Annotated in this window: 49 protein-coding genes (2 of these 49 running past the window's edge); 24 read left to right on the top strand and 25 right to left on the bottom strand. The window is 45.3% G+C overall.

Going from position 1 to position 57,671, the window contains the following annotated elements; all coding sequences use genetic code 11:
* Positions 1-630: the 5' portion of a DUF2959 domain-containing protein gene (locus tag ACXAGV_RS05700; protein ID WP_474872421.1), read on the bottom strand. Its footprint begins 9 nt before the window's first position; 630 of the gene's 639 nt are visible here — the first part of the coding sequence; its start codon is at positions 628-630; its stop codon lies beyond the left edge, outside the window.
* Positions 627-869 (bottom strand): hypothetical protein, encoded by a 243-nt coding sequence (locus ACXAGV_RS05695; protein ID WP_039217956.1) that lies wholly within the window; start codon positions 867-869, stop codon positions 627-629. The genes ACXAGV_RS05700 and ACXAGV_RS05695 overlap by 4 nt, the downstream gene beginning before the upstream one ends.
* Before the next feature lie 188 nt (positions 870-1,057).
* Here ACXAGV_RS05695 and pip point away from each other — a divergent pair, with 188 nt between their 5' ends.
* From pip to ACXAGV_RS05680, 3 genes are all read left to right on the top strand, one after another.
* On the top strand, positions 1,058-2,035 hold the full coding sequence (pip, locus tag ACXAGV_RS05690; protein WP_474872420.1) for a prolyl aminopeptidase: 978 nt from the start codon (positions 1,058-1,060) through the stop codon (positions 2,033-2,035).
* Positions 2,032-2,469, top strand: coding sequence for a D-aminoacyl-tRNA deacylase (gene dtd / locus ACXAGV_RS05685; RefSeq protein ID WP_334021747.1), 438 nt, complete (start codon positions 2,032-2,034; stop codon positions 2,467-2,469). Before pip ends, dtd begins: the two co-directional genes overlap by 4 nt.
* 115 nt (positions 2,470-2,584) lie before the next feature.
* The gene (locus ACXAGV_RS05680; RefSeq protein WP_474872419.1) at positions 2,585-3,499 is read left to right on the top strand and encodes a bifunctional GNAT family N-acetyltransferase/hotdog fold thioesterase; all 915 of its coding nucleotides are present in this window, start codon (positions 2,585-2,587) and stop codon (positions 3,497-3,499) included.
* Between the two features lie 106 nt (positions 3,500-3,605).
* Here ACXAGV_RS05680 and rpoH read toward each other — a convergent pair whose 3' ends face one another.
* Positions 3,606-4,460: an RNA polymerase sigma factor RpoH gene (rpoH, locus tag ACXAGV_RS05675; RefSeq protein WP_014950987.1), complete on the bottom strand. Its 855-nt coding sequence runs from the start codon at positions 4,458-4,460 to the stop codon at positions 3,606-3,608.
* Between the two features lie 627 nt (positions 4,461-5,087).
* Between rpoH and ACXAGV_RS05670 the strand changes: the two genes are divergently transcribed.
* Both ACXAGV_RS05670 and ACXAGV_RS05665 read left to right on the top strand, forming a co-directional pair.
* The gene (locus tag ACXAGV_RS05670; RefSeq protein WP_474872418.1) at positions 5,088-6,314 is read left to right on the top strand and encodes an EAL and HDOD domain-containing protein; all 1,227 of its coding nucleotides are present in this window, start codon (positions 5,088-5,090) and stop codon (positions 6,312-6,314) included.
* Between the two features lie 154 nt (positions 6,315-6,468).
* Positions 6,469-7,704 (top strand): EAL and HDOD domain-containing protein, encoded by a 1,236-nt coding sequence (locus tag ACXAGV_RS05665; RefSeq protein WP_474872417.1) that lies wholly within the window; start codon positions 6,469-6,471, stop codon positions 7,702-7,704.
* A 39-nt stretch (positions 7,705-7,743) separates the two neighbouring features.
* Here ACXAGV_RS05665 and ftsX read toward each other — a convergent pair whose 3' ends face one another.
* Genes ftsX through ftsY form a run of 3 tightly spaced genes read right to left on the bottom strand, consistent with a single transcriptional unit; the run spans position 7,744 to position 11,302 of the window.
* Positions 7,744-8,724: a permease-like cell division protein FtsX gene (gene ftsX, locus ACXAGV_RS05660; RefSeq protein ID WP_474872416.1), complete on the bottom strand. Its 981-nt coding sequence runs from the start codon at positions 8,722-8,724 to the stop codon at positions 7,744-7,746.
* Positions 8,721-9,434: a cell division ATP-binding protein FtsE gene (gene ftsE, locus ACXAGV_RS05655; RefSeq protein ID WP_474872415.1), complete on the bottom strand. Its 714-nt coding sequence runs from the start codon at positions 9,432-9,434 to the stop codon at positions 8,721-8,723. The genes ftsX and ftsE overlap by 4 nt, the downstream gene beginning before the upstream one ends.
* 26 nt (positions 9,435-9,460) lie before the next feature.
* The gene (ftsY, locus tag ACXAGV_RS05650) at positions 9,461-11,302 is read right to left on the bottom strand and encodes a signal recognition particle-docking protein FtsY (protein ID WP_474872414.1); all 1,842 of its coding nucleotides are present in this window, start codon (positions 11,300-11,302) and stop codon (positions 9,461-9,463) included.
* Between the two features lie 66 nt (positions 11,303-11,368).
* Here ftsY and rsmD point away from each other — a divergent pair, with 66 nt between their 5' ends.
* Positions 11,369-12,052, top strand: a complete 684-nt coding sequence (gene rsmD / locus ACXAGV_RS05645; RefSeq protein ID WP_474872413.1) for a 16S rRNA (guanine(966)-N(2))-methyltransferase RsmD — start codon at positions 11,369-11,371, stop codon at positions 12,050-12,052.
* A 132-nt stretch (positions 12,053-12,184) separates the two neighbouring features.
* On the opposite strand, the gene ACXAGV_RS05640 is transcribed toward rsmD, so the two are convergent.
* Both ACXAGV_RS05640 and ACXAGV_RS05635 read right to left on the bottom strand, forming a co-directional pair.
* On the bottom strand, positions 12,185-12,763 hold the full coding sequence (locus tag ACXAGV_RS05640; RefSeq protein WP_474872412.1) for a YjaG family protein: 579 nt from the start codon (positions 12,761-12,763) through the stop codon (positions 12,185-12,187).
* The gene (locus ACXAGV_RS05635; RefSeq protein WP_474872411.1) at positions 12,764-13,366 is read right to left on the bottom strand and encodes a YhgN family NAAT transporter; all 603 of its coding nucleotides are present in this window, start codon (positions 13,364-13,366) and stop codon (positions 12,764-12,766) included. It abuts the gene before it with no gap.
* Positions 13,367-13,861: 495 nt separating this feature from the next.
* On the opposite strand from ACXAGV_RS05635, the gene ACXAGV_RS05630 reads away from it, so the two are divergent.
* A complete protein-coding gene (locus ACXAGV_RS05630) occupies positions 13,862-14,044 on the top strand; it encodes a hypothetical protein (RefSeq protein ID WP_014950994.1) in 183 nt (60 codons plus the stop codon).
* Between the two features lie 54 nt (positions 14,045-14,098).
* On the opposite strand, the gene pepB is transcribed toward ACXAGV_RS05630, so the two are convergent.
* Positions 14,099-15,382, bottom strand: a complete 1,284-nt coding sequence (gene pepB, locus ACXAGV_RS05625) for an aminopeptidase PepB (RefSeq protein ID WP_474872410.1) — start codon at positions 15,380-15,382, stop codon at positions 14,099-14,101.
* A 202-nt stretch (positions 15,383-15,584) separates the two neighbouring features.
* On the opposite strand from pepB, the gene sfsA reads away from it, so the two are divergent.
* The 7 genes from sfsA to panC all read left to right on the top strand — a co-directional run bounded on the left by sfsA (position 15,585) and on the right by panC (position 21,615).
* A complete protein-coding gene (gene sfsA / locus ACXAGV_RS05620) occupies positions 15,585-16,301 on the top strand; it encodes a DNA/RNA nuclease SfsA (protein WP_474872409.1) in 717 nt (238 codons plus the stop codon).
* A gap of 240 nt (positions 16,302-16,541) precedes the next feature.
* Positions 16,542-16,991, top strand: a complete 450-nt coding sequence (gene dksA, locus ACXAGV_RS05615) for an RNA polymerase-binding protein DksA (RefSeq protein WP_025257553.1) — start codon at positions 16,542-16,544, stop codon at positions 16,989-16,991.
* Between the two features lie 73 nt (positions 16,992-17,064).
* On the top strand, positions 17,065-17,979 hold the full coding sequence (gene gluQRS, locus ACXAGV_RS05610; protein WP_474872408.1) for a tRNA glutamyl-Q(34) synthetase GluQRS: 915 nt from the start codon (positions 17,065-17,067) through the stop codon (positions 17,977-17,979).
* Between the two features lie 107 nt (positions 17,980-18,086).
* Positions 18,087-19,409: a polynucleotide adenylyltransferase PcnB gene (gene pcnB / locus ACXAGV_RS05605; protein WP_474872407.1), complete on the top strand. Its 1,323-nt coding sequence runs from the start codon at positions 18,087-18,089 to the stop codon at positions 19,407-19,409.
* Positions 19,402-19,917 carry a 2-amino-4-hydroxy-6-hydroxymethyldihydropteridine diphosphokinase gene (folK, locus tag ACXAGV_RS05600; protein WP_474872406.1) on the top strand — a complete coding sequence of 172 codons (516 nt, stop codon included), beginning with the start codon at positions 19,402-19,404 and terminating at the stop codon, positions 19,915-19,917. The genes pcnB and folK overlap by 8 nt, the downstream gene beginning before the upstream one ends.
* Positions 19,918-19,957: 40 nt before the next feature.
* Positions 19,958-20,752, top strand: coding sequence for a 3-methyl-2-oxobutanoate hydroxymethyltransferase (panB, locus tag ACXAGV_RS05595; protein ID WP_474872405.1), 795 nt, complete (start codon positions 19,958-19,960; stop codon positions 20,750-20,752).
* Positions 20,753-20,763: 11 nt separating this feature from the next.
* Positions 20,764-21,615 carry a pantoate--beta-alanine ligase gene (gene panC, locus ACXAGV_RS05590; RefSeq protein ID WP_474872404.1) on the top strand — a complete coding sequence of 284 codons (852 nt, stop codon included), beginning with the start codon at positions 20,764-20,766 and terminating at the stop codon, positions 21,613-21,615.
* A gap of 141 nt (positions 21,616-21,756) precedes the next feature.
* Here panC and panP read toward each other — a convergent pair whose 3' ends face one another.
* Positions 21,757-23,391 carry a pyridoxal-dependent aspartate 1-decarboxylase PanP gene (gene panP, locus ACXAGV_RS05585; RefSeq protein ID WP_474872403.1) on the bottom strand — a complete coding sequence of 545 codons (1,635 nt, stop codon included), beginning with the start codon at positions 23,389-23,391 and terminating at the stop codon, positions 21,757-21,759.
* Between the two features lie 564 nt (positions 23,392-23,955).
* On the opposite strand from panP, the gene ACXAGV_RS05580 reads away from it, so the two are divergent.
* Positions 23,956-24,687 carry an EAL domain-containing protein gene (locus ACXAGV_RS05580; RefSeq protein WP_474872402.1) on the top strand — a complete coding sequence of 244 codons (732 nt, stop codon included), beginning with the start codon at positions 23,956-23,958 and terminating at the stop codon, positions 24,685-24,687.
* 96 nt (positions 24,688-24,783) lie between these two features.
* On the opposite strand, the gene trmB is transcribed toward ACXAGV_RS05580, so the two are convergent.
* Genes trmB through ACXAGV_RS05565 form a run of 3 tightly spaced genes read right to left on the bottom strand, consistent with a single transcriptional unit; the run spans position 24,784 to position 27,235 of the window.
* The gene (gene trmB / locus ACXAGV_RS05575) at positions 24,784-25,461 is read right to left on the bottom strand and encodes a tRNA (guanine(46)-N(7))-methyltransferase TrmB (RefSeq protein WP_474872401.1); all 678 of its coding nucleotides are present in this window, start codon (positions 25,459-25,461) and stop codon (positions 24,784-24,786) included.
* The gene (locus ACXAGV_RS05570; RefSeq protein WP_202941330.1) at positions 25,461-26,276 is read right to left on the bottom strand and encodes an ABC transporter permease; all 816 of its coding nucleotides are present in this window, start codon (positions 26,274-26,276) and stop codon (positions 25,461-25,463) included. The genes trmB and ACXAGV_RS05570 overlap by 1 nt, the downstream gene beginning before the upstream one ends.
* Before the next feature lie 26 nt (positions 26,277-26,302).
* On the bottom strand, positions 26,303-27,235 hold the full coding sequence (locus ACXAGV_RS05565; RefSeq protein ID WP_474872400.1) for an ABC transporter ATP-binding protein: 933 nt from the start codon (positions 27,233-27,235) through the stop codon (positions 26,303-26,305).
* Between the two features lie 705 nt (positions 27,236-27,940).
* On the opposite strand from ACXAGV_RS05565, the gene pdsR reads away from it, so the two are divergent.
* The 6 genes from pdsR (at position 27,941) to ACXAGV_RS05535 (ending at position 36,122) form a co-directional block, all read left to right on the top strand.
* Positions 27,941-28,630 (top strand): proteobacterial dedicated sortase system response regulator, encoded by a 690-nt coding sequence (gene pdsR, locus ACXAGV_RS05560; RefSeq protein ID WP_474872399.1) that lies wholly within the window; start codon positions 27,941-27,943, stop codon positions 28,628-28,630.
* Between the two features lie 61 nt (positions 28,631-28,691).
* Positions 28,692-30,878, top strand: coding sequence for a proteobacterial dedicated sortase system histidine kinase (pdsS, locus tag ACXAGV_RS05555; protein ID WP_474872398.1), 2,187 nt, complete (start codon positions 28,692-28,694; stop codon positions 30,876-30,878).
* Positions 30,879-30,994: 116 nt separating this feature from the next.
* Positions 30,995-33,301 (top strand): TonB-dependent receptor, encoded by a 2,307-nt coding sequence (locus ACXAGV_RS05550; RefSeq protein WP_474872397.1) that lies wholly within the window; start codon positions 30,995-30,997, stop codon positions 33,299-33,301.
* Between the two features lie 71 nt (positions 33,302-33,372).
* The gene (locus tag ACXAGV_RS05545) at positions 33,373-34,053 is read left to right on the top strand and encodes a Fe2+-dependent dioxygenase (protein ID WP_474872396.1); all 681 of its coding nucleotides are present in this window, start codon (positions 33,373-33,375) and stop codon (positions 34,051-34,053) included.
* Between the two features lie 201 nt (positions 34,054-34,254).
* Positions 34,255-34,911: a methylamine utilization protein gene (locus ACXAGV_RS05540; protein ID WP_474872395.1), complete on the top strand. Its 657-nt coding sequence runs from the start codon at positions 34,255-34,257 to the stop codon at positions 34,909-34,911.
* A complete protein-coding gene (locus ACXAGV_RS05535) occupies positions 34,911-36,122 on the top strand; it encodes a hypothetical protein (protein ID WP_474872394.1) in 1,212 nt (403 codons plus the stop codon). The genes ACXAGV_RS05540 and ACXAGV_RS05535 overlap by 1 nt, the downstream gene beginning before the upstream one ends.
* A gap of 64 nt (positions 36,123-36,186) precedes the next feature.
* On the opposite strand, the gene ACXAGV_RS05530 is transcribed toward ACXAGV_RS05535, so the two are convergent.
* From ACXAGV_RS05530 to ACXAGV_RS05510, 5 genes are all read right to left on the bottom strand, one after another.
* A complete protein-coding gene (locus tag ACXAGV_RS05530; RefSeq protein WP_474872393.1) occupies positions 36,187-37,182 on the bottom strand; it encodes a hypothetical protein in 996 nt (331 codons plus the stop codon).
* Positions 37,183-37,225: 43 nt separating this feature from the next.
* Entirely contained in the window at positions 37,226-38,419 is a 1,194-nt protein-coding gene (locus ACXAGV_RS05525) for an energy transducer TonB (protein WP_474872392.1), read from the bottom strand.
* A gap of 53 nt (positions 38,420-38,472) precedes the next feature.
* A complete protein-coding gene (locus tag ACXAGV_RS05520) occupies positions 38,473-39,555 on the bottom strand; it encodes a CNNM domain-containing protein (protein WP_474829517.1) in 1,083 nt (360 codons plus the stop codon).
* Positions 39,556-39,702: 147 nt separating this feature from the next.
* Positions 39,703-40,872, bottom strand: coding sequence for an SO_0444 family Cu/Zn efflux transporter (locus tag ACXAGV_RS05515; RefSeq protein WP_474872391.1), 1,170 nt, complete (start codon positions 40,870-40,872; stop codon positions 39,703-39,705).
* Positions 40,873-41,141: 269 nt separating this feature from the next.
* Positions 41,142-42,818 carry a carbon starvation CstA family protein gene (locus ACXAGV_RS05510; RefSeq protein WP_474872390.1) on the bottom strand — a complete coding sequence of 559 codons (1,677 nt, stop codon included), beginning with the start codon at positions 42,816-42,818 and terminating at the stop codon, positions 41,142-41,144.
* 315 nt (positions 42,819-43,133) lie between these two features.
* Between ACXAGV_RS05510 and ACXAGV_RS05505 the strand changes: the two genes are divergently transcribed.
* A complete protein-coding gene (locus tag ACXAGV_RS05505) occupies positions 43,134-43,652 on the top strand; it encodes a hypothetical protein (RefSeq protein ID WP_474872389.1) in 519 nt (172 codons plus the stop codon).
* A 117-nt stretch (positions 43,653-43,769) separates the two neighbouring features.
* Here the strand turns inward: ACXAGV_RS05505 and ACXAGV_RS05500 are convergent, their stop codons facing one another.
* The gene (locus tag ACXAGV_RS05500) at positions 43,770-44,810 is read right to left on the bottom strand and encodes an alpha/beta hydrolase (protein WP_474872388.1); all 1,041 of its coding nucleotides are present in this window, start codon (positions 44,808-44,810) and stop codon (positions 43,770-43,772) included.
* Between the two features lie 319 nt (positions 44,811-45,129).
* Between ACXAGV_RS05500 and ACXAGV_RS05495 the strand changes: the two genes are divergently transcribed.
* A complete protein-coding gene (locus ACXAGV_RS05495) occupies positions 45,130-46,017 on the top strand; it encodes a TraB/GumN family protein (protein WP_474872387.1) in 888 nt (295 codons plus the stop codon).
* A gap of 172 nt (positions 46,018-46,189) precedes the next feature.
* Positions 46,190-46,660 (top strand): type II secretion system protein, encoded by a 471-nt coding sequence (locus tag ACXAGV_RS05490; RefSeq protein WP_474872386.1) that lies wholly within the window; start codon positions 46,190-46,192, stop codon positions 46,658-46,660.
* Positions 46,661-47,282: 622 nt separating this feature from the next.
* On the opposite strand, the gene tuf is transcribed toward ACXAGV_RS05490, so the two are convergent.
* The 6 genes from tuf to rpoB all read right to left on the bottom strand — a co-directional run.
* A complete protein-coding gene (tuf, locus tag ACXAGV_RS05485) occupies positions 47,283-48,467 on the bottom strand; it encodes an elongation factor Tu (protein WP_012519826.1) in 1,185 nt (394 codons plus the stop codon).
* A gap of 63 nt (positions 48,468-48,530) precedes the next feature.
* The gene (fusA, locus tag ACXAGV_RS05480; protein ID WP_071952896.1) at positions 48,531-50,633 is read right to left on the bottom strand and encodes an elongation factor G; all 2,103 of its coding nucleotides are present in this window, start codon (positions 50,631-50,633) and stop codon (positions 48,531-48,533) included.
* Positions 50,634-50,660: 27 nt separating this feature from the next.
* Complete coding sequence (gene rpsG / locus ACXAGV_RS05475) at positions 50,661-51,131, bottom strand: 30S ribosomal protein S7 (RefSeq protein WP_014980519.1); 471 nt, start codon at positions 51,129-51,131, stop codon at positions 50,661-50,663.
* Positions 51,132-51,206: 75 nt separating this feature from the next.
* The gene (rpsL, locus tag ACXAGV_RS05470; protein WP_025257518.1) at positions 51,207-51,581 is read right to left on the bottom strand and encodes a 30S ribosomal protein S12; all 375 of its coding nucleotides are present in this window, start codon (positions 51,579-51,581) and stop codon (positions 51,207-51,209) included.
* A 309-nt stretch (positions 51,582-51,890) separates the two neighbouring features.
* A complete protein-coding gene (gene rpoC, locus ACXAGV_RS05465) occupies positions 51,891-56,063 on the bottom strand; it encodes a DNA-directed RNA polymerase subunit beta' (RefSeq protein ID WP_474872385.1) in 4,173 nt (1,390 codons plus the stop codon).
* An 81-nt stretch (positions 56,064-56,144) separates the two neighbouring features.
* Positions 56,145-57,671: the 3' portion of a DNA-directed RNA polymerase subunit beta gene (rpoB, locus tag ACXAGV_RS05460; protein ID WP_474872384.1), read on the bottom strand. The gene runs 2,502 nt beyond the window's last position; the window shows 1,527 of its 4,029 coding nt (coding positions 2,503-4,029); the start codon falls outside the window, past its right edge; its stop codon occupies positions 56,145-56,147.

Raw genomic sequence — 57,671 nt, 5'->3', positions numbered from 1 at the left:
CATTGAAGAAATAAACGCATCAGACTCAGCAATCGCTGAATTCATTTGTCTGATAAGCTGGGCAACGTTGTTCTCAATAGTAGAGAGTTCGCCCTGCAGTGCGCCAATAGCGCTGGCATTTAGGTTGTGCTTTAAATACAGCACATTATCTTGAAGCGCGCTTAACACCGGCGGCATTTTGCTTTCTGCTTTGCGCATAGCCGTCATTAACGAAGCGTAACGACGCTTCGTTTCGCGAAGCTTTGCTGCACTATCACGCTTGAGCGAGGCGTTTTCGTACTTTTCGAGTTCTTCCGACCACTCATCAAACAAAGCTTCGGCAACGCTTTCTACTTTATCAATACGTAAACTCACTTCTTCTGAAGCGGCTACGCTGTCTTCGTACTGACCATTCAAGCGGTTGTAAACATCTTCTAGCTCTCCGCCATCAAACGCAACAGCCGCACTGAATGCTTCTAATGCAGAATTAAACTGCTCTTGTGCGTCTTCCTGCGATTCTTTTGCATTTTCAACCCGGTCAACTAGGATATCGCGCTTTTCAACGCCCACCTTTTCCCATGCTGCGTAATATGCAGACTGACACCCACTAAGGGCAAGCATAGCAACAAATGCTGATGCGATTAACTTCATGCGGTTACTCCACCTCTAAAACGTGCTGCGCTTATAATACAAATCAAATGCAGAAGGGCACCTAAAGGCCAAAATACGATGGCAAGCACAACCGTTGCAGCTAAGGCATAACATACGCCCACGGTTACGAAAAAGAACAATGCGCCTAAAATTCTCCCTTGGACTAGGTGACCTAACCCGGGAATAAAGAAGTTACAAATTGCGGCAATTACATTACCGCCCGATCCTTGACCTGCCATATAAACATCCTCGCATTTATGACTATAATATGATTAGCTAGCACGTAATGACACTTGTTCTATAGTATAGACTTAGCGTTAATCGCTTACTTAACAAGCAAAAGCAGCGTTGAAGCAGTCAGCACGCAAACGTTTGTATAACAATAAACTAAACTAAAACAGGCACTCACACAACGCGCAGAAACAAAATGAAACGACTTTACCCCGATGTTACCTACTATGAAAACGGATTTATCGAAGTGGGAAGTGGGCATTCGCTTTACTTCGAACAAAGTGGGAATCCCAACGGCATCCCCGTCCTCTTCATTCACGGCGGGCCTGGCGCAGGTTTACCGCCTAACTACAAATGCTTTTTTGATAGCAACAAGTATCGAATAATAGGTTATGAGCAACGCGGTTGCGGCCGTTCTACCCCCGCTGCCGATACACTTAATAACGATACATGGTCCAATGTTGAAGATATTGAAGCGCTTCGAATACACCTCTCAATACCTAAATTTCTATTGTTTGGCGGTTCGTGGGGGTCAACGCTCGCACTGCTTTACGCGTTAAAGTACACGGCGCGAGTAACAGGACTCATTCTACGTGGCGTATTTTTAGCCAGGCAGGAAGACAGGGATTGGTTTTTATCGCCAAATGGCTGTGCAGCTCAGTTATTTCCCGAATACTATCGTAAATTCACAAAGGATGTGCCAGAGCCTGTGACCTCTAGCTCAGTCTGTAACTTTTATAGTGCGATGGTACGTTCTAGCAATGACGTACTCCGACATTCTGCGCTTAAAAGGTGGTACCAATGGGAAGAGCGCCTTTCGCGCATTACTTTACCACCTGGCGTGGGAGACTCTACAGCTAATTACCCTATGCAGCTGGTCACCTGTTTAGCCACATTGGAATGCCATTTCCTATCTAACCAATGCTTCCTAGATGAAAACTATATTCTTGAAAACATTAGTAAAATAAGTCATATTCCCGGAACAATTGTACATGGTCGTTACGACATGATCTGCAAAACAGAAGCGGCGGAGGCACTTCACAAAGCGTGGCCTCAAAGTCAGCTACAAATTATCCCCGACGCGGGGCACAGTACTTCCGAGCCTAGTATAGGTTACGCGCTCTGCCGTGCTACCCGCGACATGTCTCGCTTTATTCAGGAGTCGTCGAAGTGATAGGACTAATTCAACGCGTATCGGAAGCCAATGTCACCGTTGCCGGTAATGTTATCGGCGAAATTGGTAAAGGCATGCTGGTGCTCTTGGGTGTTGAGAAAGAAGACGGTGACGCGCAGATAGAGAAGTTAGCAAATAAGCTCTGCCGTTATCGCATGTTCAGTGACGAAGACGGAAAAATGAACCTAAATGTTGAGCAAGTGGGAGGCGAAATACTGGTGGTCTCTCAGTTCACACTCGTAGCCGATACGCAGAAAGGTAATCGTCCTGGTTTTTCACGCGGTGCATCGCCAGAACACGGCCAAGCCATTTATGAAAAGTTCGTTCAGTCTTTAAAAGATAAAGGTATGGTGGTGGCCACCGGCGAGTTCGGCGCTGATATGCAAGTAGGCCTAATTAATGACGGCCCCGTTACCTTTCAATTTAGTGTTTAGCTGGGGAAGTCGTACGCTTAGTCAGCATTCCAAACTTGCTTACATAATTAAGCTTGTGCCTCATGTGTTCTTACGTTTAAATACTTGTTCATTCATTTAAGAAGGCTGGTTTATTGTGTACAAGGTAGTTACGCCAAAAAGCGACGCCGAATTTGAAGCCTATTTCCATTTTAGATGGGAGCACTTACGTCAGCCATGGAATTTTCCTCCCGGCTCTGAAAAAGACGAATATGAGCAAGTCGCAGAGCACCGTATTATCACCAATCGAAATGGCGAAATTGTAGCTTGTGGCCGTGTGCATTTGAACACCGCGGAAGAAGCACAAATTCGGCATATTGCCGTGCATCCAGGGCACCAGCGTAAAGGTTTAGGCCAAATGATCATGGCCGCACTTGAAAACGTTGCGAAAGACTTGGGCGCCGAGCGCGCTGTAACGAACAGCCGCGAAATATCTATCGACTTTTTTAGCGCATGTGGCTTTGAAGTTGAGCGTGAAGCACCTAACGAGCTAGGCATGCTTAAACGTCAACAAATGGTCAAGAAGTTCACTGAAAACAACACATTGGTACTTCACCCTAAGTGGTGTAAATCGCTACAGGAAACATGGTCTGAGACCATTCCCATTACCGAGCACATGGGAATTAAGCTTTACCAGTACACTGGCCGCACGCTTGAAACCCGTGCATCATTAAACAAAAACATCAATATTCACGGCACTATGTTTGCTGGCAGTATTTTCTCTTTAGCCACATTAACAGGCTGGGGCATGATTTACTTGCAGCTGAAAGAGCGTGGATTAGACGGTGACATTGTATTGGGCGATGGCGATATCCACTATCATAAGCCCATCACGATGAAGCCAAGGGCAATCTGTAATATTGAGACCTTGTCTGGAAAGTTCAAACCGCTAGAAAACAACAACAAAGCGCGTTTTGAATTAAGCGTAGCAATTTTGGATGGCGACACTCCAGTAGCGGAATTTGAAGGTGTATTCTACGTGCTTCCCCCTTCGAAAAACGAAGAAGAGTAGCGTTATGGTTTAGCGCGTCACATCAAACAAAAAACACTCATAAAAAAAGCGCCGTTAAGGCGCTTTTAGCAAAGTTAAGCTGGTTATAAGCTATATACTGGCTGCACTACGCGACCATAGCTGCTTGAAGCTTTTTCATCGCATTCTTTTCAATTTGACGAACACGTTCTGCAGAAACCTGATATTTATCAGCTAAGTCTTGCAGAGTAATCTTGTTGTCTGCTAACCAACGAGTTTCGATGATATCTTGGCTACGCTCGTCTAGCGTTTTAATCGCTGAGTACAAGCGCTTGCTCGCCGCTGTATCCCAGTCGTTGTTGATTACGTCAGTTTCAACATCTGAAGATTTGTCTTCTAAATACTGAACTGGCGCAAAATTACCTGTTTCATCTTCATCCGCAGTTAAATCGAACGCTTGGTCTTGAGAGCTCATACGCGCTTCCATTTGAAGCACTTCTTTTGTACTCACACCCAATTCGTTCGCTACTGTTTGCACTTCGTCATGAGTAAACCAACCAAGACGCTTCTTCGCCTTACGAAGGTTAAAGAACAGTTTGCGCTGCGCTTTGGTTGTCGCAACTTTCACTATTCGCCAGTTTTTAAGTACAAACTCATGAATTTCTGCTTTGATCCAATGTACCGCGAAAGAAACCAAACGTACGCCCACCGTTGGGTCGAAACGCTTAACGGCTTTCATCAGACCGATGTTACCTTCTTGAATTAAGTCGGCTTGTGGTAAGCCATAACCTGAGTAAGATTTTGCAATGTGCACTACAAAACGAAGATGTGACATTACTAGCTTACGAGCGGCTTGTAAGTCTTCGTCTTCGCGAAGGCGCACTGCCAACTCGCGCTCTTCCTCAGCGCTAAGCATATCAATGCTGCTTACAGCTTGGATGTAGCCTTCAATGCTACCGCTGTGTGGCACTGACAGGGCCATAGATTGCAAATTGTTGCTCATTGTTCACCTCATTTATTGCCGCTTCATAGTAGCAAAGTAACCGAAGCTGCGCGAGACCTAATTAAGATATGAAGTCTAACCGATATGTAGGTATAGTGACTATTTCTACAATATCAAGACCTAAATTAAGAAAAAAAGTTCAACTTTACTCATTACGCGTCGTTTACGTTTGCTAGGTGATGTATTGGGCTAGCCAAATCGAATGCTTATGCTTTTCGCTTCACCTACCAGTCCGCTATACATCATTGTAGCCTGACAGCCATCACAAGCTTGTGGTCGGTCATTCAACCACGAGAATATGATACTTTAATTACATGCCTGAGTGGGAAAGCTAATCTCACTGATATGAATTTAAACGAATATTGATTGCTCGCTTCCGTTCAATATTTGATGGTTAGTGCCTTCCCTATTTCGACCTTACTTGAAACCTCAACGCCTATTAATGGCTCGAAGAAAGAATGCTCATTTTATACCTTGCTTTTCTGTCTGGAAATTGAAAATATTAGATTGAATTAATCGATTTTGCACTACGACCGCTGCATAGCATTTTCCAGACAAGAACAATTAAAGACTGGAAGGGAAATTCTTAAGGAAAGGAGTAAGGCAAGTAAAGCAAAGAGGAACTTCATGTTTGCTTACGTCGCTAGACAGCCCATATTTGATGTAAACCGAGAAGTTTACGCTTACGAGTTACTTTTTCGCGTTGGCGAGGAGAACTGTTTCCCTGATATCCCTCCTGATGAAGCGACCTCGAAAATACTGACATCTACTCACCTAAGCTTGGGTATCGAGGAAATTACTGGGGATAAAAAAGCTTTTATCAATTTTCATCGTGATACCCTGATGTTCCGCTTCCCTACTTCACTAGATGCTAACAAAGTGGTTATTGAGATTGTTGAGACGGTAGATGTAGATGACGCTCTAGTCGCGGCGTGTAAGCATATTCGCGGCCTTGGATACCCAATAGCGCTAGACGACTACGACATGAAAGGGAAATGGGAAGCCTTTATCCCTTTTACCAGCGTAGTAAAAATTGATATTACCGAAATTCCTCACGATAAGATCCCTGCTTTAGTTGAGCGATTTAAATCGAATAAAATTAAGCTAGTTGCTGAAAAAATTGAAACCTATGATGAATTTAATAAATTCAAAGATATGGGCTTCGACTACTTCCAAGGTTACTTCCTTGCTAAACCGGAAATTGTTAGGCATAGGAAATTAGGCCCAAGCAGCTTAACCATGATGGAACTGCTTACTTTAAGTAGCCAAGCAAAACTGAATTTCGATGAGGTCAACAGAATCATTGAAAGAGACCCTTCGCTAACCTATTTATTGCTACGTTTTATTAACAACCCTATGGTTAATAAGCGCCATAAAATAACGTCATTAAAACATGCTTTAACTTTTATGGGTGAAGTAGAGGTTAAGAAATTTATATCTTTACTTGCTTTGGCCAATTTAAGCGACGGGCAGCCCAGTGAGCTCATGCAAATGGCGCTGGTTCGCGCAAAGTTTTGTGAACTGGTATTTACTCAACTTAAAGACTCAGATAACCCGCTGAAAGGCTTTCTTACTGGGCTTCTGTCTCTGCTCGATGCAATGATGGAGCAGCGCATCGATGATTTGGTGAGTAAAGTGCCTATCAGTGATGATGTAAAAAACGCGCTTTGTGGCACACCGGGCATGTTGCGTAATTGTCTAACGCTCGTTCAATATTTTGAGCGAGCAAAATGGGTTGGTATTCAACAGTTTGCTAATAAATACGATATAAAGCAAAGCCTATTGCACAGCTATTATAACGAAGCTATTAAGTGGGCAAAACACATCCATAGCTCGGCATTGAAAGATGAATAGCCGATGCATCAACACTGCATCTTGGTAAATTTATCATTGAATTGTTGTTAGATAACGCCTACATATCATAGACTAGGGTTTAGGCTTACAATTAGCTAAGCCCATCAAATACCAATAAAAACGTCGTCAAACCATGTTGCCTCAGGAATAGATTATGTTCGCGTTCATAGCTCGTCAGCCTATTTTAGACAAAAGCAAAAGTGTATTTGCCTATGAACTGTTATTTCGAGACGGTAAGTCTGGCGCCTACCCAGAGCACAGTGAAGAAAAAGCGAAATATATTTCTGAACATTTTCATCCATTAGGATTAGATGATATCAGCGGGGAGAAAACATCGTTTATTACGTTTTCTTCCGACACAATTATTTCTCGTTTCCCAACGTCACTTAATCCTGAGTCGGTTGTTGTTGAACTAGCTGACCCAACGGAAAATGTAAGTGGTCTATTCGAAGCCTGTCAGCACATAAAACAACTTGGGTTTAGGCTCGCTATTGACGATCCTATGATGGTGGGTTCAAAACACGATATATTCCCGCTTATCGATATCGTAAAAGTAGACGTCACCAAAACACGCTTTGAAACAATCGAAAAACATATTCCTCGCTATCACGATGCAAATGTTCAGCTAATTGCCGAACAGGTTGATACGCAAGACAACTTCACTACTTGTGTAGACTTGGGCTTTGACTTCTTCCAAGGTTATTTCTTTTCCCAGCCTGAAGCGCGAATACTGAAGCAGCTTCCAGCCTCTAAAATGAATATTGTAGATTTGATGGGCGAAAGTTCTAGTAGCGACTTTGATATTGAGCGCATCAGCCAAATTATCGAACGCGACGCCACGCTAAGTTTTTTGTTGCTGAAATTCATCAACAACCCTACCGTTAATAAGCGCTACAAAATTACGTCGCTTAAGCACGCACTTAATTACATGGGTGAGGTTGAGATTAAGAAATTTATCGCGTTGCTAAGTTTAACTAACTTAGGCGACGAGAAGCCTCTTGAAATCATTCATATGTCACTTGTGCGCGCTAAGTTCTTTGATTTACTTGCCGAGCAAAGAGGCATCAAAAACAACCCGCCAATATCATTTTTAGTGGGGCTGTTCTCGTTACTTGAGGGATTACTTGACCAGTCTATGACTGACATAGTGAAACAACTGCCGCTGTCTGATGAAGTTAACGACGCACTACTAGGCAAAAACCTAGAAATGAACAACTATATGACCCTTGTCCGCGCGTTCGAAAGTGCACTATGGATGAACGTGATAAAACAAGCCAAGATGCTAAATATTGATCAAAAGCGACTGCATATGCTGTACAACCAAGCGATTATATGGGGTAACGGCGTACGCAGCGCTATTTCATCACACTACCCGCGTGCTACCGCTTAATCGGTGGCACGCGTAACACAAGCTTTGGGCTTGCGCTGCTTATTGAGGCTCTATCTCTCTCACGTGACGCTGCACAGAGATAAGCGAACCGAGTAATCCAAGCAAAACAGACAGCCCAAGCATAATGAGTAGTGCCGAACCGGTTAGGCCAGTAATATTGAAATCTTTTTGATACATAGCGGCAAACGTCGTTATGCTGCTATCCATCCACCAAAGAATGATAATTACAGCAAACCACGCCATTAAACCACCCAATAAGCCATACCAGAAGCCTGTATATAGGAAAGGGCGATGAATAAACGCATCGGTAGCTCCCACCAGCTTCATTACTACAATTTCATCGTACTTATTTAGAATGTTTAAGCGGATAGTGTTTCCGATGATGAGTACCACAGCAATAAACAAAAGTAGGCCAATTAAGGTGACGAGATCCCTCGCGATATCAATAACCGCATACAAACGCTCTAGCCATTCAATATCAAGTTTGCCAACGTCTACCTCTCGTTGCTGACGCAGTTTGTCTAAGAGCGCCTTAGCCGCTGTAGGTGACGCATGCTTTTCGTTAGGCGTTACAAGTACAACATCTGGTAGCGGATTTTTCTCCAAATACGCAATAGCATCTCCAAGTCCAGACAAGTGTTGAAACTCTTTAAGTGCATCGTCGGCAGGAATGTAAACTACGCTATCTATCTCAGACCAGGTATTTAATCTAGCCACCAGCTGCTGAGAGCTTGCTGCATTAATATTAGGCTTTAGAAAAAGGGAAATTTCCGATGCCTGATCCCAGCCCGCGGTAATTTTCTCCGTATTTTTTACCATGATATAAAGTGTGCTCGGCAAAGTTATACTTAAACCCAATACACCAATTGTCATTAACGAGGCTAAAGGCTGTCGCCAAAGTTCTCCAAGGCTAGACAAAGCTTGTCGCACATGGCTAACAAAGAACATGATAATAGTTTGTACCATGCCTACTTTTGCTGAAGATGCGCCTTGGGCGCGACCTTTAAATAAAATGCTCACGACCACTCTCCTTCGCCATTACCTGAACCCGCGTCACTTACATCGTCGGTTAGGCCATCAGTAATCATTTGCCCGTTTTTAAGAGTGAGCGTGCGATAGCGCATACGAGCAATTAACCCTAAGTCGTGAGTTGCTATAAGCACCGATACTCCCGCTTGGTTAAAATCTTCGAACAAGCGGATAATTTCCATTGAAAGTTTAGGGTCGAGGTTACCGGTTGGCTCATCGGCTAGCAGTAAGGGCGGTTTATTCACTACCGCTCGCGCAATACCCACCCGTTGTTGCTCACCACCAGACAACGTAATGGGTAAGCAACGGGCTTTGTCTCTAAGCCCCACCATTTCAAGGGCGGCTTCTACACGCTTGCGAATTTCTTTATGGGTGTACCCTTCAATGACAAGAGGTAACGCCACGTTATCAAAAACCGATTTATCCATTAACAGCTGGTGACTTTGGAAGATCATCCCGATATCGCGTCGAATGTAAGCGATGTCTCGACGGGTAATAGCGTTAAGGTCGTGGCCATTAATAAGAACGCGCCCTACTGTAGGGCGCTCCATTAGGCTGATAAGTTTAAGTAGCGTACTTTTTCCTGCACCCGAGTGCCCTGTTAAAAAGGCCATTTCACCCGGGGCAATATGAAAATTAACCTTACTAAGCGCGCGTTGCCCGCCTGGATAGGTTTTGCTTACCTGCTCAAACTTTATCATTATTTTTCCCTACCGCTTTGCTGGTTTTAGCTTTCAGGTGTGTCCATTTCACTAAACAATGCGTCAATAAATTCTTGTCCGTCGAACTGGCGTAAGTCATCGATACTTTCGCCGACACCTATATACCTTATAGGAATTTTAAACTTATCGGCAATAGAGAATATAACACCGCCTTTTGCTGTACCGTCTAATTTGGTAAGGGTAATACCCGTTAAGCCTACGGCTTCGTTAAATAACTTAGCTTGGCTAATCGCGTTTTGCCCAGTTCCAGCGTCTAATGTAAGCATGACTTCGTGAGGCGCGTTCGGGTTGATCTTTTTCATTACACGAACCACTTTCTTAAGCTCTTCCATCAAGTTGTTCTTGTTCTGCAAACGCCCTGCGGTGTCAGCAATAAGAATATCTGTGCCCCGCGATTTGGCCGCTTCTAGCGCATCGTAAAGTACCGAGGCACTGTCCGCGCCTGTGTGCTGTGCGATAACGGGAATGTCATTGCGTTCGCCCCATACTTGAAGCTGTTCAACGGCAGCAGCTCTAAACGTATCACCCGCAGCAAGCATCACTTTCTTACCTTCTTGCTGGAACTGCTTAGCCAACTTACCAATAGTGGTGGTTTTACCTACACCATTTACGCCAACCATTAAGATAACAAACGGGCCTTCACTTGAATCGTGCGCTTTCATGACTTCAGAAAGAGGCTGATTCACTTGAGACAACATGCCCGACATTTGCTGCTTCATGATGTCCAGCAAGGCTTCCGCGTCTTTAAGATCTTTACGAGACGCACTATCAGTCAAGTGGTCAATAATTTTCTGAGTGGTATCCATGCCCACGTCGGCCACTAAAAGCTGTGTTTCAAGATCCTCGTACAGCTCATCGTCAATGGTTTTGCCTTTAAATAGGCTAACGATGCCGCTGCCCAAATTCTCTTTTGTGCGAGATAGGCTTGCTTTTAAGCGTGCGAATAGTGACTTTTTCTCTTTTGGCTTTTCTTCCGCTTGCGCTTTAGCCTGTGCTTCGGCTTCTGCCTTTACGCGAGCCTCTTCTTCCGCCTGGGCTTTGGCCTGTGCTTCAGCCTCTGCCTTTAAGCGAGCCTTTTCTTCCGCATGGGCTTTCGCCTGGGCTTCAGCCTCTGCCTTAGCGCGGGCTTCTTCTTCCGCTTGGGCCTTCGCCTGTGCTTCAGCTTCTGCCTTAGCGCGGGCTTCTTCTTCCGCTTGGGCCTTAGCCTGTGCTTCAGCTTCTGCCTTTGCGCGCGCCTCTTCTTCCGCTTGCGCTTTAGCCTGTGCTTCAGCTTCTGCCTTTGCGCGCGCCTCTTCTTCCGCTTGCGCTTTAGCCTGTGCTTCAGCTTCTGCCTTTGCGCGAACCTCTTCTTCCGCTTGGGCTTTAGCCTGTGATTCAGCTTCTGCCTGTAGGCGAGCCTCTTCTTCCGCTTGGGCTTTAGCCTGTGCTTCGGCTTCTGCCTTTACGCGAGCCTCTTCTTCCGCTTGGGCTTTCGCCTGCGCTTCAGCTTCTGCCTTAGCGCGGGCTTCTTCTTCCGCTTGCGCTTTAGCCTGTGCTTCAGCTTCTGCCTTAGCGCGGGCTTCTTCTTCCGCTTGCGCCTTCGCCTTTGCTTCAGCCTCTGCCTTTGCGCGAGCCTCTTCTTCCGCTTTAGCTTTCGCCTGCGCTTCAGCTTCTGCCTGTAAGCGCGCTTCTTCTTCCGCTTGCGCCTTCGCCTTTGCTTCAGCCTCCGCCTTTGCGCGGGCCTCTTCTTCCGCTTTAGCTTTCGCCTGCGCTTCAGCTTCTGCCTGTAAGCGAGCTTCTTCTTCCGCTTGGGCTTTTTGTTTATCTGCTTTTTTGTTCTTACTGAACCAGCCAAAAAGTTTCGACATCGTTAGGACAAATCCTTATAAATTCTTAGCAATTTCGGCTACACTTGCCGCCTAATGTATGAACGCATGATACCATTGTCAGCCACTATGAAGCGAGTTTCTCGCCCTACTCGGGCACCATCTTCTGCAAAAAAACCTTATTCATCCCAAAAAGGGAAAAAATCAGGGAAAATCCAAAGCACAAATAGTCTTGGGCAAATACGCATTATCGGTGGCCAATGGCGTGGTAGAAAGTTACCCGTGCTCAATGCAGAAGGGTTAAGACCAACCACAGACAGAAACAAAGAAACCTTGTTTAACTGGTTAATGCCGTACATAAACGATGCACGCTGCTTAGATGTATTTGCAGGCTCTGGTGGGCTAGGTTTAGAAGCTCTGTCTCGCTATGCAGCACATTGTGATTTTATAGAGCTGGATAAACAGGCAGCAAACCAGCTTAAAAGTAATCTTACCTTATTAAAAGCAAGTGAACTGGCGTCAGCAACCGTTCACCAAGGGGACGCACTAGGTATTTTAAAAGGCATCAATCAAGCGCCCTACGATATTGTATTTGTCGATCCGCCTTTTGCGAAATCATTGGTAGCACCTACGCTGGATGCGCTAGTAGATAACAAACTTGTTCATAGTGGTAGCGTGGTGTATTTGGAGCACGAAAGTGCGCTAACAACACCCGCTCTCCCCGCCCATTGGCAAATTATTAAAGACAAACAAACTAGCGCGCTGCGCTATATGTTAATTGAGATATGTTGATTGATAGCGATTGAAGAGCCTCAATTGAGTAGAGATAAGCCGTGACCTTTAAATAAGTACACGGCTTTTTTGAGCATAGAAGCTAAGGTTTTGTTGCTCGTTTTACCTAAGCAAGACCATGTTGCGTTGTCATTAAAGCTCAAGACCAATATTGGAGATTCCCGCTTCCAAGGCAAGTGCTTTCATTTCATCTGCCGCTTTCGCTGGGTATTTGGCTTGCTCTACATAATCAAGCAATTCGTTTTGTACCTCAACTTCAAACTCCATCAGCGGATGCCCTTTTACAGTCTCGTCATCGGCTTCTTCGCTTTCTAGCAAATAGGCTTCTACGCTGCCTTGCGATAACTTGCTGATGACCACAGCACCTTGCGGATCGTCTCCCGCCATCAAGTTGAGAAGGCCAGCTAACCCAATCGCCGCATCAATGGCGGGGTAAACACCGTAGTTGTCATGCTCACTAGTATCAGGTGTAGCCACTTCAACTTTCTCAAGCTGTACCGCAATGTTGAATTTGCTCTTGGGTGACTTCAAGGTTTCCCAAACTAAATTCAAGCAGTTACGTAAAGCGCTTACGTCACCGCTTTCTGTTAATTCGCAAAAAAGCGTATAGTTGGGCAACATTCGTTCTAGTAAGGCCGCACCGAATGCTACGGCTTTCCAGCCTTCTAAGGCGCGAACACGCCCAAAGGTATTAAGTTTTTGCTTTGCCATTTAAAGGGCTCCAGTGGCATGCATGAAATATTGGGTAACGCCATCAAGAAGCATTTGGATAGCGATCATAACGAGGATCATACCCATTAATCGCTCCATCGCAACTAGGCCACGCTCCCCTAAAATTTTATGGAATACATTTGAGAATAATAAGATCACTGCGCTGATTGACCACGACGCAGCAAGCGCAATTGACCAGTCAACCATCCTGTCTGGCGCTTGATTGGCAAGTAAAATTAAGGCTGCTAGTGTTGAAGGCCCTGCAATCATAGGAATGGCTAGTGGCACTAAGAAAGGCTCTTCTCCCACGGCAAGACCACTTGGATTACCAGACGATGGAAATATCATCTTCAACGCAATAAGAAATAAAATTATCCCCCCAGCAATACTCACAGTTTCCTGCTCAACATTTAAAAAGTTGAGTACCGATTGACCACTAAATAGGAATAAAAATAAGATACCAAGTGCAAATAACAACTCTCGGATAAGGATAAACTGACGTCGTTTTGGCTCAATCGATTTAAGTACCGACATGAAAACCGGCAGGTTACCGAGAGGGTCCATGATCAGAAAAAGCATGACGGCAGCGGACCAAGTATCCATTTATTTCTGTCTCCGAAGAAGCATTTACGCTTAATTTAAGCATAAACCTCAGAGTTTAACTCAAGATTCATGCTGATAGATGGTTTTGGCGCGCAATGGTAAACCAAGCGGGAAGAGTTAAAAACATCTTTTAACATTCTGTCGCTATTCTTTATGGTTGCTGAGCGTATGTTTTAAATAAAGAAGGGTAAACCGACACCTATAACAGTCAAAGAATTGTGAAAAAGACTCGAAAAAAAGCAAAAATGCGCTTAACTAAAAGAATGGATAGCAACACAGAGTGACAGCGTGAAACGCTAATATCGACAAGTCTCTTGTCGACGCTGCGCGAAGCCCAACCGCTTGGGCTGCTCCTGTTGCTTGGCAATTTATTCGCCTTTTAGGTAATGTCTTAACCATTGCACTTTTGATGTAATGGTAAAAAATTTTCTGCTTTGCCCAAAGCAAAGGCCTTGTTAATACAGAACAATAACAATCAAAATAGGAAAAATTACAATGAGTTTGATGACAGTTAAAGAAGTGGCTGCTTTTTTAGGCGTTCAAGAGGTACGCGTAGAGCGCCTTGAACGTGAAAGCCTATTAGTATCAAAAGACAAAGATACTGACGGTAATCCACTTTTCGATAGCGGCGACGTTGAACGCTATAAAACCCTGGCCGAACGCTTGGGTGGGATCTAATTTACGATAAAATAGCGTTCGACAGTCATTGGCACCGTCGAACGCTGTTTTTATTTAAGCACTAAAGTCTTTTAACATTCTAGCGATTGAGCGAATACCTTTCGCTGTTGCCCCTACCGGCATTTCAGATGTTGCCCCGCCATGGTAAGCAGCGGCTAAATCCAAATGTACCCAGCCTTCTGGCTTAACAAAGCGTGATAAGAAGCCCGCAGCGTTTGATGCACCGCCACCACCGCCACCTTTCATCGGGCGACTGTTTGCTGTATCTGCGAACGCCGATGGACAGCGCTCTGCGTGGAAATCTTCAAGTGGTAGCGGCCAAAAACGTTCGTTTTCTGCCTTTGCTGCTTTAAGCATTTGTTCGCGGGCATTATCATCTAACGAGAATACGCCATGGTAGTCAGAACCCAGTGCAACCACTGCAGCACCGGTTAGTGTTGCTGCATCAATAATTAGCGGTGCGCCCGTCTCTGTTGCCGCCATCAAACCATCAGCCAGCACTAAACGCCCTTCAGCATCGGTATTAACAACTTCAACGGTTACCCCATTTTTATAGGTAAGCACATCACCCAACTTATAAGCGTGACCGCTAATAAGGTTTTCTGCACAGCACAAAATAAGCTGAATACGCTTTTCACTGCCTTGAGAAATAGATAGCCCTAATGCCCCTGTTACAGTCGCTGCGCCACCCATGTCACACTTCATATCTAACATGCCTTCGCTAGATTTAATGCTGTAGCCACCGCTGTCGAACGTGATACCTTTGCCAACTAGCACGGCATCAACCGGCGCATCCGTATTACCTGTTGGGTTGTAATCAAGTACCAGCATTGCAGGCGGACGTTCACTACCGCGGCCCACATTATAAATGCCAATCCAGCCCTGCTCTTTAAGATCTTCACCTACCGTCATTGAGTAAGTGACCTTGTCACCACCCACTGATTTAAGCCACTGTGCTGCTCGGGTTGCCAAGGTTTCAGGGCTTAAGTCTTCAGGTGTTTCGTTTACCAGCTGACGGGTAAATAGTAACGCCGCATATTCTTGCTCTAGCGCTTCTTTGTCAGCCGTTTCGGCCCATTTTATTGACGCTGGCTTGCGCGCACGCGTGAAGCTAAGTGCAAAAGCCCACTGCTGCTCTTTGTGCCAATCGCCGCTTAGCGTGACTGCTGGCAGGCTTAAGCCATCTAGCTTTCTTGCCGCTTGCTGAATTAAACGCTCATTAAGCTTGTCGTCAGGTAGATGAATAACTGCACCTGACTCAGTGAAAGAAAGCTTAGCACTCTCGCCCCACACTGCCTCAGCACTGTTTCTAGAAAGGCTAACGGTAAATTCTGCCATCGCGTTTTATTCCTTATTACATCGTTATATTATTGCAAAGCGCTTTTTGCGCTTGCACAAATGTTTGTTACTCTTTGGCGCCTTGTTTACTGCGCTTGTTGTTCACTAACCGCATAAGCTATAAGTGCTCGTTCAAAAGCACACATGCCAACTAGCGAAACACACTAACGTGTTTTCACCTACATTCTAAAAAAGGCGACACATGAAGTTTTCACCTTCCTTATTACGCGGCACCCTTATAAAAAGGTACAAGCGATTTCTTGCCGATGTTGAGTTAGACGACGGCACTATTGTAACTGCACATTGCCCTAATACTGGCGCTATGACTGGCTGTGCTGTTCCTGGATACACTGTCTTTTTAAGTGAGTCCACCAACCCAAATCGAAAACTCAAGTATACATGGGAGCTAGCCCAAACCTTTGATGGTCATTTCATCGGCATTAATACGCACAATGCTAATAAACTGGTGGCGGAAGCGCTAGATAACAAGGTGCTAAGCGAATTTTCAGACCTCACAGATTGGAAAGCAGAAGTAACACCGCCAACCGCCAATAGCCGGTTCGACTTTGCATTAACACGAAAAAACGCTGAACATCAGAGTGTTACTGAGTATATGGAAGTTAAATCCGTCACCTTAGCTGATGAAACCAAAGGGTTCTTCCCCGACGCAGTCACTCAACGCGGCGCGAAACACTGTTTAGAACTTGCTCGTTTATCTGACAGTGGTATAAAAACCAGTCTATTATTTTGCGTACAACACACCGCCATCAAAAGTGTACAAGTGGCTGAGCATATTGATCCAACTTATGCAGAAAGCGTAAAGATTGCCGCAAACGCTGGTGTAACGATTTTGGCGGCAAGCTGTATAATAGACGAACAAAAAATCCTATTAAATCAAACACTCCCTTTAAATTTATAAAAAATAGGTTGATTTTTTTCATTTCGCCTTCATATTTGCGCCTTGTTTTAGTGGGAGAACGCACTAATGCGTTTGCTGGTAGCCAGCTGGATAAATGAAAAACGCCTGGCTAATTTATGAAAGCAATACACCAGCATAATAATTACATAGACACGATTGATTGCCTGAAGTTGTCGAGTCTGATATAGATATCGGTCCAATCAGGACAAGATGGATGTCGTAGTGTAGGAGATGTGGCAGATGCCAACAGGAAAAGAAACAAAATCCCTAGGACTATTAGCGCTGGCAGGTTTACAGCCGTACGAGCCAAAAGCTGACGAAGAGTATATGGGCGAGCCCCAAATGGAGCACTTCCGTCTATTGCTTAAAGCTTGGCGCAACCAACTTCGCGAAGAAGTTGACCGTACAGTAACGCACATGAAGGATGAAGCAGCAAACTTCCCTGATCCTGTAGACCGTGCAGCTCAAGAAGAAGAATTCAGCCTTGAGTTACGTACACGTGACCGTGAGCGTAAGCTAATAAAGAAAATTGAAAAAACGCTTAAGCGAATTGAAGAAGACGATTTTGGCTTCTGCGATTCATGTGGTATCGAAATTGGTATCCGTCGCTTAGAAGCGCGTCCTACAGCAGATTTATGTATCGACTGTAAGACTATGGCTGAAATCAAAGAAAAACAACTTCAAGGTTAAGTTACTAGCCTCGATTACGTTGATATAGAAAGCCTCATCCCGAAAAGATGGGGCTTTTTGTTAAGCCTTTATTATGCATAACCACTATGTAGGGCGTTTTGCTCCCTCTCCATCCGGTCAACTCCATTTCGGTTCGCTAGTTACCGCTGTTGCCAGCTACCTGGATGCTAAAAGCCATAGCGGAAAATGGCTGCTTCGCATGGAAGATATAGACGAGCCGCGCTGTATTGCAGGTGTCGATAAAGACATACTCACTACGTTAGAGGCCCACGGTCTGCATTGGGACGGCGACGTCATCTATCAAAGCCAACAACATGCCCGCTATCAAGCGGTTCTCGATGACTTACTTACACAAGAAAAAGCCTATTTCTGTACCTGCACACGTAAGCAGATTAAAGCCATGGGCGGTGTTTATAACGGCCACTGTCGTAACAAATCGTTGTGCTCAGCCACACGAGAATGTGCCGTTCGTTTGAAGGTAGATTCACAACTTGAACCCTTTAATGACGTGCTTATGGGTAAAGTTATGCCGTCTAATTCAAGCACTGAATTGCTAGCGGAAGACGTTGTACTGAAACGACGAGATGGCTTATTTTCGTATAACCTTGTGGTCATTTTAGATGACGTATTTCAACAGGTTAACCATGTCATTAGAGGCTGTGATTTAATTGATGTCACGCCATTACAGCGCGCGGTATACCACACGCTGGATTACACTACTCCTGAATACGGTCACGTGCCGGTCGCTGCCGTGGCACCAGGCAGAAAACTAAGTAAACAAAACCGTGCAGCGCCGGTTAAAAACGAAACAGCGTTAGATAATCTCGTGCGTGTGATGCACTTTTTGGGCTTTTCCTTTCCAAATGCGTCAGAATTTGGTGATATTGATTCAACGCTTAAGACGGCTATTTCTATGTGGGATAGGAAAAAAGTAGTGAAAACACCCGAAATTATTGTTCCACAGCATGAATCCACTTATTATAGCTAACCTTTAAAGTCTGCGGAGATACCATCATCATTCATCGTGTTTTTAAATCTGTTAAGCGCGCTTTTTCAAAAGAGAGCTCGTCCTCTAACGCTTTGAAGCCTAGGACTATGACCCGTGGAGAACACGGCATTTCTCGCGAAGATGTAAGCGCAAATGCATTGAAAGTAATGTATCGCCTTAATGGAGCTGGCTTCGAATCTTATTTGGTAGGAGGCTGTGTACGCGACATTTTGATGGGTCACGAACCAAAAGATTTTGACGTGGTGACGAACGCCACACCTGAACAAATTAAAGGCTTGTTCAGAAACTGCCGCCTTATAGGCAGGCGCTTTCGCTTGGCCCACATTGTATTTGGCCGCGAAATCATTGAAGTAGCCACGTTCCGTGGTCACCACCAAGAGACTGACGAAGACGAAAACCTTCCCAAGGGCAAAGCTGTTGCAAAACGTGACGCTCATGGGCAGTTAGTACGCGATAACGTATTTGGCACCATTGAAGAAGATGCTGAGCGCCGTGACTTTACCTTTAACGCCATGTATTACAGCGTGGCAGACTTTACGGTAAAAGACTTCGCTAATGGCTTAGCCGCCATAGAAAAACGAGAAGTTGAGCTTATTGGCGACCCGGAAACACGCTATCGTGAAGATCCGGTACGCATGCTACGAGCGGTGCGCTTTGCCGTTAAGCTTGGTATGCGTATTGAAGCGAAAACCTCTGCTCCGATTAAGTCTTTGGCCAACCTTTTACAGAACATTCCACCTGCACGCTTGTTTGAAGAAACCCTTAAACTGTTTTTATCGGGTAAGGGAGAAGAAACCTTCTTAATGCTGCATGAATACGGCTTAATCGAGCCTTTATTCCCTCAGCTTACGCCGTTTTTAAAAGATGAAAACAGCCGAGAAATGCAGTTTGTACGTCGCGTACTTGCCAATACCGACGAGCGCATTAATAGCGACCAGCGTGTAACACCCGCGTTCCTCTACGCCGCGCTACTCTGGTATCCGGTTGAAGAAGAGTCACAACGCTTACAAAGCGAGTCTGGCTTAAATGCTCACGATGCCTTTAATATTGCGTCAGGCGAGGTTATCGCACGTCAAACACAACGTATTATGATCCCTAAACGCTTCTCTACCGTGGTACGGGACATATGGATTTTACAGCAACGTCTTCCTAAACGCTTTGGTCGTCGCGCGTTTCAATTGCTCACGCACCCTAAATTTAGAGCAGGCTATGACTTTTTGCTTGCCCGCGGCCAAATTGAAGGTGGCGATCTACTTGAGTTAGCCCAGTGGTGGACACACTTCCAACACGCTGACAACGGTAAGCAAAAAGGCATGCTCAACGCCCTTCGCAAAAGTGAAGGCGGACCAAAAGGTGCCCCGCGTAAGCGCAAGCGTAAACCAGCAGCGAAACGAGGTCCTGATGCATAAAGAGCACGTTTACATTGGCGTAGGTAGTAACCTTGGCAATAGCCAAGAAAAAGCGCAGCGTGCGTTTGATGCCGTTAACCAATTAGAAGATACTCGCGTACTTAAAACCTCTTCGCTTTATTCCAGTAAGCCGATGGGGCCGCAAGACCAGCCTGACTATATTAATGCAGTATGTCTAATAGAAACCTCGCTTAAACCTCACGGACTATTAAAACACCTTCAGCGCATCGAGCTAGAAGAAGGCCGCGAGCGCAAAGGTGAGCGCTGGGGCCCGCGCACGTTGGACTTAGATATATTGCTATACGGCAGTGAAACTATCGATACTGCAGACCTGATTATTCCTCACTATGGTATGGCAGAGCGAGAGTTCGTTATGGTACCTCTCTTTGAAATTGCCCCCAATATGGTAATGCACGATGGTAAGCCTATTTCAGCGTGGGTTGCTAACTGCTCGCTAGACGGACTTAGTCGCCTGCGAGACTTCCAATTAGCAACAAAATCCGTATAGTTCGCCACACGATATCAACAATATCAATCTGAGACATGTCATGAAGAAAGTAACAGTATCTGGCTTGCTTAAGAAAAAGCAGGCTGGGGAAAAGATCACCTCTTTAACCGCTTACGACGCCAGCTTCGCCAAAATGTTTGATGAACAAGGCGTAGACGCCCTTCTTATTGGCGACTCTTTAGGCATGGTTCTTCAAGGTGAGGACGACACCCTTCCTGTCACCATCGATGACATTGCCTACCACACGAAAAGTGTGCGTCGCGGCACTGAACGCGCCTTTGTATTAGCCGATATGCCGTTTATGTCTTACGCCACTCCTGAGCAAACCTACGCCAATGCAGCAAAGCTTATGGCTGCAGGTGCAAGTATGGTTAAGATGGAAGGCGGAAGCTGGTTGTGCGATACCATCAAAGGCTTAAACCTGCGCGGCGTACCTGTATGTGGCCACTTAGGCTTAACGCCCCAGTCAGTTCACGTATTCGGTGGGTTTAAAGTACAAGGTCGTGAAGCAAGCCAGGCAGAAAAGCTGCTTAGTGAAGCAAAGGCATTAGAAGAAGCCGGTATTCAGTTACTGGTACTTGAGTGCGTCCCGTCATCATTAGGGAAAGCAGTCAGCGAAGCACTGACTATACCAGTTATTGGTATTGGGGCAGGGAAAGATACCGACGGCCAAATTCTAGTGATGCATGATATGTTTGGTATAAGCGCCAACTACATGCCTAAGTTCTCCAAGAACTATCTTGTAGAAACCGGCGATATGCGTAAAGCAGTATCGAAATACATTGATGATGTGCAAAACGGTGCGTTTCCATCGGCAGAGCACAGCTTCGAGTAACGAGGTAAATTATGAAGGTGATTGATAATATTTCGGCATTGCGCGACACCGTAAATACGTGGCGTCGAAATGGTGTAACCGTAGGCTTTGTCCCCACTATGGGCAACCTGCACGATGGTCATCTCAAACTAGTTAAAAAAGCGAAAGCGCACAACGACAAAGTCGTGGTTAGCATTTTTGTTAACCCCATGCAGTTTGGCGCGAACGAAGATTTAGACGCTTACCCACGCACCATTGAAGAAGACAAAGCTAAGCTTATTTCTGTGGGTGCTGACGCCGTGTTTCTTCCTAGCGTTTCAGAAATGTATCCAGCAGGGCTGGACGCGCAGACATTCGTTGAAGTGCCTGGCATTTCCGACTCTCATTGTGGGGCAAGTCGCCCCGGCCATTTTCGCGGCGTCGCTACCGTGGTGACCAAACTGTTTAACATGGTGCAGCCAGACGATGCCTTCTTTGGTGAAAAAGACTTCCAGCAGCTACAAGTTATTCGCGCTTTGGCGCGCGACTTGTCGATGGCGGTAAAAGTTCATGGCGTGCCTACTGAGCGCGAATCGTCAGGTTTGGCAATGAGTTCTAGAAATGGCTACCTGACAGACGCAGAAAAAGACACAGCAAGTGCTATTTTTGAAGAGATGCAGCGTATTAAAGCGAGCATTGAAAATGGTAATACTAACTTTGCTGAGCTTGAAAATATCATGGTTGCTAACCTTGAAGCAAAAGGCTTTAAGAAAGACTACTGTCAGGTGGTTAACGCCGCTACCTTTGAACCGGCAAGCAATAGCGATAAAGAGTTAGTTTTGCTGGTTGCTATGTTTATGGGTAAGACGCGCTTAATTGATAATATGCAAATTACGCGACGTTAAGCGAAAGCCACTTATAAACGAAAAAACGCCCAATGCATTACTCTTAAACAGAGCCCGCATTGGGCGTTTTTTTATTTGTTCGTTCTGAGAAGTTAGCTTTTTCGTTAGCGTCTAAAAGACTAACACTTGAAAAGCTAACACCTATAAAGCAACGGTATCTGCTTCGCGAACAAAATCCATGAGTTCTTTCCACGCCTGTGTTTCTTTCGCGATTAAGTGCTGCTCAGCCAAAATCGTGGCCAAATCGTTATGGCTAGTAAGTGGGTTCGCTAACACCACGCGAAACACAGTAATACACTGGGAAGGATAATCTGGCGCTTCAAGGCGAGTACGAGATACAAATGACTTACCTGCTTCACGCTGCTGCTTTTGTACGGCAACAACAAGGGCATCAACCTTTTCATTAATAGCATTGCGGGTTTTAACATTCACATGCTTCAGCTTTTCCTGCACTTCAGCGGGACAAACGCGATAGGTCAACAGTGACAGAATAGGTGTGGTCGTCAATTCAAAGTCTTGAGCTTTATCAATCATCTGCGCAAAGTCTTTGGCTTTATCGATGCTGCGATCAATAAGCAATTCATACCCTTTTCGACCGAATATATGCAGCGCCGAATACACCATCATGGCCATACCGTTTCGGGAGCCTTCCAGCGTGGTAGCCCCTAAGTCTTTAGAGCCTGCACGCAAAATATATTGGGCATGATGTCTCACAGCGTTAGCATTTTGTGGGTCTTTGAAAAGCGCCATGCCCGCGCCCATAGGCACGTACATTTGCTTATGCGCATCGATAGTCACTGAGTCTGCGCGTTCTATTCCCTTTAGTCTGTCGCGATAACGCGCTGAGAATAGCGTAGCACCGCCCCAAGCCGCGTCCACGTGGAACCAGCAGCCTAACTCTTTGGCTACGTCAGCAAGCTCGTCTAGCGGGTCTACGTGCCCTGTTTCAGTGGTGCCACCTACCCCTACAATCGCTAGAAGCTTATTGCCTTCCTCTTGATAACGCTTACCAATGCGAAGCGCTTTTGATGGGTCAAGAGTTTGTTTTGGCGCTGGTACAGTTAACAACTGCTCGCGACCTAACCCCAGGACATCCACAGCCTTTGAGAGCGAATAATGGCCGCGCTTGCTGCACATCACGCCTAAATTATTAATATTGTAATGGCGATAGGCTGCGGCAAGACCTGCTTTAGCCACACCTGAAAAACCTTTTTGCGGGCCAAGTAGTTTGTTGCGTGCCACCCATAATGCGGTGATGTTAGCAATGGTTCCGCCAGAGCAAAAAGCGCCTAAAGAATGCGCGGCACTGTGCAAGTGCTCATCATAAAAATCCTGAGGCTGGTCGTACACAAGGTTGTGCATCATACCCAGCACTTGACGCTCTAGTGGTGTGAACGCTTTAGATGTTTCAATCTTAACCAGATTCTGATTAAGCCCGACCATTAACTTAGAAAGCGGCAAATGGAAATAGGGCAGCGCTGAGGTCATGTGACCAATAAAGGTAGGCGAGTAAGTATTAACTGAATGCGCAACAAGCTTGTCTAACAAGCTTTCAGCATGAGTAGACACAAACTCGGGTGACTCAGGCACCTTGGAGTCTGAAAAGTCTTTTTCAATTTCTTCTAACGACGTCTTTTTTGTCACGACGTGCTGCGACAAAAAATCTAAGATATTGTCAGATAAATGCTGCTCTATTTGAGCCAGCTTTGAGTCTTTGTGTTCAGGCTTGGTAAAGACCCTAAACAGGTGCTCTAAACTAACTTGTGCTTCACCCACTCAACACACCTCATACTTAAAACAATCACACATTTCGCTTACGTTTATTGGGCGAAATCAACAGGCGGTTTTGTAGGACACCGGCCTGACACTTACTTTTCCTTCTAGCCAACTAGCTTGCAACGCAGTTATTTTGCAACTGGTGCAGCTATTTAACCAATGTATCCTTTAACGGCACATCGGCAGGGCTATTGCGTGTTGACGCGGTCCATTCGTTGCCAAACCTGAAAACTTATCACAATACTTTCAGGGTGTCGCACTTTACATCAGATTGTAATGCTCGCCAAGGGGCAGACACCGCCAATTCGTTGTCATATGTGAAACATTCAGACTAGTTAGTCAATTTCTTATAATTTATGGGGTTGTGTAAGAACCCTATTGGCTCAGCGTCGCAAGCCTGAGCCTAACTCCAGACTTCTTTCAAATTAGTACCGCAAAACTTTGCACTCTCAACTATATTTAATTTATGAATAGTGCGGATGTGCAGTCTGCTATAGCTGTTAAGTGCAGGTGTCAGCGACGTATCAGTCACTATTAGATACATTATTGCAAGGAGGTCGGTTTATGCCCATTCGCGAAATATCCGAGGATTTCTCCATAGAAGATATTGTTCCTTATTTTCAACCCATTGTTGATTTAAACAGCCACGGTGTGTGGCGATATGAGTGCCTGGCACGTCTTATTACTCGAGGAGATAAGACTTTTCTTCCCAGTGAGTTTCTTTATCTTATAGAGCGAGAGCAACATGTAAATACGCTTGCAGCGAGCATGTTTGTGCAATGTGCCAGCTATTTTCACGACGTTAATATCCCTTGGAACATCAATATAACTGCCAATGACCTGCACAATATTGAGCTTACTAATACCCTCATCACCCATTTAGCAAGCTACCCCACGCCGGAGCGTGTAAGTATAGAAGTGAGTGCTTCTACTGCCCTATCCAATCCGAAAAGCCTTACCGCATTTATCGAAAAAAGCATGCATGTGGGGCTGGGCGTTTTCATCGATAACGTTGGATCATGCCCAGGTAACATACGAGCGCTTATGAACTTGCCGGTTCGGGGGATTAAGCTCGCTGGCGGGCTAATTAAACATTATGACGAACAAGAGGCAGTGAGGGAATATGTAGACTATCTGCTGTCGCTATGTGAACGCCATGGAGTAAGCACTATTGCCGAGCACGTAGAAGATGAGGCGCATCTAGAACGCGTAAAACGCCTGCCCATTCGTTATGCACAGGGATATGTGTTTAGTCCGCCCATGGCGAATGTGCGAAGTGCCACTGCGCGCCATTAACAAGCGAATTATACGAATTTGAATAACAAACGGGGCGAGATTTTCATCTCACCCCACTTTTATCAGCTTTCAGTATTTCTTGCTGCTATAGCAGACTCAGCTTTCTTCGCTACGGCAGTTAAGCTGCCAGCACGATTGACCGCTCCCTCGGTACTTTCGCTCAAACGGCGTCATGTGATCATCACCAGTGACTTCAGATAAATCAGACACCATGCCATAGTGTTTTGCCGCTTGTGCAAATTCCATTAAATAAATAAGCCAGTTGCTACGCACCTCAATATTAGGGGTGACCGCCATCAGGTCCACCATGGCCGCACTACCGTGCCAGCGCTTTTGAACCTGCGTCTTTTTAGGATAGGGGTTGGGATACAGCAGAAAGTGCTGAGTCACGTTCCAATTAGACTGCTTTACTAAGCGCCAAAAGTCATTTACATCGGCACGAACAACCCGATAGTTGTTTTGCTGTGCGCTGTAATGTTCATGCTTATCTACCCGTAGCGCCGACTTATCAATACCGATAACACGCGCATTGGGGTTTGCTCTTGCAATATTTGCCGTACTTTCGCCAACGCCGCAGCAAGAATCTAGAATAATCTCGCTACTAGCGTCGCTAAAGCCATCAAGCCAGGCACTAACATCGTCAAAAGCAGCCTGAGTATGGTCGCTAATGGGTCGCTTGTTTTCACTCGCTTGGTACTTTTTCACTAAGTCGTCTAACTTATCGTGAATACCCACCTGCGACGTGGTGATTTCTCTCGAATTACCGCTGGCCATTAGCTACGAATACCTTTACCAGTTTTAAGTAGGTAGTACGCCACGCCAAATAGCAGTGCATTAAAGCCCACTAACAAAGTAAGCGAAAGTGTCACGTTAACGTCAGATACGCCTAAGAACCCATAACGAAACCCGTTGACCATATACACAACAGGGTTCGCCTTGCTCACCCACTGCCAGAATTCAGGCAATAAGGTAAGTGAATAAAACACGCCACCTAAGTAAGTTAACGGTGTTAATACAAACGTTGGGACCACGCTGATATCATCAAAGGTCTTCGCAAACACCGCATTAATTAAGCCTGCAGTCGCAAACAAGGTAGAAGTAAGTAACAACGTGAGCGCAATAATGCCCAAATTGTGTATTTGAACATCAACAAAAAACAACGACACCAAGGTAACGATAATACCTATAAGTATGGCGCGGGCTACACCACCGCCCACATATCCCAAAATGATAACCGACGTGGGCACAGGTGACACCAATAGCTCTTCAATATTGCGCTGGAACTTTGCGCTGAAAAATGAAGATGACACGTTGGCGTAGGAGTTTGTGATCACCGACATCATAATGAGGCCGGGCACAATAAATTCCATGTAAGTAAAGCCACCCATTTCGCCAATACGGTTACCGATGAGGCTACCGAATATCACGAAGTACAAACTCATGGTAATAGCTGGCGGCACCAGAGTTTGTACCCATATGCGCAAAAAGCGCGTGCATTCTTTTATCCAAATGGTGGTTAGCGCCACATAGTTTTGCTTAAACCAACCCACGTTTTCTTCTGTGTTCATTTGTGTACTTTCAGTTTTCATGTTTTTCACCTTTACCTGCTGTGGGTTTAGCCAGCTTGCTTCGCTGATTCAACTAAACGCACAAATAGCTCTTCAAGGCGATTTGATTTATTGCGCATGCTCATTACTTGAATACTCTTTTCACTTAGCTGGGTGAAAACCGGGTTCAATCCTTCCGTTTTCTCAACATCAACTTCAAGGGTATGGTCGTCAATCAAACGGTGTTCAAAGCCCGTTAGTAGGTCATCTGTCGTCGTCATGCCCTCTGGAATTTTGATATCCAATACGAAGGTTTCTAGGCTTAATTTAGACAATAAAGCTTTCATGCTGGTGTTCTCGACAATGGTGCCCTTGTTGATAATGGCGATATTGCGACACAGCATTTCTGCTTCTTCAAGATAGTGGGTAGTGAGGATAATGGTTATCCCCTGACGATTAATCTCTTCTAAGAACCCCCACATAGAGCGGCGAATTTCAATATCTACGCCCGCGGTTGGCTCATCTAAAATAAGCAATTTCGGTTCATGCATAAGTGCTCGGGCAATCATGAGTCTTCGCTTCATACCGCCCGATAGCTCACGGGCGCGGGCATCGCGTTTTTCCCACAGGTCAAGCTGAGCAAGGTATTTTTTAGCGCGCTCTTTCGCAATACTGCGCGGTACGCCGTAGTAACCCGCCTGATTCAATACAATTTGCAGTACGGTTTCAAACTGGTTGAAGTTGAACTCTTGTGGCACCAGTCCAATGCAGGCTTTAGCCTGCTCTTTTTGCGTTGTGAGGTCATATCCAAATACCGAAACGCTGCCAGTAGTTTGGTTAACAAGTGAGCTGATAATACCAATAGTGGTAGATTTACCCGCCCCATTAGGACCAAGTAATGCAAAGAAGTCCCCTTCTTGAACTGTGAGGTCGACGCCTTTTAAAGCCTGTACGCCACCTTTGTAGGTTTTGGTTAACCCTTTAATGTCTAACGCTTTCATGATTTGCCCGTAGTGAGAGTGTGACCACTAAGACGTGTTGACCTTTGATGCAAACCAAAGGTCAGCACGCCCTAACCAACTTGAGTGAGATGTTGCTATCTTGCGCTAACAATATATAGCCAACGAAGTGTAACCTAGTTCATGCTATTAAATGAATAAACTCGCGTTTAGTGGTTGCTTTACACAGTTGTAAATGAGAGCGGAAACAGCTTTTTTCAACCCTTATAAAAAAGCGCCGCGTACCGTTGGGGTAGTACGCAGCGCAAAGGGTAGCTTAATAGCAGTCTGTAAAGGTTTACGTAGAAGTTCAGCCTTACCACTTCCACGGCACTGTTTCACGCTTAACTTTCAATAAAAGATGGAGAAACAGTACAACCTGCCATGCTCGCTTGGTGTACTTTGCAGCTACACACTGAACTCGACAGACAACTGCTATTTAACGCGGTATACATGGCGAAAAAAGCGCGCAATTGTGGAAATGTAGTGGTGATTTAAAATGCCTGTACAATCAGCATGTAGAGAAGTGCGCAGAGTCTTATTTAAAGTCGCGTTTCTCAATGTTATACCAGCTAAAATTTCACGATGGCCTCTCTCAAATATGGCGTAAATGAGGCAGGCTTGAGGATTTTATGCCGAACTTAGGCAACAGCTGTCATTCATAGGTATAGTGTTCGCTGTATCAGAATTATATTTGCGGGTTAATGTATGCCAAAGACAATTGCATTAGTGGAAGATGACGCGGCCATTCGCGAAAACTACATTATGGCGCTTAAAGCGCAGGGCTATAGCGTGAATGCCTATGAGGACAGGCCTTCTGCTGCTGAAGCGTTTAACCACACCCTACCCGACTTAGCCATTATCGATATTGGTTTGAAAGATGAAATTGAGGGGGGCTTTATGCTGTGTCAGCAACTGCGAGGCCTATCACAAACCCTACCTATCATCTTTTTTACTGCACGAGATAACGACGTAGATACTATCAGCGGCCTTAGAATGGGCGCCGATGATTACCTGACTAAAGATATCAGCATGGCTCACTTGCTAGCACGCATTGCAGCCTTGTTCAGGCGTACAGACTTACTTGCTGCCCCCACAGAGCAAAAAGATGAGCTAAAAGTAGGTGACTTAAAAGTAGATGTATCGAGAATGACGGTAAGCTGGCAAAACCAGCCCGTATTGTTGACGGTCACAGAGTTTTGGATGTTACATGCGCTCATTAAGCGTCCAGGTCATGTGAAAAGCCGCCAACAGCTTATGGATGAATCTAGAATGGTGGTAGATGACACCACCATTACTTCGCATATCAAACGTATGCGCAAGAAGTTTGTGCAGCTAGACTCAAACTTCGATCATATCGACACCGTGTACGGCATGGGGTATCGCTGGCAGCTGTAGCTGGCTTTCGACCAAGACCACGTTTCATCTGATTAAATGATAAGGGCAACCGACTACAAACATGGGATTTCGCTTTTCTATTCGTCTGCAGCTTATGGTGCTGTCGCTGTTCTTATTCACCATACCCTACTTAGGTTATAACTATGTGTGGGAGTTAGAACAGTATCTGCGAAACGGTCAAGAGCAAACCATGATTGGCACGGCGCGAGCTGTTGCCACTGCCCTTCACGAACGCCCCGCTTTATTTGATAGCCAATCGGCGTATCTTCAAGACGTGCGCCCTGGAACAGATCTTTACGCTCCGCCTATCCCGTCCCCCATTCGACTGGATGGCGAGCTTAACGACTGGCAGCAAGTCAGCGAGTTAATGAGTGAGTATGGCAGTGGCGAAGTTATTGAGTACTACAATGGTTATGCAGGTGAACCCACCAGTTTATCGTTCAAGCATATGGTGGGGCGCTACGGTCAATTTCTGTATGCCATGTTTGAAGTCAGTGATGACATGCTGCTCTGGCGGCAACCCAATAGTTTAAGCGTGGAGACAGGCGACCACTTACTTGTGGGCATGGAAACTCCACAGGGAGAATTAGCTAGGTATGTTGTTGCCCCTTATGAGAGTGGCTGGGTAAATGCATACAAGCTCGCGGACAACACAACGACGACACGGGCGGTAGAGAACGCGCTCTCTATTCAGGGCAGATGGCAAGAGACTGCCACGGGCTACAACATTGAACTGCGCTTTCCGCTATCTATGACCACAGGCGGCTTAGCATTTACACTTGTCGATATAGACGACAATGAAAGTCGATTGAAGCAGTACGCGTTAGGCACGGCGAATACAAAAGAGCTCTCTGAGTTGGGCACTGTAATCACACCGTCCCCCGAAATTGAACGCATACTGTCTGGGTTAAAATATGCTGATTCACGGGTGTGGGTAGTAGATAAGCACAAACGCGTACTCGCCCGCGCTGGTGACATTCAATCGGCCACTGGCATTGAAGTAGATGAAAAAGAAACCTCTACAAATGCAATTTGGCACTGGGTTGAGAGTGAGTGGTTACTTCCACTTTATTATCAGATTCTTACGCGGCCACCGGCCGACTTTATTGACGAGCTAGACGATGCTTATGCATTGGTAGGGCAGGATTTAGGCACTGCGCTGAATGGCCAACCCGATTCACTATGGCGTTTGTCACCCGATAACAAAGCCATAGTACTTTCCGCTGCCTACCCTATTTTTATTGAAGGCAACGTAATGGGTGCGGTTATTGTAGAGCAAACCACCAATGGTATTCGTACGTTGCGGAACCGGGCGTTAGAACAGCTCTTTCACGTTATTTTGGCAGTAATGACTATCGGTACATTAGGATTACTGCTGTTCGCTACGCGAATTTCAAACCGCATTCGCTCCCTTCGCGATAACACCGAAGCGGTGATAGATGATAATGGCAAAATCATTGGCACCCTTCCGGTTTCAAATCAGCGTGATGAAATTGGTGATTTATCCCGTTCATTTGCGGATGTGCTTTCACGGTTACAGCAGTACAACTCCTATTTAGAAAACATGGCATCCCGCTTATCTCACGAACTTAGGACACCCATTGCCGTAGTAAAGTCGTCACTAGATATGCTGTCTCACGTGCACGATGCTGATCAACAGACAGTATTTGTTGAAAGGGCTCAGTCGGGCGTAAACCGCCTAAGTACTATCTTAAACAGTATGAGTGAAGCCACGCGATTAGAGCAGGCAATTGAGCAAGAAGACTTAGTAACCTTCAATCTAGTGAAAGTCATCGAAGGATGTGTAGAGGGCTATCAGCACACTTACTCGCTAAGAAAATGGACATTCATATCAACGGACAATAGTTTATTGATTGATGGCGCTCCTGAGCTCATTGCCCAACTTTTCGATAAAATTGTTTCAAACGCCGTCGATTTCAGCCAGCAAGGCGATGAAATTGTTATTCAGTTGGAAAGGCTCAACAAATCGGTGACGTTGTCTGTAAGTAATCCGGGGCCGTTGCTTCCTAAAGGGATGAAGAACCAGCTTACTCAGTCCATGGTATCGGTAAGAGAAGAGAAAGACCTGCAAAGTGCTGCACAATCTCCACATCTTGGTCTTGGATTGTATATTGCAAATATGATCGCCCGGTTCCACAAAGGCCGACTATCGCTGAACGATAGAGAAGATGCATCTGGTGTGGTTGTGCTGGTAACATTTCCCATATCCACCAACATAAAGCATTAAGCATTTATTAAAACACTTTAAAAACAAATCAAATGAGAATGTTTATCATTTATGTTTACATATCCATTTTTATTAAATAGACTTCGTCCTCCTTACACACACTCAAGGGAAACAGGATGAAAAACACTAAATTAACTATGGGCGCCCAGACCATTGCCGCAGCTTTGGCATTCGGTAGTGGCGCGGCAATAGCCCAGGAAGAGATAGAAACGTGTAGCGATGCAACGTCTGCTGAATGTGAAGCCGTATCTGATGAAGCAATAGAACTGATTAAAATTCACGGCGTACAGCAATCCATCTACCGCTACAATAAATCTGGCGATCCTCGTCGCTTAGCAGACCTTGTTGATACACCACAAACCATTAGCGTTCTTACTCAAGACCAAATTCAAGAAAGCGGAAGAACAGACTTAAAAGACATACTGCAGGCACAGGCAGGCGTAACTTTAGGTACGGGTGAGAATGGTAATGCTTTTGGTGACCGCTATATTATTCGTGGTCACGAAGCGCGCAGTGATGTATTCGTTGATGGTCTTCGCGACCCAGGTATGACAACCCGTGAAAGCTTCGCAACCGAACGCGTTGAAATTACCAAAGGTCCTAGCTCAACCTTTGCCGGTCGTGGCTCTTCAGGTGGTGCGGTTAACTCTATCACCAAAAAAGCGTCTACCGCTTATAACTTTGGCCGTGTTGATGCCGCAGTTGGTACAGACGAGCATAAGCGTGTAACCGTGGATTTGAACAAAACGCTTACTGAAAGCAGCGCGGTGCGCTTAAACGGCCTGTATTCATCTGAAGATAAGCCAGGTCGTGAAGGTATTGAGCGTGACCGTGAAGGGGTTCAGCTTTCTTACGTGAATCAGCCTACTGACCGCTTGTCATTTACCGGGGATATTTATTACCTAAACGCTGAAGACATTCCTGATTTAGGTAGCTATTACGACAGGGATGCGGGCTACCCGCTTGAAGATATCCCTGTATATGCACAAGACGAAGACTTTCAGAACTCCGAAGTGACTACATTCACTTTACGTACTGAGTACGATATCAGTGACAACGTGCGTTTTTATAACGCCACCCGTGTAGGTAAGACAGAGAACGAATACATTACCACGGGAATGCGCGGCACTAACCGTGACGCAACCGACCCTACTGCACCAGGTGCTTATACACTATCGTTGAGCAACCACCAAGGTTGGCAGGAAGTTGACTATGTAACTACCCAGTTTAACCTATTCTGGGATACGGCTTTTGCAGGTATTGATCACCGTTTCGTGTTCGGTTTTGAATACACCGACGAATCGGTAGACAATGGCGTGTTCAATATGGACTACACTAATCCGTCAAACTGTTTAACCGGCGGTCGTCGCGGTGTATCTGAAAGTTACTGCCTACTAGATGGCAGTGGCAATGAAGTTGATAACATTAGTTCGTTGATGGGCAAAGCCTTTACCCGTGGCGATGTGGATGCACTATTCGACATTGAAACTTACTCACTATACGTTATGGACACCTTTGAGCTGACCGATAACTTTAATGTTTTCGCAGGCTTGCGTGTAGATAGCTACGACTATACTAATGCGACGTCGGGTCGTGGTGGTGATCAAGTGTATGCCTTCGAAGATGAGCTCTACAACGGTCACTTAGGGCTAGTGTACGATGTGACCGAAAACGGTAACATCTACGCTTCGTATAGCACGGCAACCAACATAAACGGCGGTGAATCAGATCTTGGTGCTAACTGTGGTTATGGCGGTATTTGTGGTACGCCCGAGCAAGCATCTCAAGCTGACCCTGAGCAAGTAGAAAACATCGAACTTGGCACCAAATGGTCGCTGTTTAATGAAAAACTTGTCGCAAATGCAGCGCTATTCCGCATCACTAAGAGCGACGTACACGAGAGTGTAGGTGATGCATACTCAACGCTTGGTACATTAAACACAGGTGAAAACCGCGTAGAAGGTATTGAGTTTGGCTTAAGCGGTGATATTACCGATAAGCTTAGCATTCAGGCGTCTGCTGCATTTATGGATTCTGAGATTCTTGAGTCTTACAGCGAAGATAACATCGGTCTTGCGCTAAGTAACTTCGCAGACGAAAGCTTCTACATACAAATGCGCTATCAGCCCAATGAGAAGTTTGCCTTTGGTGGAGACTATAGCTACCAGTCAGAAATGTACGGCGGCCAACCAGATACTGCAGCTGGCTATAGCGCTGAAACCGGAGAGTACTCTATCGTAGTTCCTGATTATCAAGTGGTTAATCTATTCGCCAACTACTATCACTCAGAGTCACTAACTTTCCGTGTTAACATTGGAAACTTGTTTGACGAAGAATACTGGACGGCAGCCTACCGTTCTGGCGCCTTCATGTATATCGGTGATGGTCGCAACATTACAGGTACCGTTAGCTACGAATTTTAATGCTAGCACAACCTAGGCGGGCAACCGCCTAGGTCTTTTTTATAGAAACCACTCTAAAAAGCGTTGAGAAAATGATTATTATTGATGACTTATTGACGAAAAGCGACGTTGCTCAGTTTCGTCAGCAACTGTCTAGTGTCCCCTTTGTTGACGGCAAGAATACGGCAATGGGAATGGCTGCAGGCGTCAAAAATAACGGTCAGGCGGATGCCCAAGACTCGCGTGTTCAACAGCTTGCTAACCTCTTGTTGAGTAAGCTAGGTAACCACCCCAAAGTTATCTCCGCAGCTCTTCCTCAACGCATTTTTCCACCGTGCTTTAATCGCTACAGTGAGTCACAAACCTATGGCTATCACGTAGACGCTGCAATTATGCGTATTCCAAATACGCCCGATGTCTTACGCAGCGACATGTCGATGACGATTTTTCTTACCGATAAAGACGAGTACGAAGGCGGTGAACTTGTTATTCAAACAGGTTTTGGCGAGCAAAAAGTTAAATGCGATGCAGGAAGCGCCATACTCTACCCATCATCAAGTCTTCATAAAGTCACGCCAGTCACTAAAGGCGAGCGTATTGCCGCTATCACCTGGCTGCAAAGTATGGTGAGCGACCAACAAATGCGTGAAACCCTTTTCCTGCTTGACCAAAGTATTCAGTCGCTAGTTAACGCGGGCACCGCAGAGCGAGAGCAGCTTGATGGACTTCATCATGTTTATCATAACTTGGTAAGAAAGTTCTCTCAGCTTTAATCGCTCTTAAATTCAAGCACAATCTGTGCACAAGTACTATCGCGAACGTTTTCTTGGGAGCGAACGAAATAAACACCTCGTCAACAAGGTCTTATACTAAAGGTGTAACGCAGTTGTATATTACTGGGTTTATTCTATGGATAATTCAACTAATGCTTTTCGTTGTAATACGTGGACAAGGTACGTAGATAAGGTACTTTAATGACATACAAAACCCTTTTTAGCGCCCTTCTTCTTATGGCTTGTTCAAGCATGGCGTTAGGACAAGATGAGCAAACCGCAAGGTTTTCTATAACGCTGAATGATAGTGATGGCACCCCCGTCGACAACGGCGTGTTTCTTTTTGAGCCTCAGTTCGAGGTAGAGGCGCATCAGATGCCAGAACAAGAACCGGCCGTAATGAATCAAATAGACAAACAGTTTGTTCCTCACGTGCTTGTAGTAAAAGCGGGCACAGAAGTGACTTTTCCTAATGCAGATAACTTGTTTCATCACGTCTATTCTTTTTCTCCCACAAAGCAATTTGAACTAAAGCTGTATAAAGAGTTTACTGCCGAGCCTTTGCGGTTCGACGCCGCAGGTGTTGTCGATATTGGCTGTAATATTCATGATTGGATGCTGGGCTACATTGTCGTCTCAGACTCTCCTTACTTTGGAAAATCTGATGATGAAGGACGGTCTTTAGTTTCACTTCCACATGGTGAATACACTGTACGTTTTTGGCACCCACAAGTAGAAGGTGAAAAGGCTTTCCCTCCACAGTCCATTTCTGTATCTGCCGATACTCAAGTAACATGGGCGCTTAGTACCAATATAATCAGTGACGACGGATTCGATTCTGGTTTCGGCGACTATTGATGCGGTTTGCTACTCAACTATTAACGCTATTGTCACTAGCATTTTCGTTAGCTAGTTACGCAGAAACAGATTTTTTATTGCGTGGAACGTGGGCACTAAAAGAAAATACGCAAAGCTTCCAAGGCTTTGGCCCAAACCACCAGCGATTCGAAGGTGATGGCTTACACTTTTCTCAAGCCGTTATCTCAACTAACCAGCGACTGTTTGACGATTGGACATTATCTGGTGTTATAAACGCTTACAGTGATGGCGAAGAGCGGCTCAACTTTTCTCAGCTATATCTCAAGTATCGGCCACTTAGTGCCTCTTCGATAAAACCTGAAGTAAAAGTTGGAGCATTCTATCCAGCCATTTCTGCTGAAAACACAGATTTTGGCTGGCTATCACCTCACTTCCTCACTAACTCAGCCATAAACAGCTGGATAGGGGAAGAACTCAGAACCGGTGGCATTGAATTTAGCTTTAGACAAAATGGCAGACAAGTGCGAAGTAACTGGTCATGGAAAGTATTGGGCAGTGTATTTAAAGGTAACGACACCACAGGTACGTTACTTTCTTGGCGTGGCTTTGCACTTCACGATAGACAGTCACTTTACAACGAACGGGTGAATTTTTTACCTATACCAGGTGTCATCGATGAAGATAGATTGGGTGCTCCTGCATGGACCGAACCCTTTAGAGAAATAGACAACCGCTTCGGCTACTATTTTGGCGCACATGTGGCGTACAAGCGTAAGGCTGAAATGCGCTACTACTATTACGATAACAACGCAGACGCCAATGCAGTCGAGTCTGATCGCATCTACGCATGGCATACACGCTTTCATTCGTTAACGCTTCGCTACATGTTTAACCCTAACTTTACGGTATTTTCTCAGTTGCTGGTGGGCGACACTCTAATGGGTGAAAGTATTGTAGATAACGATTTTAATAGTGGCTTTGTTGCTGCTGTATACAGCATGACTCCATACATGCTTGCTGCACGTGCTGACTGGTATCAAGTCAATGATAATGACAATTACGCGCTCGACCCTAATGGCAGTTTAGGGCGTGCGCTTACCATCAGCGCTGGGCGCAATATTAGCAAACACTTCTCAATAACCGCCGAGTGGCAAATAAACTCAGGCACTCAGCAAAACCTTCGCTTTTTTCAAGACAGCGAGCACTTTACCGAGCACTTGTTCCAGTTGGCACTTACAGCCACTTTCTAATTAACCTGCTTTCCATCAGAGTTATCTTTTTGCGTATTTAATCGACTTATATTGCTATTCTTTTCTAAAATAAACGCTTAGCGCAATCTGGTAGATTTTCAAAATCAAAACCCATGTTTTTCAGACTTTTACTGCCCAGTATCAGACTTCCAAAGGTACGATATTCAAGAGCTAAGCTTTTTTCAAATTGACGTTTGGCCACTTTCGGAAACGCTTTTCCCTCGATAGTTGAAAGGTACTTTTCTTCTCTTTTTTTGTTTAAGTATTTTTTAAATTGCGCTTTTGCAAATTTCACGGTTTCCACTTCCTTTTGAGAAAGTGCCGCTTCTAAATCCAAGGCATAACTTCCATTTTCGTGTCGCCGAACAAAATACAAATAACTGCGAAGCGCCGTTACATCAAGTTGCTCAAGCCCATAGCTAACATACGTTAAACTGTTCACTACATGTGCTTTTACTTGTTCATTGACTTGCCCTTCTATTTCGAAAATATGATTGGCTCGTGTCAGTTCTGTAACAATCAAATGTGACAAGGCAGTCGAAGTATTTCCCATTACCGTTAAATGACGAGCGGCATTATTTCGATGTTTCATAGGAACATCTCTGCGCTGCATAAGAGTCAATAATGCGAATAAATCATCGTTTTTTGCGTGTGCAATGAGATCTTGTAAATCCAGTTCTGCATAAGGCGCTAGCAAAGTAGCATTTGGTGATTCAAACACTGAATCTTCGGCGGCTAGTAAAATATCACCTCTCTCGATATCCCACTCTAAAGATTCTTTTTCGACTATTACACTCTCTGAATGCTTGGGCTCCGCTTCTATGGAACACCATCGACTTGCGCTGTGACTTTCTGGCGACAAAGAAACGTGAGGTTCGCTTTGCAGAATCGTTTGCGTTGAGTGAGATTCCTCTTGAAGACTAAGTTGGTGTACTGTTTCTTCGCCAGCCCTCTTGTTTGCGTACTTTGTATTGGGTTCAGCTCCAGATGAAACATCAAGCAAGTAGTAAAATAAAACCGCGACAATACCAATCGCAGCTATAAGTAACTTACGGTCCATCTGGTTAATTCCCTTTATCTAGTTTTAGCTAGTCTTAGCGAACTTATGAACTCTCAGCGACTTCGATTAGATCGAATGTGGTGGCATCGTCACCTTTTACCATAACCTGACATTGACCCCAGCTTTGTGGAATATGCCAAACGTGAGCCTCGGCTACGGTGAACTTTTCTCGATGAGAATCACAGCGCACTTCAACCGTATCAAGGTCGCCCTGTATGTTATTAAAAGCAAACTTATTTCTTACCAGTGTGTGGAACCAACGTCCGTTGTCTCCCATGCTTACGGGTACCTTAAGATTTTTTTCAGACGCAATAGATGTTTCAATCTGATTTACTATTGCGGCAATTTCGTCAATACGCGGTTGTTGCTCATCCATTTCTTGAAGCCTGCTGTACGACTTTAGGGCTTCTGCGTAATACCCGCGCTGCGCATCAAGAAGTATTTTCCTTTGTAATACGTAAGCCACATAATCGTCATCAAAAACGGAATTGTTAAAACGCTTTTGTCCATTACTGGCAAGTAAACGCGTTAGGCTTTTCGCTTCTCTTTCAATGTCGCCTTGTTCTCTTGCAATCTGTGACTCCAAGTTGAGCAACCAGGTATTCTCGTACCGATTTAACGTATCCCAGCTCAATAGCTCTTTAAGCGCTTCGTCTGCCGCTTCAACATTACCTGCTTTGAATGTTTTATCTACGTTTTTATACGCTTTAATAAATTTGCGAGTGGCGCCAGTTTTTCCGTTAATAGCAAAATCCATTTGAACCGCTTGATGGCATTGTTGAGTAGGTTCGCCATCTTTTAATGCAGGGTTATACTGCCACTTCTTAACTGCTGATAGTGCGCTGCGTTTGAAAGACGGACTTCCGAAGAAATCTTCGACAACAGGGTCTTTCACTCGACCTTCTTCATCGATAACGTAGCTCAGCCTAACCCAGCCTTCACGGCCTTTTCTCACGGCTGTAGTCGGGTATCTGGGATTCACTCGCTCAAGAGGAGTAGCAGGTGTGAATGAGGTTATTCGCTCAACTTCATTGGCTTTCGCTTCTGCAAGGGCTTTTTCTTCTGCTTCATCACAGGGAATGCTAAGTTCTTGTGCAGCTATACTTGAGGTACAAGCCGAAAAAAATAACACAGCGAGTGTAAACGGTTTTCGCTCAGCTATGTGGGCACGCCATGAAACATTTGTGCTGGCGCTTTTTTTAAAAAGCGAACGTTTAGTCGTTACGGCCCAAATCATGTTTATCATCCTTAACAGTTGTTTTAACGATTAACGCATTCTAAGTTTATAAGCTATTTCTTGTTTGCCGACTTTTCAAGCGATGCATCAGGCACATTTTTGATCATCATCTGCTCTTTACGCTTGGTCATCATTTTAGCAAGCCTACGCATGCTTACCGTGGTGTCTTTTTCATCTACGATATCAACACCTAACAAGCGTTCTAGCAAGTCTTCTAGCGTAAGCACCCCTTCTAAACCACCGTATTCGTCGACTACCAGCAGCATATGTACATGTTTATTGATGAAGTGCTCGAAGGTGACTGACAGCGGCATAGTGTTTAACACGGTAACCATATCTTTGGCATATTCTGAAAGTGGCTTGTCGGTGTTTCCTCTCGCCTGCGCGACCAACAAGTCAGACCGCATAACATAGCCAGTAATGTTCTCAGAATCACTATCTTCAAACACAGGTATACGTGAAAACTCAATATTTGCGTGCTTATGGAAAAACGCTTCCACCGTCATCGACTCTGAGACTTTAAACAGCGCCGTGCGGTGGGTAATGGCGTCTTTCACTTTCAGCTCGTGTAAGCTTAACAAGCTTTGTAGAAACGCCGCTTCATGATTAGCTAGCTGCCCTTCTTGGCCTGACAATTCAGCCATAGCGTGAAGTTCACTGCGGCTTAACCCGCGAAGTGGGCTGTCTTCTTTAAAGCCTTTCGTCATTAGCTCAGACATTTTAACGAACGGCATAAGTACAATTGAAAGGTATTTAAGAAAATATGCGGTTACCGGCGCTAATGCCCGCCAATAGGTAGCGCCAAGTGTCTTTGGAATAATTTCTGAAAAGATAAGAATAAGCAGCGTAAGCACTGCTGAAATAACACCTAAATAGGCATCGCCGAACACTGCGGCCGCTTGCGCACCTGCGCCTGCCGCCCCCATAGTATGAGCGATAGTGTTCAGCGTTAGTATCGCTGATAAAGGCGTATTTATATTATCGGTTTGCTTACGTAATAGCGCACCACTGGCTTTACCCTCTTTTTCTAGAACAGAAATGTACGCAGACGAAACACTCAGAATTACAGCCTCTGCAATGGAGCACAAAAAAGAAAAGCCCAGTGCAATGAAGACGTACACAATAAGTAAAAGCATGTAGTTATTCCAAGCGTCCTTGTAGGTTTAAACGCGTTTTAATTTTAATTAGATGAACGACTATTATGGATAATAGAGCGGGATATACAAGCGCTCTATGAATATCATTTGAGCACTTTAATATGAAAGGCATCCGCTGGGCTACGGTTAGCCGCAGCACGCCGAATGTTGCTCTTGGTTATGACGGTGTTGCTGCAGCTTTTTCACGCCCAGCCTCACCATAAGCCCAGCCAACAGGATTGCACATAACCCGTAGATTATCTGAACACTTGCCCCGTGCTCATGAACGTGGCTGGTTGTTTTTATCATTGAAGATAAAGAAAGCGAGGACACCAAGTAGTTAAGTGCATAACCAAAACCTATACTTGCAGAGATAACACTGAAAAGGTAAAGCACTAACGTTCGCGTGCCCATTTCTTGTTTGATCATGCCCATGGTTGACACGTTAGTGGCAGGCCCTGCCATTAAAAATACTAGCACAGCACCTGGTGATAGCCCGGCAGCCAGAAAGCCAACCGCTAGCGGTGTAGACGCGGTGGCGCATATGTACATAGGAATACCTATAAGTGCCATAACAAGCATGGCGACTACACCATCACCCCATTGCGTTAAAAAGTCGGTAGGCACCCAGGTTTTTATAGCGGCGGCGAGCGCTAAACCAATAAGTAGCCACACCACAATATCTTCGAGCAACTTGCCGCTGGCATATGAAAGCACGCTTGTGATTTTCGAAGGCGAAGACTCGGGTAAAGGCGTGTCTGTGCTTTCGTGGCTATGAGCATGTGTTTTTTCGCTTGCACAGCAGGAGATGCTGGCCTGTATTTGTGATTCTGGTTTGGGTGCTTGCTTTGACCCACAGCACGATGACTCCGTCACCTCATACTGTCGTTGTTGAGTTTCTTCTGCTTCTGCGAAAAAACGTACCATCGAACCAGCATAAATGGCGCTTGTAATGGCCGCGATGGGTCTAACAATGGCATATAGAGGCCCAAGCAATGCGTATGACACAGAGACACTGTCTACGCCAGTCTCGGGCGTAGATACTAAAAAAGATATCGTTGAAGACTTAGAAGCACCACTTCGGCGCAAACCGAGCGCGGCAGGAATAACGCCACATGAACAAAGTGGCAAAGGCGCGCCGATAATAGCTGCTTTGCTAATCGAGCCAAATGATGCACTACCCATGTGCTTTTCAAGAAAAGAGACAGGCACTAACTCATGCATCACTCCTGCGACCAGTAACCCCAACAGCAGCCATGGCGCTGATTCCATGAACAACGCAAGAAAATTTTGCCCTAGTAAAATGATATCTGACACATAGCCTCTCTTGTAACCCTGACATAAGCTGCCTTACTTGCAGACATACACTACTCGTGTACAAAGTCACCTAGTCTTAAACGCTTTAAATATTAACAGATATAAAGTGCGACAGAAAATCAACAAAACTGATTAGGCCAATTGTAAAAGCATAAAAATGGCCAGTACAAATGTACTGGCCGAATGTTGACTATCTCGAGAGTGTGCTTTTTAAACTCAGAGGTCAACCATGAAAAATCGAATCAGTGCTCAATAAGCCATTAAGCTGTTTATTCTTGTGCTACGTTTCCTTTTTTAAGCTTAGACACTACAGAGAAAGCTTCGAGCATGACGAGTACTGAAACCACCAGCACTACCGCATCTAAGAAGACCAACAAATAATTTCCTTCTACGTAGTACTCTTTAAGCTTTATCAGGCCAGCAAAGAAAGCCATGATCAATACGAATACCATGGGTATTAGCGTATACCTTGCAGGACGGCCCAGCTTGATCAACATAACCGATATCACTAGTAGGGTAAGACTTGCTAGGATTTGGTTAGTCGAACCAAATAGGGGCCATATGATCATACCGCCGCTACCTGACGCACCGCCTGCACCAAATGCAAGTAATAAACAGCAGCCAACCGCCACAAGGGTTGCTATAACGCCGTTTTTCAGTGCACCAATAGAATAGATATCGCCCCACTCTTGTATGATGTAGCGCTGAAGACGTACACCAGAGTCCATAGTTGTACCTGCAAACAGTACAACCATTACCGCAAGGATCGTTGAAGAGAAATCTACCGGCAATCCCCAACCTTGCTGAATTAGGTTCGCGCCACCTGTGATAAATGCACCCACGCTACCCGCACCCAAGTGGCTGTATACTTCGTGCCATTCTTCAGGTGAAGCTGCGAACGCCACACCGCTAACCGCGACAATGGTAATAAGTGCCAATGAGCCTTCACCGACCGCGCCCAAATAGCCAACAAAGCGCGCATCTGTCTCTTTGTCGAGTTGCTTAGAGCTGGTACCCGATGACACAATGCCGTGGAAACCAGAAACCGCACCACACGCAATAGTGACGAACAACAGCGGGATAAGGCTTGGTGAATCTATTGCCGTTTGCGTATTAAATGCCGGCGCTGTGATATCCGGCATGGCAAAGAATACCGCACCGTAAAGCAAGAATAAGCCAACAAGCAGCTGCATACCGTTAATGAAATCACGAGGCTGTAGCAACATCCAAACTGGTAATAGGGAGGCAATAGCAGCATAAACAAAAAGAATGATTATCCAATTCGCTTTATCGGCCAAACCAAACATGGTTTCCGGTAGACTCAGTGGAATATAACTGCCTGCATATACCGAGGCGTAAAGCACGATAATGCCGACAAGGCACAAAGGAATAAGGCTGAAGTTACGCTTTAACAACTGACCGATAATCAATGCAACTGCAATCGCCATCCACGCAGGAAAAACCGCATTGGGCTGAGACACAAAAGAATTAGCGATAACAACACCGAACACAGCGTTAACCATAAGAAGGACTAGGAATATTACTATCATGAAAAGCGCACGGGAGCGTTTACCGATAACGCTCTCAGAGAGTGCTCCCATGGATTTTCCTTTATGACGAGCGCTTGCCCATAGCGCGCCCATATCGTGGACACCGGCAAACAGAATAGTGCCGAAGACAACCCAAAGTACGGCAGGAACCCAGCCCCAATAAACTGCGATTGCTGGCCCTACTATGGGTGCTGCGCCTGCTACTGAGGTAAAATGATGGCCCCATAACACTACTTTATTGGTAGGAACAAAGTCGACACCATCTTGCATGGTATGGGCTGGGGTTACAAAACTATCATCCAGTTTGAATATGCGGCTCGCAATAAATTTTGAATAGACGAACCAACCGAGCAACATTCCAATGATGCCCAGTATCACTATGGCAATAGACTGCATATTATTATCCTAATATTGTTTTTCTAAAGCCTTTAAAATTCTAGCGTGTATCAAAGTTCAAAAGGCTCGTGTCTGTCTTTTAACATTAAACCATTTGTCGCCATGGTTTAACGCCATTGTAAGACTAAAGTCTAACTCGAACTTAGTTTTTTCCAACTCTTCATACCACTTGGTTGATTTTTTACGACTCTGATTCGCACAAGCTTGAGCCAAAACGGTTACTTAACGTAAATTTTGGTCAAATAAGAAATCAGCACTTTAAATAAGATGCATTCTCGTTTATAACTACGCTCTTTTTTTGGGGCGGATAAAAATATGGCATCACCTAAATTTCACATGGCTTTTCGCAAATATCACCGTTGGCTTGGTTTTTTTCTCGCGGGCATAATGGGGGTATACGCTATCAGCGGCATTCTTTTGATATTTCGCCCTACCGATATATTGAAGTATGAACAAGTCCAGACCAGGCAATTTGAAGCAAACCTATCAGGTGAAGAACTGCTGCCTTTGCTTAAAATGAGAGGTAGTAAAGTCACAAGTGAAAACGTAGACGAAATCGTACTTAATGTAGGCCAGTACAATAAAGCTACGGGTGAAGCCACTATCACCAAAAAAGACTATCCTCTCGTTCTGTCTAAAATGGTGAAGCTTCACAAAGCAACGAACAATAGTCCTCTCTTTTGGCTTAATATTAGCTTTGGCGTAGGCCTGCTGTTTTTTGTGATTTCCGCGTTTTTGATGTTTGTTCCCAAACTACCCATGTACAAGAATGGGCTTAAAATTGCCGGTATCGGCGCTATCGTTACTGTATTAACAGTAATCTTTGGTTCGTAAATTTTGCTTTGTAGTGTTTGCTTGGTTGTGATGGCTTCTAAATATTCGTTTAGTTAAGTCTGTGTTATGCCGCGCTTAGTACGCATACTGAACGGTATGCGTACTGGCTAATTAGAATCAGATGGCAGAGAGAAAAAAGGATTTCATCGACCTGTAAGTGGTCTCCGACTCTGGCGTTTTATAGAAAATCAAATATTCGGCGTGGGATAGCCCTTCAAAGAATTCTATTTGCGCAACACCTCCACTATCACGTATTGCACGACTCACTCTTACCGTATCGCTTAAAAACATGTCTCGCGTCCCTGTCACCAGCAAAGTTGGCGGGAATTCTTCAAAAGAACTGTAAAGTGGCGATATAGCTGGGTCTGTTAGTGCTTTTTTGCCAGCATATAGTTTTGCGGCAGCTTCAAGTACCCCATCGTAGGTCACCAACACACCATCTATACCCTCATTTGTAGAAAGGCTATCGCTGGTTTTGGTAAGGTCGGCCCAAGGCGTGCCTGCATACACAGCTTTGGGTAGAGGGCTTTTGCTGCTGATGAGATACTGGACTAGTGAAAGCACTAGACCACCTCCAGCCGATGTTCCTCCCACAAATACATTTCCCTTACCAACTCGGTCGAGTAAAGCATTGTAAACTGCAACTACGTCATCCAAAGCAGCGGGAAAAGGAAACGTTGGTGGCATTCTATAGTCAACGCTATATACCACGATACCTAACCGTTCAGCGACGAGAAGCCCTTCTTCGATACTCGGCAAACCGCCAAAAAGCACAAACGCCCCACCATGAATATCAAGATAAACCTTGTCTTTAAATTCAGGAGTAATCGTTCTAGGTGTCAGCTTGCGCACTACCACATCATTTAAATCAATAAGCTCAACATCCACGTTAAGCTCTTTCTTCATTTTTTTAATCTTTTTCTTTTGCTCGCTATTTCTAGCGTGAACATAGTTTCTCCATGCTTCATTAGTACGAGGCGTACTCGCTACTATTTCTTCTTTGGCGAAGTGGGGAAATGCTGAGATGCTTTCTATGAGCGCCTCACTGGCTGCTTGGGGTAATGGTGGCTTATTGCTGTGCATAGGGCTTGTAGTAGCTAATGTAGTAGGAGTAAATAACAATGCAAGTACGTACATCAGTAGGTATATTAATTTCATAATGAATAAACGCCTTACGTAAATGTGTAGCTTTCTATAAGAGTTAAGGTACGTGAACAAAGCTGTAATACCAATCCGCATAAATGTAAAGCTTAGTCTGATTTGCGGCTTCAATTGCTAGCATTCACCTAGACCTAAATGCGCCTTTTCTAGGTAGTCTGAAAAAACTGCACTAAGTACAGGTTATATCTAGATTGCATTTTGCTATGCTAGCTTATAATTTACTCACTACCGTTAAAATGATTACGACTTTTTTTGAAAGCGAAGGGATGCTAAATCGCACGCTTTAGCTAATAAGTACATAACCTTAGGGATGAAGATGAAAAGCTTTTCTATACACAAACTACTGTTCTCATTAGGACTCGCTGTATCTACAGTAACAACTGCTATAGCCGACACTGATAGCCAAACGTCCGTTTGGAAAATATCTAACGGTGAAGATGCCGTATATGTAGGTGGCACTATCCATATTTTACCCATTTCTGAATTCCCTCTTCCGAGTGAATTTACCGACGTTTATGAGCAAGCAGACACACTAGTGTTCGAAGTCAAAATGCCAGCTTCCACAGACATTGAAGGCCAACAGAAAATGATGGCAGGGCTTGCCTACGCACAAGGTAAGTCGCTCAAAGATGATGTATCAGAAGAAACCTATCAAGCCCTTAATGCTTATTTAGCTAACTTCGGCGCTACTGCTGATCAGTTAGCTCGATTTAAGCCAGGCATGGTTGCATCAATGCTAGTTGCTATGGAAGCACAACGCTCTCAAATGGCTGGGCAAGGGGTAGATGCCTACTTCATGCAGCTAGCAGCACGCGATGGTAAAGCAAGCGAATACTTAGAATCACTAGATTTTCAAATCAACATGCTTGCGAACATGGGCGCGGGTGAAGAAGATCGCCTTATTTCTGAAACGTTAGAAACCTTACCAGAGCTAAAAGAAATGCTACAAAACACTATAAAAGCATGGCGAAACGGCGACACTGAACAAATTGATGAGTTGGTAGTAGATACATTTAAACGTGAATCTCCGGCTTCTTATGATGACGTGTTTACTCAGCGTAACCAAAACTGGCTACCTCAACTTGAAGCTATGTTCGGTGACGAAGACCTAGAGTTTGTTTTAGTGGGTGCGGGGCACCTAGTGGGTGAAGACAGCGTTATTGCCCTATTAGAAGCTAAAGGTTACAAAATAGAACAAATGTAATTCGCTTTTGGCACAGGAACTTCAAGACTAAAGCTAGGCAAATGCCTAGCTTTTTTATATCAACATTTGGTTAAAATTAGACTTAGGCTTATGTCTAAATTGAAACGTTTATTCAATGGTATACACTTTAACTAGGTCGCGAACGGTTTAAGGCTTCCAAGTACGGTAAGGTATGCACGTTAAAAATAAAGGCTTCACTTTAATAGAGCTAATTATAGTAATTGTTGTGCTTGGCATACTTGCTGTTACTGCTGCACCTAAACTTTTAAACATTCAAAAAGACGCGCAAGTGGGCGCGCTACAGGGCTTAAAGTCTGCCTTAGTCGCTTCTTCAGATATTGTCTATGCAAAATCACTCCTTGAGGGCGTTGAAACCAGCGCTGATACCACCTTAACTTCAGGTATTCGCGTACGTTATGGCTACCCTTACGCAACACAAACAAATTTGAAACTCGTAGCAGACTTCACCGAAGTAGATTGGAAATTAACAGGCTCGGCCCCTGAGGTTACCTTTACTCTAGAAAGACAAACTAGCGGCTTTAGCAATGATGAGATTGAAGAAGACGAAGTATGTAAGCTTACCTATCGTCATCCCAATCAAGGTGAGAAGCCGACTATAACCGTCAATGACTGTAATGCGTAACGCAACGTTCTCGTAGCAATAATAGAGACTTCTCGCGCTTCCCCCTCTCCTTTACAAGCTTTCATTTCACGTAGAGTAACGGGCGTGAGTGTATGCTCTCTGCCCGCCGGCATCGCAGGAAGGTGGTGTCGTACCTCTTACTGAAAGCAGGGATGGTTTCACGGCGAGCTCTCTCCTCACCCCAAAGCTTTCTGCTATGCAGATTGCGAAGGAAGTGAAGCCCCATCGAAAACTGATCGTAGCAGGGACGCTGCTGAGAAGCCGCCATGGATGGTTTTACTGTGTGTTTCTTCTTATCCCCCCAACTTCTTGCTGTGCCGCAAGAAAGAAGTGATTGTTTTGCCCTCTGAAGCCCTACACCGCAGCGACGCAGTGTAGATGCCCCCATGGATGGGTTTACGGCGTGTTACTTCTTCTCCCCCTCAAACTTTTTGCTAAGCCGATCAAGGAGGGAGTGAAGCCCCATCAAAAACTGATCGCAGCAGGGACGCCGCTGCGAAGCCGCCATGGATGGCTCTTCGGCGTGTTTTTGATGGGGCTTCACTCCCGACCTAAAAAATCGCAGGCATAAAAAAAGCGCACCTAAGTGCGCTTTTTTTGGGCTTGTGTTGCTAAGTCTAGATTAGTCTAGGATCTTAGATACAACACCAGCACCTACTGTACGACCACCTTCACGGATTGCGAAACGAAGACCTTCTTCCATCGCGATCGGAGCAATTAGCTCAACTTTGAATTTAAGGTTGTCACCAGGCATTACCATTTCTACGCCTTCTGGAAGCTCTACTGCACCAGTTACGTCAGTTGTACGGAAGTAGAACTGTGGACGGTAGCCTTTGAAGAATGGAGTATGACGACCACCTTCATCTTTAGACAGTACGTATACTTCTGCTTCGAAGTTAACGTGTGGAGTGATTGAACCAGGCTTAGCTAGTACTTGACCACGTTCAACTTCATCACGCTTAGTACCACGTAGAAGAACACCAACGTTCTCACCTGCACGGCCTTCGTCAAGAAGCTTACGGAACATCTCAACACCAGTACAAGTAGTCTTAGTAGTGTCTTTGATACCTACGATTTCTACTTCTTCACCAACCTTGATGATACCTTGCTCAACACGACCTGTTACAACAGTACCACGGCCTGAGATTGAGAATACGTCTTCAATTGGAAGGATGAACGGCTTGTCGATTGCACGCTCTGGCTCTGGGATGTATGAATCAAGCGCTTCACCAAGCTCGATGATTTTCTTTTCCCACTCTGCGTCGCCTTCAAGCGCTTTAAGAGCTGAACCTTGGATAACTGGTAGGTCATCACCTGGGAATTCGTATTCGTTAAGAAGTTCACGAACTTCCATTTCTACTAGCTCTAGAAGCTCTTCATCATCAACCATGTCACATTTGTTCATGAATACGATGATGTAAGGAATACCAACCTGACGACCAAGTAGGATGTGCTCACGAGTCTGTGGCATAGGGCCATCAGTCGCAGCTACTACTAGGATACCACCGTCCATCTGAGCAGCACCAGTGATCATGTTTTTAACGTAATCAGCGTGTCCTGGGCAGTCTACGTGTGCGTAGTGACGAGTAGGAGTGTCATACTCTACGTGTGAAGTAGAGATGGTGATACCACGTGCTTTCTCTTCAGGCGCGTTATCGATTTGATCGAAAGCCTGAGCAGAACCGCCGTAAGTTTTAGAAAGAACTGTAGTGATAGCTGCAGTTAGGGTAGTTTTACCGTGGTCAACGTGGCCGATAGTACCCACGTTTACGTGGGGTTTCGTACGTTCAAACTTTTCTTTTGCCATTTTTCTCGTTTCCTAAGTTAAAAGTCCGACCCACCAATAGACCGGACCGAACCTTCATTTAGATTAAATTCTAGATTCAATAATAGCCTGCGCCACATTGTTCGGCGCCTCAGAATAATTGAAGAACTCCATTGAGTATGAAGCACGACCTTGTGTTTGTGAACGCAAATCAGTTGCGTAGCCAAACATTTCTGAAAGCGGCACTTTTGCACGTATTATTTTAACACCTGCTACGCCATCTTCCATACCTTCGATCATGCCGCGGCGACGATTAATGTCACCAACTACATCACCCATCCAGTCTTCTGGAGTAGTTACTTCAACTTTCATTGTGGGTTCAAGCAACACCGGATTTGCTTCTGCGGCGCCTTTTTTGAAACCCATAGAGCCGGCGATCTTAAACGCCATTTCAGAAGAGTCAACATCGTGGTAAGAACCATCAAACAAAGTAACCTTTACATCTAGTACTGGGAACCCTGCAAGAACACCACTTCGCATCTGCTCCTGAATTCCTTTATCGACCGCTGGAATGAACTCTTTTGGTACAACACCACCGACGATTTCGTTCACAAATTCGTAGCCTGAACCTTCTTCCTGAGGCTCAATGCGTAGCCATACATGACCAAACTGGCCTCGGCCGCCTGACTGACGAACGAACTTCCCTTCCACTTCAACAGATTTACGAAGGGTTTCGCGATAAGCAACCTGTGGGTTACCTACGTTACATTCAACTTTAAATTCACGCTTCATGCGGTCGACAATGATATCAAGGTGAAGTTCACCCATACCTGAGATAATTGTCTGACCCGTCTCGTCATCAGTTTTAACTTTAAACGATGGATCTTCTGCCGCGAGTTTGCCTAAGGCAATACCCATTTTTTCTTGGTCAGCCTGAGATTTAGGCTCTACCGCTATTGAAATAACAGGGTCAGGGAACTCCATACGCTCTAGCGTGATAACGTTATTAGGATCACAAAGCGTATCACCCGTAGTTACATCTTTAAGTCCGATAGCGGCGGCAATGTCACCTGCGCGTACTTCTTTAAGCTCTTCGCGGTCTTTTGCGTGCATCTGCACAATACGCCCGAAGCGCTCACGCTTGCCCTTAACAGGGTTGTAAACCGTATCACCTGTGTTTACTACACCCGAGTAACAACGGAAGAAGGTCAACGTACCCACAAATGGGTCGGTCGCTATTTTAAATGCTAGCGCTGAGAAAGGCTCATCGTCGCTTGAATGACGCTCTGCTTCAGTCTCGTCTTTATCGTCAAGCACACCAGTGATGGCTTTAACTTCAGTTGGAGACGGAAGGTAATGAATAACAGAGTCTAGTACTGCCTGAACACCTTTGTTTTTGAAGGCACTACCACAAGTGGCAAGAACAATTTCGTTGTTCAGTGTACGCGTACGAAGGCCTAAACGGATTTCTTCTTCAGTCAGCTCTTCGCCTTCCAAGTACTTGTCCATAAGCTCATCAGACGCTTCAGCAGCCGCTTCGATCATTTCGGTGCGGTACTGCTCAGCGGTATCTAAATATTCAGCTGGAATGTCTTCATAGGTAAATGTCATACCCATGTCTTCTTCATTCCAGTTGATGGCTTTCATCTTCACAAGGTCGATGACGCCATGGAAATTCTCTTCAGCGCCCATGTTGATTTGAATCGGAACACAGTTTGCGCCTAAACGCTTGCGGATTTGACCCACAACACGTTCAAAATCAGCGCCAGCCCGGTCCATTTTATTAACGAACACTAGGCGTGGCACTTCATATTTGTCAGCCTGTCGCCAGACTGTCTCTGATTGAGGTTCTACCCCAGAAGACCCACAGAATACAACCACTGCACCATCTAGTACACGTAATGAACGCTCTACTTCGATAGTAAAGTCAACGTGTCCAGGGGTGTCGATGATGTTAATTCTGTGCTGATCGAACTGTTGCTCCATACCAGACCAGAAACAAGTCGTTGCAGCAGACGTGATAGTAATACCACGCTCCTGCTCTTGCTCCATCCAGTCCATGGTAGCAGCACCATCGTGCACTTCACCGATTTTGTGAGACAGTCCTGTATAAAACAGGACTCGCTCTGTGGTCGTGGTTTTACCCGCGTCCACGTGAGCCACAATACCAATATTGCGATAACGCTCAATCGAGGTCTTACGAGGCATAAATCTCTCTCAGTTAAATAACGTTGATTACCAACGGTAGTGAGCAAACGCTTTGTTTGCTTCGGCCATACGGTGAACGTCTTCACGTTTCTTAACCGCTGAACCTTTGTTGTCTGCTGCGTCTAGCATTTCAGCCGCTAGGCGTTGTGCCATAGACTTTTCGCCACGTTTACGTGCAGCTTCTACCATCCAACGCATACCTAGCGCGTTACGACGAACTGGACGTACTTCAACTGGAACCTGATAAGTTGAACCACCAACACGACGAGACTTAACCTCTACTGTTGGGCGGATGTTATCAAGCGCTTCCTCGAAGATATCTAGGTGTGCTTTGCCGGTTTTTTCAGCAACAATATCAAGCGCACCGTAAACGATTCTTTCAGCGACTGACTTTTTGCCGTCGAGCATTACGACATTCATGAATTTCGCAAGCAGTTGTGAACCAAATTTTGGCTCTGGTAGGATTTTACGTTGACCTACGACTCTTCTTCTTGGCATTTTCTATTCTCCGTATGAATTCAGGGAAAACCCAAAACTCTTAAACTTCAGTTTGGCCTTACTAACGGAGAACCGTTAAGATTTAGGCTTCTTCGCGCCGTACTTAGAACGGGCTTGTCTACGATCGTTTACACCTGCGCAGTCAAGAGTACCGCGAACTGTGTGATAACGAACACCTGGTAGATCTTTAACACGACCACCACGGATAAGTACTACACTGTGCTCTTGTAGGTTGTGACCTTCACCACCGATGTATGAAGAAACTTCAAAACCGTTAGTTAGACGTACACGACATACTTTACGTAGTGCAGAGTTTGGTTTCTTAGGCGTAGTAGTATATACACGAGTACATACACCACGTCTTTGTGGACAAGCTTGTAGAGCAGCTACGTTGCTTTTTTCAACGGGCTTTCTACGCGGCTTGCGCACTAACTGGTTAACTGTTGCCATTAACTAGCTCCTGATTAAAAACTACGAAAACCCAATCACTGTGATTGGGTCCATATTAATGCGATTAATTGTTTAATCGCGCTTGTTTGTGAACATTGTGCTCGTCAATATTCACTGAGCGCTGATACGAAAAACCGCGACCGTTTATCGAGCCATTTGATGGCTATCCAAAATCGGGTCGCGGAATATTAAAGATCATCGCTCTGACTGTCAAGGTGTACAAAGGTTAAGCAGTTAATTTATCTGCAATCTGTACAACTGGACTGCCAAATTGTTAGGAGTACGTTAACGTACTCCTATGATCATGCCTTATTCGGCAGTATCTTCGTCTGCACCTGCATTAAGCGCTTCGGTTAGTGCCTGTTCTGCTTCAGCAGCAGATACTGACATTTCTTCGATTTGCTCTTTGCGACGTTGTGCACGGCGTTCATGGTAAGCGAAACCGGTACCCGCTGGAATTAGACGACCAACGATTACGTTTTCTTTCAGACCGCGTAGGTCATCTTCTTTACCCTGAACCGCAGCTTCAGTTAGAACACGTGTTGTTTCTTGGAACGATGCCGCTGAGATAAATGACTCAGTAGACAGTGACGCTTTAGTGATACCAAGCAGCTGTGTTTCGTACTGCGCTGGGATCTTACCGTGTTTTTCAATTTCACGGTTAGCCACTTTAACGTTCGATACTTCAACCTGTTCGCCTTCAAGGAACTGCGTATCGCCTGGTTGAGTGATAACACACTTACGTAGCATCTGACGAATAACTACTTCAATGTGCTTATCGTTAATCTTAACACCCTGTAGACGGTATACTTCCTGAACTTCGTTCACGATGTAGTTTGCTACTGCTGAGATACCACGTAGACGTAGGATATCGTGTGGAGACTCTGGACCATCAGCGATAACTTCGCCTTTTTCCACTTTCTCACCTTCGAACACGTTAAGCTGACGCCACTTAGGAATCATCTCTTCGTATGCATCACCCTCAGCAGGTGTAATTACAAGACGCTTCTTACCTTTGGTCTCTTTACCGAAGCCGATAGTACCTGAGATTTCTGCAAGGATTGCAGGCTCTTTAGGCTTACGAGCTTCAAATAGGTCCGCAACGCGCGGTAGACCACCCGTGATATCACGAGTCTTCGAGCTTTCCTGAGGAATACGTGCTAGCACGTCACCTTCGTTAGCCACTTTGCCTTCTTTCGCTTCGATTGTGGTGAAGCTTGGAAGACGAATTTCTTGAAGACCGAACTCGTCGCTTTCAAGAATTAGCTTAGGCTCTTTCGCGTTAACTTTCGCAAGGTCTTTAACAACGATACGGGTTAGACCAGTAAGCTCGTCTTGCTGCATTTCGGTGTTAGAGTCATCAATGTCTGCGAAGCTAATCTTAGCTGCACGTTCAGTGATGATTGGGTGACTATGCGGATCCCAGTTAGCAACAATGTCGCCAGCTGCAATCGTTGCGCCGTCATCCACGCTAAGTACAGCACCGTAAGGTACTTTATAGCGCTCTTTCTCACGGCCTTGCTCGTCGATAACAGTAAGTTCTGTTGAACGAGAAACAATAACCACTTTACCTTCAGAGTTACGTACGAACTTCGCGTTGTGTAGCTTAAGGCTACCTGCTGTTTTCACTTGTACGCTGTTCTCAGCAGATGCTCTTGATGCCGCACCACCGATGTGGAACGTACGCATGGTAAGCTGTGTACCTGGCTCACCGATTGACTGTGCTGCAATAACACCAACTGATTCACCGCTACCCACCATGTGACCACGTGCAAGGTCACGACCGTAACACTTAGCACAAACACCGAAGTCGTTGTCACAAGTGATTACCGAGCGAACCATGATTTGGTCTACTGAGTTAGCTTCAAGCATGTCTACTAACGCTTCGTCTAGAAGAACGTTACGCTCTACTAGTACTTCGTTAGTACCTGGCTTAAGTACATCTTCTGCTACCACACGACCTAGTACACGCTCGCGTAGTGGCTCAACAACGTCACCACCTTCGATTAGTGGTGTCATTTGAACACCTTCGAATGTGCCACAGTCGTCGTTAGTGATTACCAAGTCTTGTGCAACGTCTACTAGACGACGCGTTAGGTAACCCGAGTTAGCTGTCTTAAGTGCGGTATCCGCTAGACCTTTACGAGCACCGTGAGTTGAGATGAAGTACTGTAGTACGTTCAGACCTTCACGGAAGTTCGCCGTAATTGGGGTTTCGATGATTGAGCCATCTGGCTTAGCCATCAGACCACGCATACCTGCTAGCTGACGAATCTGAGCGGCACTACCACGAGCACCCGAGTCGGCCATCATGTAAACAGAGTTAAATGATGATTGCTCTTCTTCTTCGCCATCGCGGTTAATTACGATGTCAGTCTTAAGGTTATCCATCATGGCCTTAGCAACTTTTTCGTTGGCATTTGACCAGATATCGATAACTTTGTTGTAACGCTCACCCGCGGTAACAAGACCGTTTTGGAACTGTTCCTGAATTTCAATAACTTCTGCTTCCGCTGCATCGATGATGTCTTTCTTCGCAGCAGGAATAACCATATCGTCGATACCAACAGACGCACCCGCGATCATCGCGTAGTGGAAACCGGTATACATGATTTGGTCAGCAGCAATTACTGTATCTTTCAGACCTAGCGTACGGTAACAAGCATTCAATAGTTTTGAAATTTGCTTCTTGCCCATTGCTTGGTTGATGATTTCAAACGGCAGACCCTTTGGAAGGATCAATGAGAAAATTGCACGACCAACAGTAGTGTCAGTTAGCGTTACTTTCTCAGTTTTATTGCCATCTTCATCGATGTCATATTCAGTAATACGTACTTTAACGCGAGAGTGAAGCTCAGCATTACCTGTACGGTACGCTTTTTCTGCTTCATTCGGGCTGGTAAATACCATGCCTTCGCCTAAGCCGTTTACTTTGTCACGCGTTAGGTAATAAAGACCCAATACAACGTCCTGTGAAGGTACGATGATTGGCTCACCGTTCGCTGGAGACAGGATGTTGTTCGTTGACATCATAAGTGCACGTGCTTCTAGCTGTGCTTCGATTGTCAACGGTACGTGTACCGCCATTTGGTCACCATCGAAGTCGGCGTTGTACGCCGCACACACTAGAGGGTGAAGCTGAATCGCTTTACCTTCAATTAGTGTAGGTTCGAATGCTTGGATACCCAAACGGTGAAGTGTAGGTGCACGGTTAAGTAGTACCGGGTGTTCGCGGATAACGTCGTCTAATACGTCCCAAACCTCTGGTGCTTCGCGCTCTACAAGCTTCTTAGCTGCTTTAATTGTTGTCGCAAGACCACGACCTTCAAGCTTACCGTAGATAAACGGCTTAAATAGCTCAAGTGCCATCTTTTTAGGAAGACCACACTGGTGAAGACGTAGCGTTGGACCAACGGTAATTACAGAACGGCCTGAGTAGTCAACACGCTTACCAAGAAGGTTTTGACGGAAACGACCTTGCTTACCTTTGATCATGTCTGCAAGCGACTTAAGTGGACGCTTGTTAGAACCGGTAATTGCACGACCACGACGTCCGTTATCTAGAAGCGCATCAACAGACTCTTGAAGCATACGCTTTTCGTTGCGTACGATAATGTCTGGAGCAGCTAGGTCTAGAAGACGCTTAAGACGGTTGTTACGGTTGATTACACGACGGTATAGGTCGTTAAGGTCAGACGTTGCAAAACGGCCGCCATCTAGTGGTACTAGAGGACGTAAATCTGGTGGTAGTACCGGAAGAACCGTCATGATCATCCACTCTGGCTTATTACCAGACTGTTGGAATGACTCAAGTAACTTAAGACGCTTAGTAATTTTCTTACGCTTGGTTTCAGAGTTGATTGAAGGCAGCTCTTCACGCATAGCCGCTACATCTGCGTCTACGTCAAGTACCGTTAGAAGATCGAATACTGCTTCAGCACCCATCTTCGCGTCAAACTCGTCACCGTGCTCTTCAAGTGCATCCAAATACTCTTCTTCGTTAAGAAGTTGGCTGCGCTCAAGTGTAGTCATACCTGGCTCTGTAACCACGTATGATTCAAAGTAAAGTACACGTTCAATATCACGAAGTGTCATATCAAGCATAAGGCCGATACGAGACGGTAGTGATTTAAGGAACCAGATGTGTGCAACCGGGCTAGCTAGCTCGATGTGACCCATACGCTCACGGCGTACTTTAGTCAGTGTAACTTCAACGCCACACTTTTCACAGATAACACCACGGTGCTTAAGGCGCTTGTACTTACCGCAAAGACATTCATAGTCTTTAACCGGACCAAAGATACGCGCACAGAACAGACCGTCACGCTCAGGCTTGAACGTACGGTAGTTAATTGTTTCAGGCTTTTTAACTTCACCAAATGACCATGAACGGATCATGTCAGGTGAAGACAGACCAATTCGAATATTATCGAATTCTTCGGTCTTGTTTTGTTGCTTTAGAAACTTTAATAAGTCTTTCACATTACTCTCCCAGCGGAGTCAGTCTCTAGAACCCGGCGCAAGCGCCGGGCCATCTCATAACATTACGCGGCGATTGCCGTATTACTTTTCTTCAAGCTCGATGTTGATACCCAACGAGCGAATTTCTTTAAGTAGTACGTTGAATGATTCTGGCATGCCAGGTTCCATTCTGTGGTCGCCATCGACGATGTTCTTGTACATCTTGGTACGGCCGTTAACGTCATCTGACTTAACAGTAAGCATTTCCTGAAGGGTATATGCTGCACCGTATGCTTCAAGTGCCCACACTTCCATCTCACCGAAGCGCTGACCACCAAACTGTGCTTTACCACCAAGAGGCTGCTGTGTAACAAGGCTGTAAGAACCAGTAGAACGCGCGTGCATCTTGTCGTCTACTAAGTGGTTCAGTTTCAGCATGTACATGTAACCAACCGTAACTGGACGCTCAAACTCGCGACCGGTACGACCGTCGAACAATGAAATCTGACCGCTTTCTGGAATATCAGCAAGCTTCAGCATTTCTTTGATTTCAGATTCACGAGCACCATCGAACACAGGCGTTGCAATTGGAACACCCTTACGAAGGTTTTCCGCTAAGCGACGTACTTCGTGGTCTGTGAAGTTATCGATGTCAACTTCTTGGTGATTTTCACCAAGCTCGTACACCTTCTTCAAGAACTCACGCAGTTCAGCCAGCTCACGCTGCTCTTTAATCATGCGATCAATCTTCACACCAAGACCGTGTGCAGCCATACCCAAGTGAGTTTCTAGGATCTGACCGATGTTCATACGAGACGGTACACCTAGTGGGTTAAGAACGATATCTACCGGCGTACCGTTAGCATCGTATGGCATGTCTTCTACAGGCTGGATAGTCGAGATAACACCTTTGTTACCGTGACGTCCGGCCATCTTGTCACCCGGTTGGATGTGACGCTTAACCGCAAGGTAAACCTTAACAATCTTAAGTACGCCAGGCGCTAGGTCATCGCCTTGTGTGATCTTACGACGCTTAGTTTCAAACTTCTTATCGAAGTCTAATTTGATTTCAGCATGTTGATCAGCGATTTGGTCAAGCTCTAGCTGTGCATCTTCACTGTTAAGTGCGATTTCAAACCACTTTTCACGCGGCAGGCTGTCAAGCTTAGCTTGGTCAACACCAGCACGTAGAAGTGCAGTTTGTGCACGGGCAAAGATACCATCTGCAAGAATTTCGAATTCGTCAGTAAGGTCTTTCTTAACCTGACGTAGCTGCATATCTTCAATTTCTAGCGCGCGCTTGTCTTTCTCTACACCATCACGGGTAAATACTTGAACGTCGATTACGGTACCGTGAACAGAGTTAGGTACACGTAGAGACGTATCTTTAACGTCAGACGCTTTTTCACCGAAGATTGCACGTAGTAGTTTCTCTTCTGGCGTAAGCTGAGTTTCACCTTTAGGCGTTACTTTACCTACTAGGATGTCACCGCCTTTCACTTCCGCACCAATGTAAACAACACCTGATTCATCAAGCTTGCTTAGTGCAGATTCACCCACGTTCGGGATATCAGAAGAAATCTCTTCTGGCCCAAGCTTAGTATCACGAGCGATACAGCTAAGCTCTTG

The sequence above is a fragment of the Alteromonas sp. ABH4_453 genome (assembly GCF_056160665.1).
This window is presented reverse-complemented; position numbering and strand designations above follow the sequence as displayed.

What these genes read in the sequence shown, in the direction of transcription:
- ACXAGV_RS05695 (WP_039217956.1), bottom strand. Translation starts at nt 869, where the DNA reads ATGGCAGGTCAAGGATCGGGCGGTAATGTAATTGCCGCAATTTGTAAC.
- pip (WP_474872420.1), top strand. Translation starts at nt 1,058, where the DNA reads ATGAAACGACTTTACCCCGATGTTACCTACTATGAAAACGGATTTATC.
- rpoH (WP_014950987.1), bottom strand. Translation starts at nt 4,460, where the DNA reads ATGAGCAACAATTTGCAATCTATGGCCCTGTCAGTGCCACACAGCGGT.
- ACXAGV_RS05670 (WP_474872418.1), top strand. Translation starts at nt 5,088, where the DNA reads ATGTTTGCTTACGTCGCTAGACAGCCCATATTTGATGTAAACCGAGAA.
- ACXAGV_RS05665 (WP_474872417.1), top strand. Translation starts at nt 6,469, where the DNA reads ATGTTCGCGTTCATAGCTCGTCAGCCTATTTTAGACAAAAGCAAAAGT.
- ftsE (WP_474872415.1), bottom strand. Translation starts at nt 9,434, where the DNA reads ATGATAAAGTTTGAGCAGGTAAGCAAAACCTATCCAGGCGGGCAACGC.
- ftsY (WP_474872414.1), bottom strand. Translation starts at nt 11,302, where the DNA reads ATGTCGAAACTTTTTGGCTGGTTCAGTAAGAACAAAAAAGCAGATAAA.
- rsmD (WP_474872413.1), top strand. Translation starts at nt 11,369, where the DNA reads ATGATACCATTGTCAGCCACTATGAAGCGAGTTTCTCGCCCTACTCGG.
- ACXAGV_RS05640 (WP_474872412.1), bottom strand. Translation starts at nt 12,763, where the DNA reads ATGGCAAAGCAAAAACTTAATACCTTTGGGCGTGTTCGCGCCTTAGAA.
- ACXAGV_RS05635 (WP_474872411.1), bottom strand. Translation starts at nt 13,366, where the DNA reads ATGGATACTTGGTCCGCTGCCGTCATGCTTTTTCTGATCATGGACCCT.
- ACXAGV_RS05630 (WP_014950994.1), top strand. Translation starts at nt 13,862, where the DNA reads ATGAGTTTGATGACAGTTAAAGAAGTGGCTGCTTTTTTAGGCGTTCAA.
- pepB (WP_474872410.1), bottom strand. Translation starts at nt 15,382, where the DNA reads ATGGCAGAATTTACCGTTAGCCTTTCTAGAAACAGTGCTGAGGCAGTG.
- sfsA (WP_474872409.1), top strand. Translation starts at nt 15,585, where the DNA reads ATGAAGTTTTCACCTTCCTTATTACGCGGCACCCTTATAAAAAGGTAC.
- dksA (WP_025257553.1), top strand. Translation starts at nt 16,542, where the DNA reads ATGCCAACAGGAAAAGAAACAAAATCCCTAGGACTATTAGCGCTGGCA.
- gluQRS (WP_474872408.1), top strand. Translation starts at nt 17,065, where the DNA reads ATGCATAACCACTATGTAGGGCGTTTTGCTCCCTCTCCATCCGGTCAA.
- pcnB (WP_474872407.1), top strand. Translation starts at nt 18,087, where the DNA reads ATGACCCGTGGAGAACACGGCATTTCTCGCGAAGATGTAAGCGCAAAT.
- folK (WP_474872406.1), top strand. Translation starts at nt 19,402, where the DNA reads ATGCATAAAGAGCACGTTTACATTGGCGTAGGTAGTAACCTTGGCAAT.
- panB (WP_474872405.1), top strand. Translation starts at nt 19,958, where the DNA reads ATGAAGAAAGTAACAGTATCTGGCTTGCTTAAGAAAAAGCAGGCTGGG.
- panC (WP_474872404.1), top strand. Translation starts at nt 20,764, where the DNA reads ATGAAGGTGATTGATAATATTTCGGCATTGCGCGACACCGTAAATACG.
- ACXAGV_RS05580 (WP_474872402.1), top strand. Translation starts at nt 23,956, where the DNA reads ATGCCCATTCGCGAAATATCCGAGGATTTCTCCATAGAAGATATTGTT.
- trmB (WP_474872401.1), bottom strand. Translation starts at nt 25,461, where the DNA reads ATGGCCAGCGGTAATTCGAGAGAAATCACCACGTCGCAGGTGGGTATT.
- ACXAGV_RS05570 (WP_202941330.1), bottom strand. Translation starts at nt 26,276, where the DNA reads ATGAAAACTGAAAGTACACAAATGAACACAGAAGAAAACGTGGGTTGG.
- ACXAGV_RS05565 (WP_474872400.1), bottom strand. Translation starts at nt 27,235, where the DNA reads ATGAAAGCGTTAGACATTAAAGGGTTAACCAAAACCTACAAAGGTGGC.
- pdsR (WP_474872399.1), top strand. Translation starts at nt 27,941, where the DNA reads ATGCCAAAGACAATTGCATTAGTGGAAGATGACGCGGCCATTCGCGAA.
- pdsS (WP_474872398.1), top strand. Translation starts at nt 28,692, where the DNA reads ATGGGATTTCGCTTTTCTATTCGTCTGCAGCTTATGGTGCTGTCGCTG.
- ACXAGV_RS05550 (WP_474872397.1), top strand. Translation starts at nt 30,995, where the DNA reads ATGAAAAACACTAAATTAACTATGGGCGCCCAGACCATTGCCGCAGCT.
- ACXAGV_RS05545 (WP_474872396.1), top strand. Translation starts at nt 33,373, where the DNA reads ATGATTATTATTGATGACTTATTGACGAAAAGCGACGTTGCTCAGTTT.
- ACXAGV_RS05540 (WP_474872395.1), top strand. Translation starts at nt 34,255, where the DNA reads ATGACATACAAAACCCTTTTTAGCGCCCTTCTTCTTATGGCTTGTTCA.
- ACXAGV_RS05535 (WP_474872394.1), top strand. Translation starts at nt 34,911, where the DNA reads ATGCGGTTTGCTACTCAACTATTAACGCTATTGTCACTAGCATTTTCG.
- ACXAGV_RS05530 (WP_474872393.1), bottom strand. Translation starts at nt 37,182, where the DNA reads ATGGACCGTAAGTTACTTATAGCTGCGATTGGTATTGTCGCGGTTTTA.
- ACXAGV_RS05525 (WP_474872392.1), bottom strand. Translation starts at nt 38,419, where the DNA reads ATGATTTGGGCCGTAACGACTAAACGTTCGCTTTTTAAAAAAAGCGCC.
- ACXAGV_RS05520 (WP_474829517.1), bottom strand. Translation starts at nt 39,555, where the DNA reads ATGCTTTTACTTATTGTGTACGTCTTCATTGCACTGGGCTTTTCTTTT.
- ACXAGV_RS05510 (WP_474872390.1), bottom strand. Translation starts at nt 42,818, where the DNA reads ATGCAGTCTATTGCCATAGTGATACTGGGCATCATTGGAATGTTGCTC.
- ACXAGV_RS05505 (WP_474872389.1), top strand. Translation starts at nt 43,134, where the DNA reads ATGGCATCACCTAAATTTCACATGGCTTTTCGCAAATATCACCGTTGG.
- ACXAGV_RS05500 (WP_474872388.1), bottom strand. Translation starts at nt 44,810, where the DNA reads ATGAAATTAATATACCTACTGATGTACGTACTTGCATTGTTATTTACT.
- ACXAGV_RS05495 (WP_474872387.1), top strand. Translation starts at nt 45,130, where the DNA reads ATGAAAAGCTTTTCTATACACAAACTACTGTTCTCATTAGGACTCGCT.
- ACXAGV_RS05490 (WP_474872386.1), top strand. Translation starts at nt 46,190, where the DNA reads ATGCACGTTAAAAATAAAGGCTTCACTTTAATAGAGCTAATTATAGTA.
- tuf (WP_012519826.1), bottom strand. Translation starts at nt 48,467, where the DNA reads ATGGCAAAAGAAAAGTTTGAACGTACGAAACCCCACGTAAACGTGGGT.
- fusA (WP_071952896.1), bottom strand. Translation starts at nt 50,633, where the DNA reads ATGCCTCGTAAGACCTCGATTGAGCGTTATCGCAATATTGGTATTGTG.
- rpsG (WP_014980519.1), bottom strand. Translation starts at nt 51,131, where the DNA reads ATGCCAAGAAGAAGAGTCGTAGGTCAACGTAAAATCCTACCAGAGCCA.
- rpsL (WP_025257518.1), bottom strand. Translation starts at nt 51,581, where the DNA reads ATGGCAACAGTTAACCAGTTAGTGCGCAAGCCGCGTAGAAAGCCCGTT.